Source organism: Kumtagia ephedrae, assembly GCF_003012745.1.
Lineage (GTDB): Bacteria > Pseudomonadota > Alphaproteobacteria > Rhizobiales > Rhizobiaceae > Kumtagia > Kumtagia ephedrae.
In genome coordinates, this window is the sequence record NZ_PXYK01000031.1 from 1 (window position 1) to 56,853 (window position 56,853).

A 56,853-nucleotide genomic window follows, 5' to 3' on the forward strand; every position below is an offset into this window, starting at 1 on the left:
CCAGAAACGATCGATCGAGGACACATGGCGACATATCGGCCACCTCGTCGCCACCATCGACCCCGGCGAATGCGACAACTACTTCGCAAACGCAGGCTACGCTTCCGTCAAATCATGAAAGAGTCTAAGCGGCAGCGGGCATAGAAGTTACTTAAAGGCTCCGGAGAGTGACGGACCGCTCAGAGATTGAGCATGCCCACCAAAAGCACTGGTCACGCGACGGAGAAATCCGCATTGGTGAGGCTGAGGCCGACATCGAGCTTTGCGAAGAGCACGCCGGCGCCGGCACCGTTTCCGTCGGCGTCGTAGTAGAGTTCGCCCGAGTCGGTCTCGTAGATGATGCGGTCGCTGGCGTCGCCGGCCAGACCGGTGGTGTTCGCCCGGAAGGCGGAAGCTGCAAGCGTGCCGGGGTTCAGGGCGGTGAAGATCGCGTCCGACAGCAGGAAGCGGTCATCCGCTACGCTGAAGTCGAGGATCGTGTCGATGTTGCCGCCGCCGAGTTTTGTCGCGAAGACGAATGTGTCGGCGCCGCCGAGGCCGCGCAGCTGGTCGGCCCCGCCCTTGCCCTCCAGCCGGTTGTCGCCGGAATTGCCGGTAATCTCCTGTGCGAACTCGTTGCCGGTGAGGTCGATTGCGGAGGTGCCGGCCGAGCCGTTGGTTGTCATGATCTCGACGTGGACGCCTGCGCCGAGCTTGTAGTCCACCGCCACCGACACCCGGTCGGCCGTCCCCGCCGCCGCGCCGGCGGCCTCGACGACGACATCCTCCGAATTGAACACGCGGTAGGTGTCGTTGCCGTCGAGACCTGTCATCGTATCTGCTGCCCCGACGCCGCCGTCATGCAGAATGTTGACGCCGGCATTGCCGATGATGGTCTGTTGCAGCGCATTGCCGGTAAGGTCGATCGCCAACGTGCCGCCATTCGCCGTCGTCCTCAGGGTCTCGACGTGTACCCCGGCGCCGAGAACGTAGTCGGCGCTGGTCGCCACGAGGTCGGCCTCGCCGTCGAAGGCGTCGGCGCCTTCGACGACCACATCATCGGCGCTGTCCACGAAATAGGTGTCGTTGCCGGCGAGGCCCTGCAGCGTATCCTTGCCGCCGCCGCCGCGCAGCACGTTCCTTCCGTTGTTGCCGACGATAGTCTGGTCGAAGGCGTTGCCTGTGAGGTTGATCGCACCCGTGTCGCCGTTCGACGTGGTGCGCAGCGTCTCGACCGCCGCGCCGGCGGTGAGCACATAGGTGACGCTGCTGGTGACGGTGTCGGTGCCTTCGCCAGCGACCTCAAAAATGCGATCAGCGATATCATCGACGTGATAAAGGTCGTCTCCTGCGCCTCCAATCATTGTGTCAGCGTCAAAACCGCCGTTTATCTGATCGCTGCCGTCGCCGCCCTCAAGCAAATCCGCGCCAAAGCCGCCGTCGAGCAGGTCCGCGCCTAAGCCGCCCTCCAGCTTGTCATTGCCAAGACCGCCGCGGATGTCGTTGTCAAAGCCGTCGCCGACCAGCTCATCGTCGAAGGCGGAACCGATGACGTTTTCGATGCCGGTATAGAGGTCCGAGCGACCGCCGCCGAAGCCGAAGGCCTGCTCCAGCAAGACAAAGACGGCCGACGACGCGGTGGAATAATCAACGGTGTCCAGGCCGATGCCGCCCTCGAGCGTGTTGCTGCCGACGCCGCCGTCGAGCCTGTCGTTGCCGGCGCCACCGAGCAGTTGGTCGTCACCGCCATTGCCGGCAAGAAAGTTGTCAAGGCCATCGGCTATCAGCCTGTCGTTGAAATTGGAGCCGAGCAGGTTTTCGATGTCGAAGTATCGGTCGCCATCGGCCTCGCCGGTGTTCTCCGACCGATCGAGAAGACTGGCAACGATGCCCGTTAGCGCAAACATATAGCTGGCGCTGTCGACGCCGGTTCCGCCAAAGAGCCTGTCGCCGTCACTGCCACCGTCAAGTATGTCGTCGCCGCCGCCGCCGGAAAGGCCGTTGCCACGCGAATTGCCGTGCAAGATGTCATCGAAGTTAGAGCCGTGCAGCTCCTGGATATTTATGTATGTGTCGCCGGCGGCGTCGCCGGTGTTCTCCGACGGATTGCGAAGGGTGGCGTGGACTCCGGTTGTGGCGGAACGATATGTAGCGACGTCGTCGACGTTGAAAAGGCCGCCGTCGCCGCCGCCGTCAAGCAGGTCCGCGCCCGGGCCACCGTCGAGAACGTCGCCACCATCTCCGCCGAAAAGCTCGTCATTTCCAGCAAAGCCACGGATAGAGTCGCCGCCGCCGGTGCCGTTCAGAATGTCGTCGCCATTGGTGCCTTGAATAACCGCCATTGGATTTCTCCTATTGTTTCAACCGTTCGCGCAGCCGCATCGCCGCTTGATTGCCAGTCTTTTCCGCCGTTCACCGAGGCGACCGTCTCGGCCGCGAATTGCCGTCGGCGTCACGATGCGCCTTGACGGCCCATGCCCGCGCGGCCAGACGGATGGGACCGTTCGATTTGAGCGCGCTGGCCAGATGCGACTTCAGAACCGCGCGGTGGCCCTCAGGAATACTGGCGCAATAGCCGGGCGCCGGCCCCGCGCCGAGCGTGAACGGCCGCCAGAATGCTTCGAAATCGAGGAAGACGGTTTCGATTTCGATCGGCTCGATGGCGAGCGAACGCAAACCGGCCGCATGACAAATCTTCGCCAGCCCGTCCCGGGTGCAGAACGGAAAACGCCTGCGTTCGTCCAGGACGGCAGCTTCCGGATCGACTTCGGCGGCGGCCTTCCAGAAAGCGTCGATGAAGCCCACGCCGCCGCCGGGATAGTCCCAGACGTAGAAGGACAGCCATCCGTCCGGCTTCAGAACACGCTGCATTTCGGCGAGAGCCGACGGCCGGTCCGGGACGAAGTTCAGCACGAGCGCGGCGGCGACGACGTCCATGCTTGCATCATCGGCCGGAAGGCCTTGCCCGCTCGCCGCCTCGAAGCGGACTCTCCGGTCATCGATCGTCGAACGAGCATGCGCAAGGAAGGCATCCGACGGATCGGTCGACAGAAGCGAGCGCGGTCCGCAATGGGAAAGGATGGCCTCGGTCAGCGCGCCGGTGCCGCAGCCAACCTCGAGCCAGGCGGCATCGCGCGGCGGTGCCAGCCATTCGACGTATTTCGCCGCGATCTGCCGGCTCCAGCGGCCCATATAGTGCTCGTAGTTCTGTCCCGCGTTCCATGCATCGAATCCGGCGATATCGTTCATCTTCTTCCTCGGGTGCGGCTGACAGAGCGGACATTCTCGCGGCACATCGCATGACTTGAAGGCAGCGGACCAAGCAGGGTTTCAAAATCCTCCCGCCTATTCGGCGGGATTGCGGCCGGGCCATGGGATCAGCATTCCCACCTGCTTGCGATAGCGGCGGTATTGATCGCCGAACAGGGCGACGAGATCCCGCTCCTCAAGGAAAATGCCGAGCAGGATGTAACCCGTGCTGCCGGTCGAAAAGAGCAGATGCCCCCACGTCATCGACGGCGTCGCCCAAAAGGCCAGCAGGAAGCCGACATAGATCGGGTGGCGGACCCACTTGTAGAAGAACGGCGTCTTGAAAACCGGAGCGGGCGCTTGCTTCTTGCGCGACGCCGCGAAGACCTGCGCCAGGCCGAACATCTCGAAATGATCGATCAGGTGCGTGCTGATCGCCAAAATCGCCCAGCCGAGCCAGAACACGCCGTTGATGACAGCGATCCAGACGGCGTCTTCGACCGACCAGACTAGCCCGGGAATCGGTCGCCATTGCCAGTAAAGCAGCATGAGGACAAGGCTCGCCAACAGCACGTAGGTGCTGCGCTCGACCGATTTCGGTACGATCCGGGTCCACAGCCGCTTGAAGGCCGGGCGCGCCATGACGCTGTGCTGCGCGGCGAACAGACCGAGCAGCAAGACGTTGACGATCACCGCCTCGACCGGGCTCCCGGCGGCGCCGGAGTCGATGGATTTCGGGACGACGACATTGCCGACGAAGCCGATCGCGTAGAGGAACGAGCCGAGAAATATGGCGTATGCGGCGACGCCGTAAAGAACTGCGGTCACGCCTGCCATGGCTCAGCCTCCTAGCCCTGTGTTGCGGGTGCTGACACAGCCGAGGAATTCGTCGACGGCCGGCCCGATCGGCTCGACATCGAGAAAGGCCGTCACATGATTCTTGCCGACAAGCGGCAGAAACTCGCCTCCGGCCAGTTCTGCGAACTTTCGGATGGCGTCGCATCGGGGATCGAGCGTGCCGGCGATCGCCAGCACCGGTATGCCAAGTCCCGCAAGGGCTGCCGAGAAATCAGGTCTGTCCCTGGCAAGGCTTGCCTGAACGGCGGCGAGATCGTTACCTCGGATGCGTCGGCAGCTATCCGGCGAAAGGTCAGGTGCCAATTGCTTCAGGAAAGCAAGCCACGCCTCGAAGTTGTCCTCGAGTGTGGCTCGCAAGAGGGTCAGGTCCTCGGCGAAGGGATGCGCGCCGTTGACAATCAGTGCACTGACGCGGTCCGGGTGGTACACGGCGGTGGCGAGTGCGATGACGCCGCCCATCGAATGCCCCACGAGCGCGGCGCGGCGAATGCCGGCATGGTCGAGGACGGCAACGATATCCGCCGCCCGCCTGCGGCCCGAATAGGCGGCCGGATCGTGCGGCTTGCCGCTGCCGCCATGGCCGCGGCAATCGACGAGGATCAGCCGCCGTTCGCGCTGCAGGAAATGCTCGACATAACCGGCCTCATGCCAGCACTCACGGCTTTCGGTTACGCCGTGTAGCAGCACAAGCGGCTCGCCGCGGCCGAGGTCTTCATAAACGATCGAAACGCCGTCCTCGGCAACCGCCTCGCAAATGCAGCGAGATGTGGAAGTATTGACCAGTGACATTTCTCGCTCCAGAAAACTCTGCAGGCGTGATCGGCCCGGAGTTGAACCAATAAGCGGCCGGCGTCCCCTCAGCATCCCCTGGCTGTGGACTTTTCGCGTGCGGACCGATGGAGCGATTGGAGTTTCGGGTTCTGGGCTTTCCGGAGTTCCGCATGAACGGGCGGCGGGTGGAGCTTGCCCTGCGCAAGGCGGCCGCGCTCCTCATCTTTCTTGCCGAGGCCGCTGGACCCGTCGCGCGCGACATCGCGGTCACGCTGCTGTGGCCCGAAGCCGACGAAGAGACTGCTCGGGCGCGTCTCAGGCGTACCCTTTACAAGATCCGGGTCGCCTTTGGCAGCGAGATCGTCAGCGCGAGCGGAACGTCCCTCAGCCTGCACCCGGCGCTTTCCGTCGAGATCGACTCCAAGGCATTCGAGTACGCCTGCGACCGCGGCCCTCTTGGAACGGCGACCAACACCTACACGAGCGATTTTCTTGCGGGTTTCTCCCTGCCGGATTGTCAGGAATTCGAGGAATGGGCGTTCTTCAGGCGAGAGGCCTTGCGCAGCCGCCTGACACAGGCGCTGGAGCGTCTGATCGAAACGCAACTCGCCGACGGCGAGGCTCGTACTGCGGTTGTGCATGCGACGCGTCTGGTGGGACTGGATCCGTTAAGCGAAAGCGCACACCGCCATCTGATCCGCGCAAACCTGGCGGCCGGTGACAGGGCGGCAGCCGAGCGCCAGCTCGAAGCATGCGCCCGGCGCCTGCGAGATGAGCTCGGCGTGCCCCTTGATCCTGCTACCGTTGCCTTGTTGCAAGAGCCAAGCAAGGCCATTGAAACGCCGCGAACGCGTTATGTCGAAGTGGAAGGTATCCATCTCGCGTACCAGACCGTCGGCAATGGTCCGCCGGATATCGTGCTCGTTCCCGGCTTCGTTTCGCATGTGGAGCGGATCTGGGAAGACAGCCGCTGCCGTTCGTGGATCGAGGCGGTTTCGGGTATCGGTCGCCTGATCCTGTTCGACCGGCGCGGCGTCGGCCTTTCCGACCGCGTCGGGGCGCGTCCAACCGTCGACGCGACCGCAAAGGACATAGCGGCGGTGATGGACGCGGCCGGGAGCCGCCGCGCTCTGATCATCGGCTCTTCAGAGGGCGGACCCGGCTGCATCCGCTTTGCGGTCGACCATCCCGATCGCCTGGTCGGGCTCGTTCTCTGGGGATCCATGGCCAAAGGCAGCTATGCGCCCGACTACCCCTTCGCCTTGACCGCCGAGCAATACGAGCTCTGGAAGCGACGCCTGATCGCCAACTGGGGTGGACCGGCCGAGATCGAGACCTTTGCCCCGAGCCTCGTCGGAGACCGCCAGGCGGAAGCCTGGTGGGCCGGGTTGCTGAGGGCGGCCTCCAGCCCAGGCGCTGTGACGGGCGTGCTCGAAGCGCTGCGCGACACCGACGTCCGCCATCTGCTTGCAAGTGTCTCGGTCCCAACACTGGTGCTGCATCGCTCGGGCGACCGCGCGGTCCGCTCGGAGGCGGGTCGTTTCCTTGCTGCGAAGATATCCGGAGCGCGGTTCCTGGAGGTCGCCGGTGACGACCACTGGTTCTGGGTCGGCGACCAGGAGCCGCTTCTCCGCAGCATCAAGGAGCTAGCGAGACGCCATCGCTGATGGCTCAGGCAGCGCGCGCCCGCGCAGTGTCAACGTATGAGAGCGGGGTCCGGCGTCACCGCCCTCGCCGACGCCGGCGAGGTAGCCGCGGTGGGGCAACCAGGCTGCGGACGATCCTGTTCGAGGAGGCGGCGCGCCGCTCGGAACCTCCTCCCCGCCGAGCAAGGGGCACAAAGGCGAGGAGGCTCCCTGCTCGCGCGCGCCTTCGGCGTATCTGAGCCTCCGAGTTCATCATTTTATCAGCGCGACCCCGCTAGTCGCCTCGTAAAAAGCGACAGCGCCAGCGGCAGTCGAAAGCAGGATGCCGATGACGAGGGCAGCAATTAGGATGGGTGATTCGTCTTTCATGTGCCGTGTCTCAAAAAAGGCCGGCCGACAATCAGTTCCCATTGTCTGGGGGCACAAGGGACCGTGCCGTCCGTCGCATCGATTTGCAACAATTGGATAACGAATCTAGGCGGCAGAGGCCGCTGCGCTCACCCCGCGAATGCGCCCAGCAAAAGCAGGATGCCGAGTCGTTGGCAAGGACAATATGGCGAGCAGCGCCTGGTCTCGCAAGGACCCCGTCGACGGCGGCCTCGTCGCGCTGTCTTCAGGCGTTTCTGAAGGCGATCAGGTGATCGCCGGCAATCTTCAGAAGATATTCCGGGCGCGCCCAACCGATGCCGGAGGAAAAGCCGCAGCTCTAGGATGAACTGGCCCGCCGCGGCGTCAGTTCCCCGGCAGTTGGAGCCATCTTATTGCCACCAGACCAGTCGTCGGTCGATCTGCACAAGCAGGCCGTAGAGCGCCAGGCTGACTGCCGAGGATAGGAGGATGGCTGCCCAGACGGTAAGCGAGTCCATTTCGGCCGTTCCGCGGTAGACGATCTGGCCGATGCCTTTGTAAGCCCCCAGCATTTCGGCCACGATCACGGCGATCGTGCTTCTGGCGAGGCCTATGCGCAGGCCGGTCACGATGGACGGCATTGCGGCCGGCAGGCGCAGGCGCCACAGGATCGCCAGCCGGCCCGCGCCGAAACTGCGCAGCAGGTTTACCTGTCCGTCCTCGGTGCGCGTGAACCCTTCGAGGGCGGCGAGCAGCACCGCGAAGCTGACGGCGAGCGCCGCTATCGCGATCTTCGAGGCCGGCCCCATGCCGAACCACAGCAGCGCCAGCGGCACGAAGGCGATCGACGGCACCGTGTTGAGCGCGACGACCAGCGGCAGCAGAAGTGCCTCGAGGGGCGGCATCAGCAGGAACAGGCAGGCGAGCGCCAGCCCAATCGCCGCGCCGACCGCAAAGCCTGACAGGGCCTCGAAGGTGGTCAGCCACAGCCCATCGGCGAGCTGCGGAAAACGCTGGACTGCGGCGGCTATGATGCCGGTCGGGCTTGGCAGCACATATTGCGGCACCTCGCCGAAGGCGACGGCCGCCTCCCAGGCGAAGCCGAAGACGAGAGCCGCGAAGAGAACGGGCAGGCACGCGTTGAGTAGCGCATTCAAGCGGGACGCCACCATACGTATTTCCTTTCGATGACGGCGAGCAGGCCGTAGAGCAAGGTGCCGAGCAGGCCGCACACGACGATCAGCACCCAGATGCGCTCGACCTGCTCGAAATAGAGCGCCTGCAGCAGCATCACGCCGAGGCCGACGGTGTCACCGAACCATTCGCCGACGATCGCGCCGATCAGGCTCAGCGAGACGGCGAGCTTCAGGCCCGTGAAGATGGACGGAAGGGCGGTCGGCAGCGCGAGCCGCCAGAAGATTTGCGTCCGCGTCGCACCGAAGCTGCGGAAGAGGGCGACGCGATTGCCGTCGACCGCTTGCAAGCCGCGCAGGGTCGACACCGCGACGGGGAAGAAGGAGAGATAGAGCGCAATCACCACTTTGGAGAGCAGGCTGTTGCCGAACCAGATGACGACGACCGCGCCGAAGGCGATAACCGGCACGCTCTGCAGCGCGACGAAAAACGGCAGCACCGAGCGTTCAAGCACCCGGCTGCCGGCGAAGGCCATGCCGCAGGCGATGCCGAGCGCGGCACCGGCGAGAAAGCCCAGGACGGCCTCGGCGAGCGTGCGCAGAAAGCTTGCGAGGAGTTCCGGCCAGACCGCGGCGGCGTCCGCGGCGACGCGCCCGAGCGGCGGCAGATAGCGCGGCGGAACGCCGAGCAGCGGCACGAGGACGAGCCATGCAAGCCCGACGATGAGCAGGGCGGTGGCGGGATGCGCGAGCGTGAGGTGTCGCTTCATGGAAACTCCGTGGCGGAAACGCCCGGCGGGTTCATAGAGCGGAATGCGATCAAAACGATCGGCATTCCGCTCCCTCTCTTTGTTCTGCGCATGATCTTCGCCCGAAAAGCCTGCAACTTCGGGATCATGCCCCAATCGCCGGAAGTTTCCGCGTACCTCACATCGACTTTGCGTCGGCCGGCGTCTTGGCCCAGAAGCTGCCGTCGAAGGCGGCCTCCAGATCGACGGGCGCGGCGAGGGCCTTGTACTCGATCAGGCTGTCGTGCACGGCCTTGATCGAGGCCATGTCGATGGCGCCCAGACCCTCGCTGCCACCGAGCCTGGCGCGCATCAGCTTCTCGATCTCATCGAGCATGAGCTCCTGGTGCTTGCGTTCCAGGCCTGAGCCGGCGGCCATGACGATGTCGACGGCTTCCGCCTTGTGCTCGAAAGCGTATTTCCAGCCCTTGAGGGTGGCGTCGAGGAATGCCTGCACGACCTCCGGCTTTTCCTTGATCATCTTCTCGGAGGTGACGATCGAATCCTGTTGGGTGGTGACGCCTGAATCGTCGGGCAGGAAGGTCTTGATGTTGTCGATGCCCTGTTCCTTCAGCGTGTTGAGCTCGTTGTAGAGCGTCACTGTCGCGACGTCGTACTGCTTGTCGATGAAGGGCTGCATGGAGAAGGGTTGCGAGACGATGGTGACGTCGCTCTGCGACAGGCCCTCGTGCGCGAGCACGGAATAGAGCGTGAATTGCGGGCCGGTCATCTAGGTGGCGACCGTCCTGCCCTTGAAATCCTTGACCGAGTTGATCCCGGAACCGTCGTAGGCGACGTAGGCGAAGGGTGTCATCTGCTGCGACATGCCGATGCAGATCAGCGGCAGGCCTTTCTCGCGGGCGTAGAGCACGCCTTCCGTGCCGCTGGCGATGCCGAACGTGTCTGCGCCGGACGCGACGAGCGTCTCGACATTGATGTTGGGTCCGCCGGGGTTGATGGTGGCGTCGAGGCCGGCCTCTTCGTAGAAACCCTTGGCCTTGGCGACGTAGATCCCCGCGAACTGGGCCTGCGCGACCCATTTCAGCCGGACGGAGACGGCCTCCGCCGCCGTGGCGGGCAGCGTGATGCCGAAGGAGGCGACGGCGAGGACGGCGGCAACGATGCCGCGCTTGAGCCGGAGAGTCATTCTGTTCCCCTAATTGGTGTATGCGCAACTGGCTCTTGCAACATATGTGCCAACCATAAAATGCATCCATGAGCGGTGAATTTGGCAAAGCTGAAGCTAAATATCGGCTTTCCGAGTGTTTGGATGCGAAAAATGCTCATTGTGTATGCAGTTTTGACAAGTGTGATTTTTTAAGCTGGATTGCCTTCAATCAACCGCCCCAATGCCCGTAAAGCCAATGCCCGTAAAGAGAGGACAGAGAATGATCGACCAGCCCTTGTGGTCCGTCGAATTCACCCGGCTTTCCGACGCGATCCGCTCGGGCTCCGTCCCCTCTTGCGACCTGACGGAGCTGATGCTCGAGCGCATCGCCGCCCATGACGGCCGGCTCCATTGCTATGCGGCGGTGGCGCCGGAGATCGCGCGCGCGGCGGCCCGTGCAGCCGATGCGGAGATCGCCGCAGGGAACTGGCGCGGTCCGCTGCACGGTATTCCGCTCGCCGTGAAGGATGCGTTCGCCACCGTCGACATTCCCACCGGCTTCGGCAGCCCCGTCTTCGCCGGCCAGGCGATCGCCGCGGAATCGACCGCGACGGCGCGGTTGCGGGCGGCCGGCGCCGTCATGCTCGGCAAGCTCACGCTGACCGAGGGTGTCTATGCCGACCACCACCCCACTGTCACGCCGCCGGTAAACCCGTTCGGCGCCGCGCACTGGACAGGCACCTCGTCCTCCGGTTCCGGCGTTGCCGTGACCGCCGGACTTGCCTATGCGACGCTCGGCACGGATACCGGCGGGTCGATCCGCCTGCCGTCCTCCTGCTGCGGCGTCGTCGGCATCAAGCCGACATGGGGCCGTGTCAGCCGGCACGGCGTCTTCCCGCTCGCCGAATCTCTCGACCATGTCGGGCCGATGGCGCGCAGCGTCGCCGATGCGGCGGCCCTCCTTGCCGTGATCGCCGGCCCCGACCCGTCCGATTCCACGGCGGCGCCGGCGCCGGTCGACGACTATTTCGAAGCGGCGCTGGCCGCCGACGTCGCCGGGTGCACGATCGGCATCGACCGTGCCTTCATCGCCTCGCGCGCCACCGGCGAGGTGCAGGTTACGATCGAAGCCGCCGTGGAGGTGATGAGCGGCCTCGGCGCGCGGTTCGTCGACGTGGCGTTTCCCGATCCCGATGCGATCCTGCGCGGCTGGGCGCTGCAGTGCGCAGTCGAATGCGCGCTTGCCCACGAGGGCACCTATCCGGCGCGCAAGGCCGAATACGGCGCGCGGCTTTCGGCCCTCATCGAGCGCGGGCGTGCGCATACGGCGCGCGACATGGCGCTCGCCCTGCAGGATCGCCGCGACTTCAACGGCCGCATGGCGCGGCTGTTTTCCGGCATCGACCTGCTGCTGGTGCCGGGCCTGCCGGCCGCCGGCCCGTCGATGGACTTCATGGCCTCGCTCGGCGAGGACCCGGCGGCGATCCTCGCCATCGGCCCCTTCACGGCGCCCTTCGACGTCTGCGGCTATCCGACAATCACGCTTCCCTGCGGCCAGAGCAGCGAGGGCATCCCAATCGGACTCCAGTTCGTCGGCCGCCCCTTCTCCGAGACGCTGCTGTGCCGCGCCGGCGGCGCCTACCAGAGCATCACCGCCTTCCACCGCCGCCGCCCGGATCTGTAGCTCCGCGCCTTCAGTAGCCGCGCGAGGGATCCACCGCTCCCTCGAGCGGGGCGCCGGCGAGATGGGCGTCCAGATTGGCGAGGAAGCGGGCGTGGAAATCCGCATCGCTGCTGCCACCGCACCAGGAAATGTGCGGACTGACGAAGACGTTCGGCAGGCGATAGAGCGGATGCCCGTCGGGAAGCGGTTCCGGCGTGGTGACGTCGAGTGTCGCATGGCCGATCCGGCCGCTTTCGAGAGCCTCGACCAGTGCCTCCTGATCGATGAGACCGGCGCGGGAAATGTTGACGAGGTGCAGGCCGGGCTTGGCCGCCTTCAGCAGTGCGGCGCCGACCAAACCCTGCGTCCGCGGCGTCAGCGGTGCGGCGATGACGAGGTGGTCGGCGCCGGCAAAGACATCGGCCGGGTCGGCGCAGGCGATGATGCCGTCGTCGCCTTGCCACGGCGTTCGCCGGTGGGCGAGCACGCGCATGTCGAAGGCGAGCGCCCGCCGGGCGATCGCCTTGCCGATCGAGCCGTAGCCGATGAGGCCGAGCGTCCTGCCATGCAGGCGGCCGACCGCATGCGGGCCACGCCAGTCCGCCTCGGCACGTGCCCGCGTCTGCTCGAGCCCGCGCTCGATGCGCAGCATGGCCGCGAAGACGAACTCGGCGATCGGCACGGCATTGAGGCCGCGCCCGCAGGTGACGAGCCGCCCCTGCATCAATCGCGGCGGGTAGGTCTCGACGCCGGTCGACAGCACCTGCACCCACTTCAGCGCGTCGGGGAAGGCGTGGCCGGCGGGCGTCCGGCTCCAGCCGGGCAGCATCCGCGTGACGAGGATGTCGGCCTCCGGATCGATCCGCCAGGGCTCAGCCGGCGACAGGTCGTCGACGACCACCGGCTGCGAGGGATGCGCGGCGACGAGGCGGCCGAACCCGGCGTCCAGATGATTGACGATCACGGGTCTCCTGCGCGTGGACATGCCTCTCCTTCCGCGCCGGCGGCGCGGTCACTGGCGAACGGTGTGGTGGTGCGCGATCTACTGCGCGCGGCTAAGACTGGCCGGCAATGAGGATATGAAGTCGGTCAGCTGATCGCCGAGGAGCTGGACGTGCTCGCTCGCCGCCTTGCGGGCGGCTTCGGGGTCGCCGGCGTCGATCGCGTCCATGATGCGCACATGCTCGCTGAGCGAGCTCAGCATCCGCCCCGGCTGGTAGGTGGCGCGCATGCGGTAGGCGCCGATGCGGCGGCGAAGCTGGATCGCCTGGTCGGCGATGAAGTGGGTGTGCGCGGCTTCGTAGAGCAGGTCGTGGAACTTCTGGTTGACCTTGTAGAAGGCGATTGGGTCGCCGGTCTCGTAGGCCTGGATCAGCTCCTCGTGGACCTGACGCATCGCCGCGCGCTCGGCGGGCGTGGCGCGCCGGGCGGCGAGGCGGGCGCAAAGGCCCTCGAGCGCCGACATGACGTCGAACATCTCGAGCAGCGCCGGGATGGAAAGCAGCGCCACATGGGTGCCCTGGCGGCCACGCGTCTCGATGAGACCAACCGCCAGAAGCGCCTTGATCGCCTCGCGCACCGGCGTGCGCGACAAGCCGAAGCGGCGGGCGAGCTCCATCTCGTCCAGCCGCTCGCCAGGCGCCAGGCGGCCGTCGAGGATCATCTGCTCGAGCTGCTCGCGCAATTCGCCCGACCGCGTCGGCGCGCGCGTCGGGGGTACAGACGCGGTCCTGGCGCTTGGCGAGCCGATTTCATCGGGGTCCACGGCGAGCACTCCTCTCGCGTTGCTTGCGACGGTCAGATGGGACTTCAAGGGTGCCATTTATACTTTTCTTCCTGGCCTGCATGCAATCTCGGGATCACCGGCATACCAGCCTGTCGAGGCAGGTTATCAGCTTTTCCACAATCATCGCGGGTGCCTCGATCATCGGGAAATGGCCAGACTCGTAACCGACGATTTCGGTCGCGGCGAAACAGTCCATTGGCTGGGGATCGGCGAGACGCGCCACCCATGTGGAGTTCAGCATCAGGGCGGGGCAGGAGACCAGCGGCCAGCGCTCCTCCGCGTCCCAGGCGAAGAGCCTGTCCTTGACGTCGAGCGCGAAATCCTCGGGCGCCGCCGCCACCATGTCGCCGGTGATCGCCCGCCGCGCCGCCTCCGGCGTTTGCGGATGCACGATGGTGTCGATCATGGCGCGCATCCGCCCCGCATAATCGGCGGCAAATTCCGCGTGCCGCCGGGCGATCTCCGCATCGGGGACGCGGCCGTAATAGCCACGGTCCGTCAGCGTATCCAGCCCGATGAGCGCGCGGACCCGCTCCGGCGCGCGGATCGCCGCCTCCGTCATCACCGGCCCGCCCATCGAATGGCCGACGAGCACGGCGTCGTTCACGCCGAGATAGGCGAGCAGGCGGGCGACGGCGGCACCCATGGCGCCGATCGTCCGTCCTTCGTCGGGCGGCGCCATCATGCCGCCGAAGCCGGGAAGGGTGACCGCGAGGACGCGGCGGTCGTGCGCCAGCGCAGGTGCGATCGGGGCCCAGATGTCGGCACTGCCGCACCAGCCGTGGACGAGCACCAGCCAGTCGCCGGCACCGAGCGTGCGATAGCCGATCCTGCCGCCCATCGGGGCGTCGAGCGTTTCGAGCGGTGGGAAGGCGTCGTCGGTCATGCCTCACCCCTTGATGCCGCTGGTGGTCATGCCCTGGGTGAAATATTTCTGCAGGAGCAGGAAGAGCAGGATCAGCGGCAGCGTCGCGACCGTGGCGCCGGCGAAGGTCTCGCCCCAGTTCGGCAGCTGCGTCGGCGAGCCCTGCTGGGCGATCGCCACCTGGATGAGCTGCTTGGCGGGGTCCTGGACGATCACCAGCGGCCACAGGAAGCTGTTCCAGGAAAACAGGAAGGTGATCAGCCCCAGCGTCAGCATCGGCACCTTCACGTTGGGCAGGATGATGGAGAAGAAGATGCGCACATGGCCGGCGCCGTCGATGCGCGCGGCGTCCTCCAGCTCCGACGGCAGGTCCTCGAAGGCCTGCTTCAGCAGGAACAGGCCGAACGGGCTGGCGATCCACGGGATCATGACGCCGAGCAGCGTGTTGGAAAGCCCGAGCCCGGAGACGACCTGGTAGAGCGGCACCATCAGCGCCTCGATCGGCAGCAGGAAGGTGAGCAGGATCAGCACGAAGACGATCTTAGCGCCGGGAAAGCGGACGCGCGTCAGCGAGTAGGCGGCCATCGCGCAGAGCAGCAGCGTCAGCGCCACCTGCCCGCCGGCGACGATCGCCGTGTTGAGCAGCGCCGTCAGCACGTTGGTCCGCTCGAACAGCGTGCGGTAGTTCTCGACCGTTCCGCCCACGGGAAGGAAGGCCTTCCAGGAAAGCGGCGTGACGTCGTTGAAGAGCGTGAGCTGGTTCTTGAAGGACGACGCCACGATCCAGGCATAGGGCGCAAGGAAGCAGCAGAGGATGAGGAGGATGACGAGGGCGACGAAGAGGGTGCGCCGCAGGGGATGCGTCTTCATGTCAGTGGTTCCAGCGCGCGCGCAGCAGCGCCATCTGGATCATCGAGATGGCGAGCACCACGAGCAGCAGCACCACCGACAGCGCCGAAGCGTAGCCCGCCTGCTGCATGATGAAGGCGGTGTTGTAGATGTGGTAGACGACGAGGTTCGTGGCCTCCTGCGGGCCGCCCTGCGTCATCAGGAAGGCCGGCGCGAAGGCCTGCAGCGAGAACACCGTCATGATGACGACGACGAACAGCGTGGTGCGCGACAGGAGCGGGATCGTCACGTTCCACAGCACCTGGCGCCGCGTAGCGCCGTCGATGCGCGCGGCTTCCGTCAGTTCCGGCGGCAGGCCCTGAAGCCCGGCGAGGAACAGGATCGCGCCGAAGCCGACCTGCTGCCACAGCGTCATGACGACCAGCGCCGGCAGCGCCTGGCCCGTCGAGGTCAGGAAGGGCTGGTTGGCGATGCCGAAGAGGTTGAGCACGCCGTTGACGAGGCCGTTCGACGGATCGAGCAGGAACGACCACATGGTCGCCACCACCACGGCGGAGGTGACGACCGGCAGCATGATCATCGTGCGCACGAGGCCGCGCGCCGGCAGCTTCGAATTCAGGAACAGCGCCAGCAGGAAGGCGATCGGGATCACGGTGAGCACGACGCCGAGCGCGAACAGGAAGGTGACGCCGAAGCTGACGGCGGCATCCTCGTATTCGATCATGTCGGCGAAGTTGCGCAGCCCGACGAACTTCGCCGCCGCCGGGTTGAGCAGGCTGTAGTCGTAGACGCTGTTCTTCGCCATCAGCATCAGCGGAACGTATTGGAAGATCAGCAGAAGGATCATGAACGGCGCGAGGAAGCCGGCCGCGAAGAGCCAGTCCCGCTTCTGCCGGCGCGTCGCCGGCTTGCGCGCCCTGGCTGTCGTGCGGGCCGGGGCCGCGGTGAGGGTGTTCGAGGTCGACATTCCTGCGTCCGTTCGTCGGAGCGAAATGACAGGATCGATCGCCATTCCGCTCCATCTCGTTGTTTCGCCGCGGTGCGAAAGCTGCGGCTGTCGGGTATGCCCTAGCGGTCGAGCATCCGCTGGACCTTCTTCTCGGCGTCGGCCATCAGCTCGGCCGGGTCGCCGCCGAAGGCCACGGCGCGCAGCGCGTCGGTGACGAGCTTGTCGTACTGCGCGAACTTCGGTCCGGGCGGCCGCGGCTGGCCCCATTCCTGAAGCTGGTCGACGAACACCTTCATCGGGTAGCCACTGTAGATCTCGAAGCGCGGAAACAGGCTCTTCAGCGTCGGCAGGTTGCCGCGCTGGCTGACGTTCATATAGGCATATTCGCCCCACGACATGTCGACGACGAACTTCGCGGCGACCTCCGCGTGCCGCGAGCGCGCGGCGACGCCGATCGTGGTCGAGCCAGTGTGGACGACAGGCGTCTTGAAATGCGGGATCGGCGTGATGCCCCACTCGATCTTCGGGTCCTTGAGAAGCGCGTTCCCGGCGGCCGGCGTGTCGATGTAGAAGCATGCCTTGCCGTCGAAGAAGGCGTTGGGGATGCCGACCTTCGGTGCGACGCCCTCGGAATTGAACAGCGAGCGGTAGAAGGTGAGCGCCTCCACGGCCTCCGGCGTGTTGAGGTAGCCCTCGACCGTCTTGCCGTCGGACGAGAGCGCCCAGAAGGTCTTGTAGGCGCTGCTCGACGGGTTCGCCTTCGGATCGCCGGCCGAGCGCTGGAAGATCAGGTCCTGATAGACGAGGCCGGGCTGGCCGTTGCCGAAGCGCGTCGGCCCCAGGCCCCAGACGGTCGGAGAGCCGGCCTGGCCCTGCTGGCAGGCCTTGAAGGCTTCCAGCGCCTGCGGCCAGGTCCAGGAATCCGCGAGCGTCTGCGGCGGCTTGATGCCGGCGGCTTCGACGAGCGTCTTGTTGTAGTACATGGCGACGGTGGTCTGCTCGATGCCCGGCGAATAGACCTCGCCCTCGTAGCTGTGCTCGGCCCTGGTGGCCGGCAGGATGTCCTCGTCCCAGCCTTGCGGCAGGTATTTGGTCAGCGGCAGCAGAATGCCGGACGCGGCATAAGACTGCGTGTTCGGTCCGTCATAGACCAGGATGTCCGGCGGATTGGAGCTCGCCGCCTGCACCGAGATGGTGTCGGCGAGCTGGGCGAAGGGAACCTCATTGATCTCGAACTGGACGCACGGGTTATCCTTCTGCCAGGCCTCCATCGGCGCGGGATAGGGATAATTGCCGGGCGTGCGCAGGATCCTGAGCGTCACCGTTTCGCCGGTGCAGGCCGCCGCCTCCTGCGCGTGCGCCACGCCGGCAGCGCCGAGCGCGGACGCCGCCAGAAGGCCGGCGCGGAGTAGATTGCGGGCATCCATAAGCTGTTCTCCTTGTTCCTGGTGACGTTCGTCGCCTGTGTTCAGTTCACCTTGCGGCCGCCCTAGAGGGCTCGTCCGGTTGCCGGGTCGAAGATCGCTATCCAGGCGGACACGATGCTTACGCCCTGCCGTTCGCCTTCGCCCGCCGCGCGCTCGGGCGGCAGCATGGCCGAGCAGGCGACGCCGGCGAGCGTGAAATGGACCAGCGTCGTCGGCCCCAGCAGTTCCGCCATGTCGACGACGACCGAAAACGAGGGATCGCCGTCGGCCAGGAAGTGCTCCGGCCGTACGCCGATCTCCACCGTTTGTCCGACGCGTTCCGCAAGCGCCTCGGCCTTCGCTACCGGCGCGGGAACGGTCGCCTCGCCCAGCTTCAGAGCGGGGCCGGCATCCGTCATGACGATTTCGGCCGGCAGGAAGTTCATGGTCGGGCTGCCGATGAAGCCGGCAACGAAGCGCGTCGCCGGGCGCTCGTACAGCTCCTGCGGCGTGCCCTGCTGCTCGATCCGGCCGCCATGCAGGATGACGACGCGGTCGGCGAGCGTCATCGCCTCCATCTGGTCGTGCGTGACGTAGACGGTCGTCGCCTTCAGCCGCTTGTGCAGCCTGCGGATCTCCGCCCGCATCTGTCCGCGCAGCTTGGCGTCCAGGTTGGACAGCGGCTCGTCGAACAGGAAGACGGCCGGGTCGCGGACCATGGCGCGGCCCATGGCCACACGCTGGCGCTGGCCGCCCGAAAGCTGCTTCGGCCGGCGATCGAGCAGGCCGGCGATGTCGAGCACCTCGGCTGCCTCCTCGACACGGCGGCGGATTTCCGGCCTGGCCATGCCCGCCAGCCTGAGGCCGAAGCTCATGTTCTGCGCGACGGTCATGTGCGGGTAGAGCGCGTAGTTCTGGAAGACCATGGCGATGTTGCGCTCGCGCGGTTCCAGCTCGTCGACCCGGCGCTCGCCGATCCAGATCTGCCCGTCGGAAAGCTCCTCCAGGCCGGCGATCATCCGCAGCATCGTCGATTTGCCGCAACCCGACGGTCCGACGAGCACGACGAACTCGCCGCTGCGGATATCGAGACTGAGATCCTCGATCGTGGTCGCACGGGCGTTTTCATAGGTCTTCCCCACATGCCTGAGGGATACGTCTGCCATGGGGGTCTTTCCGAACGTCCTTCATTGGCCGTGCGCGCGGCTCGTGGACCGACTTTGCGGGCAATTTGGTATTCATGCAATAGTGATCCGTATGCAAAAAAGGGAAACATGCAATACACGGCGGAAATGCCGAAAATGGAGGCGGATTGCTCATGTTTTGCGCTCAGCCGCCGGTCTGAATACGAGCAAGCCGATCAATTTAGGAACCTTGCGCAAAAATCCCTGTGGTTGCGGCAAAAGGCCATGGACAAGGCGCAAAATTTACGTATGCAAGAAAAGGAAATATGTATTCAAAGGAGAACCCGGGTGCAACTCAATCTGGCTGGAAGGACGGCGCTGATCACCGGGGCCTCCCAGGGTATCGGTCACGCGATCGCCAGGGTGCTGGCGGCGGAAGGGTGCCATCTTCACCTTGCCGCGCGCAATCGCATGGCGATGGAGACGCTGAAAGCGGAACTCGCCGCCTATCCGGTCGAGGTCACCGTCCATGAGGCCGATCTCGGAACGACCGAGGCCATGGTCGCCCTCGACAAGGCCTGCGGTGACTACGATATCCTCATGAACAATGCCGGCGACATCCCGGCAGGCAGCATCGAGGACGTGACCGACGAGTCGATCCGCCGCGGCTTCGACCTCAAGGTCTTCGGCTACATCACGCTGTCGCGTGAATTCTGGAGGCGGCGCAAGGGCAAGGGCGGCGTCATCATCAACGTCATCGGCAATTCGGGCGAGAACTGGGACGCCGCCTATTTCGCCGGCTCGACCGGCAACGCCGCGCTGATGAGCTTCACCAAGGCGCTGGGCGGGCGCAGCATGGATGAGGGCATTCGCGTCGTCGGCGTCAATCCCGGCCCGGTCGATACGCCGCGCATGTTCAAGATCATGAAGCGCAAGGCGATCGACATGCTCGGCGACGAGTCGCGCTGGGAGGAGCTCTACGCCAAATATCCGGGCAAGCGTCCGGCGACGGCCGAAGAGGTGGCCGACCTCTGCGCCTTCCTCGCCTCGCCCAGGGCCGGCTACATCAGCGGCACGGTCGTGACCATCGATGGCGGCATCGCCGCGCGCGGCTCGGTAATCTGACCGCCATGGCCGACGCACGCACCCGCAACCGCTATTTCGACGACCTGTTCTCGACGCCCGACCTGGCGTGGATGGGCCAGAACACCAATCACGTGCCCGCGCATCCGGCGGTCGTGGAGGCGATGGTCCGCTCGATCGAGGCCGGCGAGTTCAACGCCTATGCGCCGCCGATGGGGTTCGAGGCGCTGCGCGACGCCATCGTCGCCGATCTCGGCGTCCCCTCCTGCGAGGCGCTCGTCACCGAGGGCGGCGTCAATGCGCTCGCCATGATCTGCAAGGCGCGCGCGAAGCCGGGTACGACGCTGGTGACGACCGACCCTACCTGGAAATGGCCGTGCCTGTTCGCCGAGCAGGCTGGCGCCGAGGTGATCCAGATTCCGATCTACGATCCCGCGACGAACTTCAAGCTGACGCCGCAGGCGCTGCGCGCTGCCGTCGACGAGCGTTGCGCCATCATCTACATCGTCGATCCCAACAATCCGCTCGGCATCCGCTACGAACGGGCGGAGATCGAGGCCTTCGCCGACATCGCCCGTTCGGTCGGCGCGCTGATGATCCACGACTGTACTTACCGCGACTTCGCCGACGGCCACACCCCGGTGCTCCAGGTGGCACCGGAAGGCACCGTCGTATCGCTCAGCTTCTCCAAGTGGCTCGGCCTCGCCGGCATGCGCATCGGCGCGCTGGTCGCCGAACCGACGCTGGTCGACGAATTCTCCGCGGCTTCCACCTCGGTGCTCGGGGCATCCGTGGTCGCCCAGCGCGCCGCCATGGCCGGCCTTTCGGTCAAGGCGGAATGGATGCAGGAGGTGCGCCGCCTCGACCGCGCCAACAAGGAGATCGTCATCGAGGCGGCTAGAGCGGCCGGGCTGTCGGTGCCGATCCCGGTGTCGCACGGCAATTTCCTGGTGATCGAGACGGCCGCGACCGGGGTCTTCCCGGAAGCGATCGTCGAGGCAGCGCGCCGCGATGGCGTGATGATCCGGCAGGGCCGCTACCATACAGCCGCTTTCGGCGACCGCTTCATCAAGGTCTCGACCTCGGTGCCGGCGGCCTGGGCCGAGCGCTTCCGCGAAGGCCTGCCGCGCTATATCGAGACCGCGCGCACGCTCAACGATGTGCCGGCCCTATTTTAGGATCGGTACGGGACGGCAAAGGGACTGCTGAAAGAGGCTCCGCATGTATGCAACCGCGAGCGACGGCACGAAGCTCTACTACGAGACGGCGGGGGAGCACGGCACCCCCATCCTGTTCGTCCACGAGTTCGGCGGTAACTACGACGCTTGGGAGCCGCAGATGAGCTTCTTCGCGCGCCGCCACCGCTGCATCACCTATGCGGCCCGCGGCTACGCGCCGTCGGATATACCAGCCGACGTGGAGAAATATTCGCAGGCGATCGCAGCGGCCGACGCGCTCGCCGTGCTGGATGCGCTCGGCATCGATAAGGCGCATGTCGTCGGCCTGTCGATGGGCGGCTTCGCGACGCTGCATTTCGGCCTGCGCTTTCCCGGGCGGGCGCTGTCGCTCACGGTCGCCGGCGCCGGCTACGGCACCGAACGCGAAACGGCTGACTATTTCCGCAACACCTCGCTCAAGGTGGCGGAGAATTTCGAGAAGGACCCGGTCGGCTTTTCAAAGATCTACGCGCTCGGGGCGAGCCGCGTGCAGTTCCAGAACAAGGACCCGCGCGGCTGGGCCGCCTTCGCCGCGCGGCTGTCGCGCCATTCGCCGGTGGGCGCGGCCAATACGATGCGTGGCGTCCAGTGCCGCCGCCCGTCCTTCTGGGACCTGGAGGACGAGCTGAAGCGCATGACGGTGGCGACGCTGGTGATGACCGGCGACGAGGACGACCACTGCCTACAGCCGTCGATCTACCTCAAGAAGACGCTGCCAGCCGCCGGCCTCGCCATCCTGCCGAAGACCGGGCACACGCTGAACCTCGAGGAGCCGGCGATGTTCAACGCGCTCGTCGCTGACTTCATCGCTCAAGTCGAGCAGGGTGCCTGGAAACCGCGCGACCCGCGCGCCGATCCTGGCCAGGTCATGCGGACGGAGTGACTGCATGGCGCTGCCGAGGATTTCCGCCGACCGGCTCTGGCAGCGCTTGATGGCGCTCGGCGAGGACGGCGCGCTGCCTGGCGGCGGCGTCAACCGCCAGGCGCTATCTGCGGAGGAAATCCTGGCCTGGCGCCGGCTGATCGACTGGGGCGCGGGAGCCGGTCTCAAACCCTCGACCGATTTCGCCGGAAACCTCTTCCTGACCCTGGAAGGCTCCGCTCCCCAGCTGGCGCCCGTCGTCGCCGGCAGTCACATCGACAGCCAGCCGACGGGCGGTCTCTTTGATGGGGCCTTCGGCACGCTCGCCGCCCTTGAGGCCGCGACCGCCATTGCCGAGGCCGGCCTCACGCCCGAACGGTCGATCGTCGTCGTCGCCTGGATGAACGAGGAGGGGAGCCGCTTCGCCCCGGGCATGATGGGTTCCGAACTGTTTGCTGGCCTGCGCCCGGCAGAAGAGGTGATGGCCGTGCGCGACGCCGACGGCGTGAGCGTCGGCGAGGCGCTGAAGGCGGTTCACGACGCCTTTCCGCGGATCGCGCGCCGGCCGACCGGCTTCCCGGTCCACGCCTATGTCGAGCCGCATATCGAGCAGGCGGACAGGCTGGAAAGCGAGGGCGCCGTGATCGGCGTGGTTTCAGGCATCCAGGGCAAGAAGACCTATGAGATCAGGCTGACCGGCCGCGAGGCGCATGCCGGCACCGAGCCGATGGCGCGCCGGCAGGATGCCGTCAAGGCGTTCGCCGGCATCGCCGCACGCATGCATGAAGCGATGGCGGGGGATCCACTGGTGAAGTTCACCATCGGTCGCGTCGTGGTCGAGCCGAATGCACCTTCCGTCGTGCCGGCCAGGGTGACGTTCCGCATCGATCTGCGCCATCCCGACAATGCGGCGCTCGAGGTTTTCGGCGCCCGCATCGAGGAGATCGCGAAAGCCGGCGCGGGGGCCTGCGGCGTCGATATCCGCCGGCTCGTCGACGCGCCGTCGAACGGCTTCGATACGGGTCTGCGCATGGCGATCGGGGCGTCGGCCGACCGGCACGGCCTCGCCAGGCTCGACCTGCTGTCCGCCGCCGGCCACGATGCGCGGCAGATGGCGTCGCTGACGCGCGCAGCGATGATCTTCATTCCCTGCCGTGGCGGCATCAGCCATCATCCGGGCGAATGGGCCGAGCCCGCCCATGTCGCAGCCGGCGCCACGGTTCTTCTCGACCTCCTGATGGCTGAGGCGGGCGTTTCGTCGAAACAAGGAGATGAAAGATGAGCACAGCCGAAGACATGGCGGAAATGCCGGTCCAACTGCCGCGCGAGCCCGCCAATGCGGCGCAGGCGCGCAGCCGCTACTTCAACTCCGGCAACGCCTTCAACATCAAGCTTCCCCCGGTGCCCGGCCATATCTTCGTGGACGAGCCGGCAGCGGCGCTGAAGATGGAGAAGACCGGCTTCATCGACTGCGACCAGTCGGCGAGCATGCAGTGCGCCTTCCCGGCCACGACGCCGCTGATGCTGGCGCGCTACGCCGTCGTAAAGGCAGGCGAGACGCTCGATACGACGCTCTCGAACACGGCGTCGATCTGGTACGTCATCGAGGGCAGTGCCGATCTTTCGATCGGCGAGGAGAAGGCCGCGCTCGGCAAGGGCGACGTCTTCCTGCTGCCAGGCGGCACAGCCTCGTCGATCGCCGCGCGGCAGGACGGCGTTTTGTGGGCCGTCGGCAACGATCCGCAGCTGAAATTCGACGCCTCGGTCCCGGTGACGGGCGCCGAGGCCGCGGTGCAGTTCGTGCACTATCCGGCCGGCGAGATCGCGCACCAGCTCGACGTCGTCTACAACCGCAACGCCAATGCCGACACCTCGGGCCATGCGCTGATCTTCTCCGCCGAGAAGACCGTGGCCGCACGCAACATCACGCCGACGATGACGCTGTCGCTCAACACGCTGAAGCCCAGAAGCGAGCAGCCGCCGCACAAGCACAATTCGGCGGCCATCACGCTGGTCGTCGCCGGCGAACCGGCCTATTCCATGGTGGCCGAGCAGAAATGCGACTGGTCGCCCTGGGCGACGCTGGTCACGCCGCCGGCGGCCAAGCACAGCCATCACAACCACGGCAGCACGCGCGCCGAATTCCTGATCGTGCAGGACGGCGGCTTCTATTATCACGCCCGCACCATGGGCTTCGAGTTCTACTGATGCGCCTGATCATCGACACGGATACGGCCGGCGACGACACCTATTCGCTGCTCTTGGCGATGCGCACGCCCGGCTCGACGCTGGAGGCGGTGACGATCTGCGCCGGCAACGTGCCGTTCGACCAGCAGGTGGAAAACGCTCTGGCAACGATCGAGGCGGCGGGCTTTTCCGGAAAGGTGCCCGTCTATTGCGGGGCGCGGCGGCCCATGGTCAAGCCGTGGGAAGCCTCGACCATGCACGGCAACGACGGCATGAGCGGCGCGAACCTGCCGATCGCCCGCCAGCGCCCGGAAAGCCAGCACGCGGTCGATGCGATCATCGATCGCGTCATGGCGGAGCCCGGCAAGATCGACATCCTGGCGCAGGCGCCGCTCACCAACATAGCGCTCGCCGTGATGAAGGAACCGCGCATCGCCAAGGCCGTGCGCCATCTCTGGATCATGGGCGGCACCGACAATTCCGTCGGCAACATCACGCCCTGCGCGGAGTACAATTTCTTCATCGATCCGGAAGCGGCGAGGATCGTCTTCGAGGCAGGCTTCGACATCACGCTGTCGACCTGGACGCTGACGCTGAAATCCAGCGTGTTCGAGACGGACCAGCTCGACGAGATATTCGCGATGAAAACGCCGCTGTCGGAATTCTACCGCAAGGTGTCCGCCGTGCCGCGGCAGATGGCGCAGGCGCGCTACGGCCGGCCGATGAGCACGCATCCGGACTCGCTCACCTGTGCCTGCGCGCTCGACCCCACCCTCATCGAGGCGTCGCGGCAGGCGGTGGTGCGCATCGAAACGGCCGGGGAGATCACGCGCGGTTTTTCGGCGATCCACCCGCCGGTGCTCGGCAACCGCTGGCCGGACTACAAGGTCAACGCGCGGGTCATCGAGCGGGCCTCCAACGGCGGCTTCTTCCGCATGATGAAGCAGGCACTCGCATAGGAGCGTCTCCCGCAGAGACCGGCGCTGCATCCGCGCGGCCCTTTCGTTAGAGAAAGGGTGGATGGTTTTGCCCGCTCGGCGGTTTCGAATGCCGAGGGCGTGCCTCAAAATCGGTCATACGATGCACAAGAAATGACGCTTTCTGCACGCAGAAAATCGTATAACGTATGCAGAAAATTCACATCAGCATTCAAATGGTGTGGGCGTCGACTTTCAGCGGTTTGAGGAGGCCGATGTGACGCTAGCGATGAGCAGGAGGGGTCATTTCCCGCCAGTCATGGCGACAGAGCGCTGCTTGGCACGCGGCTTGCCTGTATCCTCAGTGACGAAAACTGCATACGTGAGGATAGTCAGCATGGCGGAGGCAACGTGACGCTGGTTGAAGGATATTTCCATGGCGCCCACGCCGGCGCCGGCGGACTGGCCAACGGCCGCGCGCCCACGAGGGGCAAGGTCGTGCCGGGCACCGTCCCGGAGCAGGATGCGGCCGACGAGCGGCCTCTCATCGAGCTGCGGCAAATCTCCAAGACCTTCGGCGCGGTCAAGGCGCTGCAGGATCTGGAGGTTTCGATCCGGCCGGGCGAGCTGGTCACGGTCGTTGGGCCGTCCGGCTGCGGCAAGAGCACGCTCTTCAACATTCTCGCCGGCCTGGAGGAGCCCGATCCGGGCAACATCCTGCGGCTGAAGGGTGTCAGCTCGACGGCCTCCGACCTGCTCGGCAAGGTCTCCTTCATGCCGCAGCGCGATCTGCTGCTGCCGTGGCGCAACGTCATCGACAATGCGATCCTGGCGCTTGAGGTCGAGGGCATGCCGCGCGCCGAGGCGCGCAGGCTGGCGATGGACATGCTGCCGGAATTCGGCCTTGCCGGCTTCGAGGCGCAATATCCCAACCAGCTTTCGGGCGGCATGCGCCAGCGCGTTGCCCTGATGCGCACCTTCCTGTTCAAGCGCGACCTGATGCTGCTCGACGAACCGTTCGGCGCGCTCGACGCGCTGACGCGCACGATGATGCAGCGCTGGCTGCTCGACGTCTGGCAGAAGCACAAGCGCACGGTGCTGTTCATCACCCACGACGTCGACGAGGCGATCTTCCTCGGTGACCGGGTGCTGGTGATGACCGCACGCCCCGGCCGCATCAAGCTGGAGCAGGCCGTCGACCTGCCGCGCCCGCGCAAGGCCGACATCGTGACCTCCCCCGAATTTATCGCCCTGAAGAAGACCCTGCTCGAGGCGATCGAGGAGGAAAGCATGAAATCCTTCCAGGTCGCCGGCCGCTGACAGAGACGAGGAACCGACGATGAACGACCATTATTTCGGCCGCCCCGCCCACATCCCCGAAGGCGAATGGAAGGCGCGCGTCGATCTCGCCGCCTGCTATCGCATGGTGGCGCGGCTCGGCATGGACGATCTGATCTACAACCACATCTCCATGCGGCTGCCAGGCCACGAGGACCAGTTCCTGCTGAACCCCTACGGCTTCCTGTTCGAGGAGATCACCGCCTCCAGCCTGGTCCGCATCGACATCGCCGGCAACAAGCTCGACGACACGCCCCATACCGTCAACAAGGCGGCCTTCGTCATCCACGGGGCGATCCACAAGTCGAGCCACGACGCGGTCTGCGTGCTTCACACCCATTCCGACGCGAGCGTCGCCGTCTCCTGCCAGGAGGAGGGGCTTCTGCCGCTCAGCCAGTTCGCCATGCGCTTCTACAAGCGCCAGGCCTTCCACGGCTACGAGGGCGTGGCGATCGATCTCGACGAGCAGGAGCGGATCATTCGCCACCTCGGCGACAACCGGGTGATGCTCATGCGCAACCACGGCATCCTGACGGTCGGCCGCACGCCCGGCGAAGCCTTCATGCTGCTCTATTATTTCGAGCGCGCCGCTCGCATCCAGCTCGACCTCCAGGCCGCCGCCGCAACCGGCGCCAGGCTTATCGTGCCGCCGCACGATGTCTGCGAAAAGGCGGCGCGCCAGTTCTGGGAGAACAAGGGCGACATCCTCATCGCCGGCGAGCGCGAGTGGCCGGCCTTCCTGCGGCAGCTCGACAGGGAAGGCGCGGACTACCGGCAATAGTTCCGGGCGGAGGACGACGACAACGACGAAAAACCAACAGAGAGGGTTCCATGTTCAAACGACGCACGTTCCTCGTGGCCTTCGCGGCCGCCTCTATCGGTCTTCAAGCGCCGGTCCCCGCCGTCGCGCAGGATATGGTCGATGCCAGCCTGCGCCTGAAATGGCTTACACAGGCGCAGTTCGCCGGCTTCTACGTCGCGCTGGAAAAGGGCTACTACAAGGACGAGGGCATCAACCTCACCATCAATCCCGGCGGGCCGAACCTGCTGACCGAGAACCTGGTGGCGACCGGCGCCGACACGTTCGGCCTCTCGGGCGGCACCGACAGCGTGTTCGCGGCGCGCGACAAGGGCCTGCCGGTCGTCTGCATCGGCGTCGCGCACCAGGTCACGCCGTTCGTCTTCGTCTCCCACAAGGACGGCCCGGTCCAGTCGGTCGCCGACTTCAAGGGCAGGACGGCCACCACCTGGTTCACCGGCGCCAACCACGTGCTGTCGGCGATGCTCTCCAAGGTGGGCGTTAGCCCCTCCGACGTGGACATCCAGCCGCAGCAGGTCTCGGTCACGCCGTTCGTCGACAAGCAGGTCGACGTCGTCACGGCGACGCGCCACAACGAACTCTATGTCATCAACGAGCGTGTCGGAAAGGACAACCTGAACCTCTTCGTGCCGGAAGACAGCGGCGTCTCCTTCCCGCGCGACACGCTGATCGTCTCGGAGACGACGGCGGCCGAGAAGCCCGAACTCGTCGAGAAGTTCCTGCGCGCCAGCGTCAAGGGCTGGAGGGAGGCCTTCGCCAATGAAAGCGAGGCGATCGACATCATCATGAAGATCTCGCCGACGCTCGACCGCGCCCAGCAGGAATTCATGCTGAGGGAAGTGAGGACGCTGATGACCGCCGGCAAGGGCTCGACCGACGGGCTCTTCGCCATCGACAAGGCAGCGGTCGGTTCCGCCAACGACCTGCTCGCTGAATACGGCGTGATCTCGAAGCCGGTCGAACTCGACGCCGCGTTCAACGCCAGCTTCATCGAGAGCATTCCCCTCGAGGAAAGGCGCCTATGAGCGGGGCTGCCTCCGTTGCAGGAAACCTGCCCGTCGCATCGACGGGCAGGTTCGGCGCGGTCGTCAAGCCGATCGTCTGGCTGGTGGCCGCAGTCGTCCTTGTCGAGGCGATCGTCGTAGTCTTCGGCATCCGCTCCTACTACCTGCCGCGGCCGAGCGTGATCGCCTCGACGATCATGGCGACGCCCGGCGCCTATCTCGCCGGCCTCTGGCGCACCTTCCTGGAAACGGTGCTCGGCTTTGTCGCCGGCAGCCTGTTCGGCGTCGTCATGGCCGTCGTCTTCCATCGCTGGGTGCTGCTGCGGGAGATGTTCTTTCCGCTCTTCGTCGTCTCGCAGACCATTCCCGTCATCGCCTTCGGCGCCGTCGTCGTCCTGTGGTTCGGCAACACGCTGCTCGCCAAGGCCGTGATCTCCTTCTACATCAGCTTCCTGCCGGTGACCGTGAACACGCTGCTCGGCTTTTCCGCCGTCGATCCCCGCCAGGTGCAACTCATGCGCAGCTTCGGCGCCGACGATGCGCAGATCCTGCGCAGGCTCTATCTGCCCGCCGCGCTGCCGCAGCTCTTCGTGGCGCTGAAGCTCGCCTCTTCGCTCGCCCTCGTCGGCGCGATCGTCGGCGAGTGGTTCGGCGACACCACCGGCCTCGGCGTCCTTCTCCTCCAGGCCATGTACAACGAGAACGTCGCCGGCATCTGGGCCACCATCGTCGTCTCCGCCTGCCTCGGCATGGGGCTTTACGGCGTCGTCGCCTTTGCAGAGCGCAGGATCGTCTTCTGGGGAGGCGAGCAATGACCGCTTCCATTTCCTCCGACAGCGCCAGGCAGATTTCCCGAGGCATCGGCGGCGCGCTGCTGGTCGCCGTCGTCTGGGAGCTTTGCGCGCGCGGCCTCGACCTGCCTGCCTATGTGCTGCCGGCGATCAGCAGCATCCTCGCGGGACTTGCCAACGATGCCGGGTCGCTGCTTGCGGCTGCCCGCTTCACCGCGACCGAGTCCCTGGCGGGCTATGCCATCGGCTGCCTTGCCGGCATGGCGGCGGCGGTGCTGGTCACGATGGTTCCGAGCGCCCGAAGCGTGGTCGTGCCGCTCGCCACCGCCATCAATTCGGTCCCCGTCGTCGCCTATTCGCCGCTGGTGCTGCTGTGGTTCGGCATCGGCATGGCCTCGAAGGTCGTGATGGTGGCGATCGCCGTCAGCTTTACGATCTTCCTCAGCACGATCGCCGGCCTCGACCGCGTCGATCGCAAGTCGGTCGACCTCCTGCGTTCCTTCGGCGCAGGCCGGCTCGCGGTGCTGTGGCGGCTGCGCCTGCCGACGGCGCTGCCGCTCATCATCGCCGGCATGCGCGTCTCCACCGTTCGCAGCGTCATCGTAGCCATCGTTACGGAGATGCTCGGCGCCTATGGCGGGCTCGGCTGGGTGATCTACCAGGCGGTGCTGCAGGTCGATTTCGTGAAGGTCTGGGCCGCCATCATCGTGGCGTCGGCCATCAGCCTCGCCTTCTTCGGCGCCATCAGCTTCGTCGAGCGCCGCTACGTCTTCTGGAGATAGCATAGCATGACACGCAAGATGCATTTCGGCCTCTTCCTGCTCGGCACCGGCAGCCATGTCGCCGGTTGGCGCGTGCCCGGCGCGATGGACAGCTTCCAGGACATCGGGATGATCCGGCAGATCTCGGTCGAGGCTGAGCGTGGCCTGTTCGATCTCATCTTCGTGGGCGACAACCTCAATGCCGACCCGGCCGCCCATCCTTCCTACACCGCCCGGCTGGAGCCGCTGACGCTGCTTTCGGCCATTGCCGGCGCGACGCAGCATATCGGGCTCGGCGCGACCGTCTCGACAACCTATTGCGACCCATTCACCGTCGCCAGGGTCTTCGCCTCGCTCGATCACCTGAGCGGCGGGCGTGCCGCGTGGAACGCGGTGACGACGGCCAATCCGGCGGCGGCGGCGAATTTCGGCACGGTCCATCCCGACCATTCGAAACGCTACGAGATCGCCGAGGAATTCCTGACCGTGGTGCGCGGCCTGTGGGACTGCTGGGCCGACGACGCGATCGTCGCCGACCGCGAGACGGGCATCTACATCGATCCCGCCAAGGTGCGCGCGCTCGACCATGAAGGCACGCACTTCAAGGTCAAGGGACCGCTCAACATCGGCCGCTCGCCGCAGGGCCAGCCGGTCATCCTGCAGGCGGGCGGCTCGGGGCCCGGCCAGGAGCTCGCGGCAAAATCGGCCGACGTCGTGTTCTCCGTCACGCAGGATCTCGACGAAGCCCGCGCCTTCTACCGTTCGGTGAAGGACAGGCTTGCGAAATACGGCCGCAGTGAGGAGTCCATGGTCGTGCTGCCCGGCGTAATGCCGATCGTCGGGCGCACCGAGCGCGAGGCGCATGACAAACTCGCCGAGCTCCAGGGCTTCATCAGCGAGACCAACGCGTTGGCGCTCATGAGCGACCGCTTCGGCGTCGACATGAGCGTCTACGATCTCGACGGACCGATCCCGGACGACCTCGTGCCCTCCGACAACTACCACGCATTCGCTAGGGTCATGCTCGACAAGGCCAAGCGCGAGAACATGCGGCTGCGCGACGTCTACAACCTCATGGCGGCGGCGCGCGGCCACTGGGTCCTGTGCGGCACGCCGGACTATGTGGCCGACACGCTAGAGACCTGGTTCACGACGCGGGCTGCCGACGGCTTCAACGTCATGCCGTCGCACTTCCCGGCGGGCCTCACCGATTTCGTCGACCTCGTCGTGCCGATCCTGCAGGAGCGCGATCTGTACCGCACGCAATACGAGGGTACGACGCTGCGCGACCGCATGGGCCTGGAACGTCCGGCCCGCATCTGAGGAGGGGCCAACGTGGGCATCATGACACATCGCTTCCAGACGGTGGAGAGCGCGGACTACCGAAACGGCATGGCCCGGTTGGCAGCAGCGGTAAACATCGTCACGACACGCACGGCAGACGGTCGCTTCGGGTTCACGGCTTCGGCCGTATGCAGCGTGAGCGATGCGCCGGCCACCTTGCTGGCCTGCATCAATCGCACCAGCTCCTGCTTCCCGGCCTTCGATCGCGCACGCTTCTTCAGCGTCAACACGCTTGCCCCCTCGCATGAGGCCCTGTCCGATCTGTTCGGCGGCAAGACCTCCATGACCGAGCGCTTCTCGTCAGGGCGTTGGGTGGAGGGCAGGACCGGCGTTCCCGTGCTCGAGGACGCCTTGGTGAGCTTCGAATGCGAGCTTGCCAACGCGTTCGACGAGGGCACGCATCGCGTCCTGTTCGGCCGGGTGATCGATCTTCGCAGCAGCGACCAGGAAGCCGCCTTGCTCTATTACTCTCGCCGGTATGTGGCCTGGAACAACAGCTAATTCATCCGCCGCGGAAGATACCGGCTGTTTTGAAGCAAAAAGCGCTCAAAATTCAGCCGAAGTTCGGCTGCTTGTTGACCTTATCGCATGGTTCTTGTCTGAAGCCTGCAGATTTTCGGGCTGCATCGCGGCGCTGATGGCCGCCGCAAACCGTCGCCCGAGCTGCGGACATCGTCGCTGTCGATTTCGATCTGGTCCGGGGATGCAGCTCCGGGCTTGACGGTCCGGGCTAGCTGTGAGCTTTCAGCCACAGCAAGCGCCATTTGTCTGGCCGGAATTGAAAGCGTCTTCTCGCCAAGGTGGGCCAGCACAACAAACTGTGCAGGTTCCGACACCTCCATCGGAAGGCAGATCATTTCGGTCCCATCGGAGCTGAAGTCGGGCCTCGGTCGCACGCACGAAAGCCCTACGCCCCAGCCGTTGGCGACCAGCCCCCTTTGCATCTCGAAACTCGGTGCCATCTGTATGTTCCGCGGCGTCGCTCCGTGCTTTCGGAACAGGTTCTCGAAATACTCTCGGGTGATTGGAAAATCCTCGATCACCACCCTGTCGGAGGAGAGATCACGCAGGTTGATCTGGGTCGACATGGCAAGCGGATGATCGCGTGGGAGCAACACGTATGGTGGCAGGCGGTCGATAACGGTTCTGGCAATACCGTGCGACTTTAGTTCGATGTCGTATGTGATGGCGAGGTCACATCTCCCGTCGAGAATCTGGGCGCGGACCTCTGCCAGATCGCCTTCGCTGAGCCGGTACGAAATATTTGGTGCGCTCTTTGCAAAATTGGTGAGCATCTTTGGAAGATAAATCGATCCGAGATCCCTGAAGCAAGCGATTGCGATCTCCCCAGCTAAGACGCTGTCGTGCTCGCCCCTCGCAATACGATATCCATCAGCCAGGATGGTCTTTGCCTGTGTCAGCAGGCGCCGCCCGGCCGGTGTAATGGCAAGCCCCTGTCCGGCTTGTCGCTTGAAGAGGGTACGCCCCAAAGCGATCTCAAGCTCAGAAATCGCGACGGACACCGAGGGCTGGGAGACATTGCAGGCAGTCGCTGCAGCGGTGACGCTGCCGTGGCCGGCGACAAAGTACTCGAGCTGACGGAATGTGTACGGTATAGGCATTGGCTATGATTGATTGTCCAGATTTAATTACAGCCTAATGTTCCAATTGCCTATCCCTCAGGTTGGCCAATAGACAGTGAGGAGATCAGCATGCAGGAACAAAGCGGCCGTGCCATTGCCGAAGCGACGAAACGGGCGAAACCCCGACTTTCGCAAGCCGCCATCGATGCCTACCGACGGGATGGAGCAATTTGCGTCAGAGGGTTGCTCAGTCCAGACGAAGTTGAATTATGCCGGCAGGGGATAGCAGAAAACATGGCCAATCCCAGTCCGAGGGCGAGTGTCGCCAGCCGTCCGGACGACCCGGGCTATTTCATCGAGGATTTCTGCAACTGGCAGGATATTCCCGCATACCGGGACTTCATCTTCAATTCGGCCGCGGGCGCCGTGGCCGGGCTGCTGATGGGCGCTGAAACGGTGCGGCTCTATCACGATCATCTGTTGGTGAAGGAGCCCAACACACGCGCCAAGACGCCCTGGCACCAGGACCAGCCCTATTACAACATCGACGGGCTGCAGAACTGCAGCATGTGGGCGCCCATGGACCCGGTGTCGCGCGCCGCAACCCTGGAATTCGTCGCCGGCACGCACAAGGGGCCTTGGCTAATGCCGCGCTCGTTCATGTCAAGCGAGGCGAAATGGTTCCCGGAAGGGACGTTGTCGGACCTCCCCGACATCGAGGCCGACCGATCTGCATTTAATATCCTCGGCTGGGAACTGGAACCAGGTGACGTGGTGTTCTTCCACATGCTGACGCTGCACGCGGCCGCCGGCGTCGGCAGCGGCCGTCGGCGGGTACTCTCGGTTCGCTTCCTTGGCGACGACATCACTCATGCCCCGCGCAAATGGCGGACGTCACCACCATTTCCCGGCCTTGACGACGAGCTAAAGCCCGGCGCGCCGATGGATCACCCGCTATTTCCAGTTCTCTGGGAGCGCACTGCGGCCAGCGTGGCGGCTTGGACGTCCGTACTATAAGGTTTGTGCATAATGCCATAACCGCGGATGCATTGTGTTTGCAGGCCCAGGTGCAGCGTATTGATGGGGTCGGTACCAGCGACCTCATCAAGGCTTGATGGATGCGAAGCGCTGGGCGCGGCGCATCCATTCCAGAGAGGCTGAACCCATGAATCTCGTGAGAACATTTATAGCCGGAGCTCTAACTTCGTTGATTTCAGCTGGTCTGCAATCCACGGCGAGCGCCGAGACGCTCGTGGTCTGTACGCCGCGCAGCGTGCAGAACCTGAACGCTGCCCAGCAATGGGTTACCCCCAGCGTCGACGTAATGAACGCCATGCACAATCGCCTGGTGGAAATCGAGCGCGGTGGAACAAAGCTGGTGCCGGGGCTGGCGACGTCGTGGGAGATTTCGGAAGATGGCCTGATCTACACCTTCCACTTGCGAAAAGGGGTGAAGTGGCACAGCAATCCGCTGTTCACCCCGACGCGTGACTTCAATGCCGACGACGTGATCTTCACGATCGATCGCTACCGGGACCCCAACCATTTCTTCCATGGCGTTGGCGTGGGAAGCCAGTATTTTGACTATACAAAGATAGACAAGAACATCGTCGAGATGAAGAAAGTCGACGACTACACCCTGCAGATCACGCTTGCCAAACCGACCGCGGTCTTTCTCGAACAGATGGCGTCGGAGTCGGTGTCGATCCAAAGCGCCCAGTATGGCGAAGCGATGAAGGATGCGGGCACACCGGACCAAGTGGATCTGCAGCCCATTGGTACGGGGCCGTTCCGGTTTGTCGCCTTCCAGAAGGAGGTCATGACCCGTTTCGCCAAGTTCGACGATTACTGGGCGATCAAGGAGGGCGACGCTTCTCGCGGGGCTCTTGTCGACGACCTCGTGGTTGTCGTCACGCCCGATCCGACCGTGCGACTTGCTCAGGTCAAAGCAGGCGAATGCAACATCCTGATCGACCCATCCGCCGCGGATGTCCTGGACCTTGTGAGCACCCCTGTGGAAGGGCTGGCGCTCGCCACCGTGCCGGGTACGTCCACCGGACTCCTCTACTGCCCGCTGCTTCCATTCAGCGATGCCGATCAGCGCGTCCCGATGGGCGACATGAAGGTGCGTCAGGCGTTTGCCCATGCAATCGACAAACAGGCGATTATCGAGGCCGTGTTTGGCGGTGCGACGGGAACAGTGGCGACTTCATTTGTACCTCCGCCAATCCCGGGCTTCGTCGAACTGGAGCCTTATTCGCGCGACGTCGAGAAGGCCAAGCAGTTGCTCGCTGAAGCGGGTTATCCGGACGGCTTCACTATAGAGCTTTGGCTCGCTCCGCTGAACCGCAGCTACATGCCGAATTCCCAGCGCGCCGCCGAACTCGTCCAGGCAGACCTCGCCGAGGTCGGCGTGAAGGTGAATATCATCGCGATGGACATGGCGGAGCTTCGACAGAAGCGGCGTGACGCCAAATATGCGTACATGGCATTCAGCGGCCTGAACATGGACTACCCCCACGCCAATGCTGCCGTCGACGGCATGTTCAGTTGCGGGGGCTGGTCGACCGTATGCGACGAAGAGATCGAGCGCCTTTATCAGGCGGGCAAAGTCGAGCTTGATAAAGAAAAATCGGCCGACATCTACGCGCACCTGCAGAAACGCTTTCGCGAGGTTCTTCCGGTTCTCCCGCTGGCAAATCCAATCGAGTTCCAGGTGGTGAGTTCGAACGTCCAAAACTATAAGATTCACACGCTGGGCGGCCAGGCCTTCTGGGGCGTTTCAATCAAACCATGACGTGATCGCATCTCCCCCGCCACACGTCGGCAACGTCGAGGCGGCCAAGGCCGCCTCGACGTGTCAAGGCAGTTGTCAGCAACGATCTGACAATTCCGTAGCGGCGAGGGAACCGGCGCTACCGCTTAAGCCACCGCCTGGAGGTTCTAGATTGTGTTGAGGTACTTAGCGGGCAGAGCCGCCGTGGCGTTTTTCACACTGCTCGGCGTGTCGCTGGCAACCTTCTTTCTCATTCGCCTCATACCCGGCGATCCCATCCTCCTGCTGATGCCCGCAGAGCGAGAGATCTCGGAGGAGCGGTATCAACAGCTCATCATACAGTTTGGCTTCGATCGCCCGCTCTGGGAGCAGTATTTTCGCTACATCGCAGGCCTTTTCAGCGGCGACCTCGGGATTTCCGCGTTTACCCGTCAGCCCGTGCTGAGCGAGTTTATGAGCTACTTCCCGGCAACCATCGAGCTGGCTCTGACAGCGACATGCTTTGGGCTCCTTCTCGGCGTGCCTGCCGGAATGATCGCTGCGCTTGCCAGGGGGACTGCGATCGACCTCGGCCTGATGAGTGCGGCGCTCGTCGGGTTCTCGATGCCGGTGTTCTGGTGGGGCATGATCCTCATCACTTTTTTTTCAGGCTATCTCGGCTGGACCCCGGTTTCGGGCCGCATATCCGTCTTGTACTTTCCGACACCCACCACCGGCTTCATGCTTGCCGATACCCTCCTCGGGGGCGACTTGAGGGCGTTCTGGTCGGCGCTGAACCATCTCATCCTCCCCACTGTGACCTTGGGGATCATTCCGCTAGCCATCTTTGCGCGGCAGACGCGGTCCGCCATGGCGGAGGTTCTGAACGAAGACTACGTGCGGACGGCGCGGGCGAAAGGCCTGAGCGAGTTTCGGGTGGTTGTCGTTCATGCTTTGCGCAACGCGCTCATCCCCGTTACGACGGTCGTCGGTCTGACGATGGGTGGGCTGCTGGCCGGCGCGATCCTGACGGAGACGGTGTTTGCCTGGCCGGGCATCGGTACGTGGATCGTTAAGGCGATCCTCAGCCGCGACTATCAGGTCATCCAGGGCGGAATACTGCTGATCGCGCTCGTCCTGATCCTGGTCAACTTCGCGGTCGACGTCCTCTATGGCGTTCTCGACCCTCGGATTCGCGCGGGAGGTGCCTCATGACGGCAAAGGACACTCGTGAACCCATAGTAAGCAGCTCAGGCGAGCCGGTTGCACTGATGCAGGCTGGACCTTTGCGGGAGTTCTGGCTCCTTTTTCGAAAGAACCTAAGCGCGATGGTGGGCTTGACCATCCTGTTGGTCTTCCTGTTCGTAGCGGTCTTTGCCGATCTCATCGCTCCCCACTCGCCGATTATGCAGTTCCGCCAGCACAGCCTTCAGCCTCCGGTTTGGCAGGACGGAGGCTCGGCGCGATTTCTCCTCGGCACCGACGCCGTCGGTCGCGATCTTCTTTCCCGCTTGATGCACGGCTCCCGCTTCTCCTTCTACGTCGGCTTTTGTGTCCTAACCCTCTCGCTCACCCTTGGGGTCGCTCTGGGCCTCGTCGCTGGATATTTCCGGGGGTGGCTCGAGGAGATCATCATGCGGCTCTCCGACATCCTCTGGTCTTTTCCCTCGCTTCTGCTCGCCTTCGTCGTCGTCGCCGTTCTAGGCCCGAGCCTCACCAATGCGATGATTGCGATAGCGCTGGCTTATTTGCCGGAATTTATCCGCATCACGCGCGGCCAGGTTCTGGTGGTGGCAAACCGAAACTATGTCATCGCCAGTCGTATGGCAGGAGCCGGTCCCTTGCGGCTCATGTTCACCGCTATTCTCCCGAACTGTCTTGCGCCCGTCATCGTCCACGCCAGCCTCGTCTTCTCTTCGGCGATCCTGGCGGCTGCAGGATTGAGCTTCCTCGGTCTTGGCGCTCAGCCGCCCGCGCCGGAATGGGGCGCGATGCTCGCGGAATCGCGGGAGTTCATCCTGCGCGCATGGTGGGTTGTAGCGTTTCCGGGGCTCGCTATTCTTATCATGGTTCTGGCCGTGAACTTTATCGGCGACGGTCTGAGGGACGCGCTGGATCCGCGGCTGAGCAGAGCATGACAGGCGAGCATGAATCATCGGCAAGTCGAGATCTTCGCGACGGTAATGCGGGCAGGCACGGCCTCCCATGCGGCCGACCTCTTGGGCATCACCCAGCCAGCTGTTAGCCGCGCCATCGCCGACCTCGAGAAGTCGGTGCGGTTCTCTCTGTTTGCGCGAATTCACAACCGGCTTGTTCCGACGCCCGAAGCGCGGCTGTTCTTCCGGGATGTCGAGGCCTCGTTTCGCGGCCTGGACACCTTGCGATCGAGCGCGGCCTGGATACGTGACCAGGGAGCCGGGGAGATCAAGATCGCCAGCCTGTCGGCCCTCAGCTCGTCTGCCGTGCCGCAGGCAATCTCGACCTTCCAGAAGAAGCACGCCGACATCCGCGTAACGCTGCATGTGTTGTGGTCGCGTGATGTTCGCGACCGGATCGCATCCGGGCAGTTCGACGTCGGGCTTGCGGCGGACGAGATCGACACCTCGGGGATTCACGCGCAGCCGTTTGCGACCCACAGGGTTGCGTGTCTGATGCCGAAGGGACATCCGCTGTCTCTCAAAGAGGTTATCGAGCCGGCGGACCTGGCGGAAGTTCCGCTGGTCACCTACGTTCCGGAGGATCGTTGGCGGCAGCAGCTGGATGCAGCCTTCGCCGCCGCGAACGTGAAGCCGAAGATCGCCGTCGAGACCACTTACTCCTCGACGATCTGCTCGCTCGTATCGCAAGGCATCGGCGTCGGTTTTGTCAGCCCAGGTGCGACCGGTGGTGCGGATATCTCGCACCTTGTCGTGCGCCGCTTCGAACCGAAGATCATCGTGCGTGTCCTTCTGATCTTGCCGCTCGATCGACAGAAATCGCTGCTCGTGCGGGAATTCATCGATTGCCTGCTCGAGACCCGTTCAGCGCAGCCCCAGGCATCATAACTTTTCATTATACCAAGCATACCTTGCCTACATTGTCCGGCGTGAAGCCTGGCGAATAGCATGCGCCATGCTGACGCGCGTCCGTCGTCCGGAGAGAAGCTTTGCCTGATTTCATGCAGTTGAACCCCCCGGTGCATCGCGCATCGACCGTTCTGTTCAAGGACACCGACGCATTCCTGGCCCGAGGGTCCCAGCTCTATGACGGGTTTATGTATGGGCTCTACGGAACGCCGACGACCCGCGAGTTGGAGACACGCATCGCCGCGATTGAGGGCGGGCATCGGGCGATCGTCGTTCCATCAGGGCTCGCGGCAATCACGCATGTCATACTGGCGCTGTGCAAACCCGGCGACCATATCATCATCACCGATTCCGCCTATGGCGGCTCGCGAGCCTTCGCGACGAGCGCGCTTGTGCGCCTCGGCATCGACGTCGAATACATTCCGTCGGACGCAGGTTCCGTGCAGGCGTACCTCAAGCCGCAAACGCGGCTGGTGCTCCTGGAATCGCCCGGTTACTACACGATGGAGATCCAGGATATCGCGGCCATCGCCGCTGAAGCCCATGCCGCCGGTGCGCTCGTCCTTCTCGACAACAGCTGGGGTTTTGGCGCCTCATCCATGTTCGAGCATGGCGTCGATATCTGCTGCACCGCACTGTCGAAATATGCTGCCGGCGCCGGCGACCTCTGCATGGGTTCCATCACCGTTGCCACGGAGGACATGTACCGCACGCTCAAGGCCTTTGTTGCCGGCCTGGGCGCTGGCGTGTCCTCCGATGACGCCTATCTGGTGATGCGGGGGCTGCTCACACTCGACACTCGCTTGCGCGATCATGCGGCCCGGGCGCTCGGACTGTCGCAATGGCTAAGCAGTCATCCGGCGGTCAAGGAGGTGATCAATCCCGCTCGCCCCGGTGATCGGTGGCACGCAAGGTTTCAGAAATACTTTCGCGGCGGCAACGGCCTTTTCTCCGTCGTGCTTCATGACGGTTCGCTCGACGCCATTCGGCGCATGCTTGACGGCCTCGAGGTGTTCAAGATCGGCGCTAGCTGGGGAAGTCCGCACAGCCTTCTTGCTGCCGCATATCCGCACGGCGAGCGGTCAGTCGATCGATGGCCGAAAGACCAGTACATCCTGCGCCTTCACATCGGTCTCGAAAAGGTCGCCGCGCTGAAGTGCGATCTCGACCGGGCCTTGTCACGCGCGGCCGGGATTGCGGCCTTGCGGGTCCGCTAGCCGATGGGTGCGATCGATACAGTACTAGGGTTGATCGACGAGCATTTCGACCGGTCGATCGAGAAGCTTTTTGAGCTGGCGCGTATCCCCTCCGTGTCCTCTGATCCAGCCCTCGCAGGCGAGTGCCGCAGGGCCGCCCTCTGGCTGTCGGATTATGTGTCTTCTCTGGGCTTCCAATCCCGGCTCATGGAAACGGGCGGTCATCCGGTGGTCTACGCAATCCTGGGAGACTTGAACGATACGACCAAGCCGCACGTGCTCTTCTACGGACACTATGACGTCCAGCCGGTCGACCCGATCGAGAAGTGGACCAATCCGCCCTTCGAACCAAAGATCGACGTCGCCAAGGACGGGACCGAACGCCTGCTCGGCCGGGGCATGTCAGACGACAAGGGTCAGATATTCACGTTCCTTGAGGCATGCCGCGGGTGGATTGAACACACAGGCACACTGCCCGTTAACGTCACCATCTTTCTCGAAGGCGAGGAAGAGGCTGGCTCGCCGAGCCTCGAGCGGACCCTCATAGAGCAAGCCGGCGACCTTGCCGCGGATGTCGTCCTCGCCTGCGATTCCGCCATGTGGGACCGCGACACACCTGCGATCGCTACGCGTCTCAAGGGGCTGTTCCATGACAAGGTGATCGTTCACGGGCCCAACCGCGATCTTCATTCCGGAACATATGGCGGAGTCGCCGCCAATCCGCTGCGCGTGCTGTCGAATATACTGGCTGGCCTCTATGATGCCGACAATCGAGTGGCCATCCCGGGCTTCTACGATGAGGTCGAGCAAGTTCCGGCCTCCCTACGGCAGCAATGGCGCGAACTTGGCTCGGCCGCGGATGCTGCGCTCGGCGATGTCGGGTTGTCGATGCCTGTGCTCGAGACCGGCTACACGGCTATGGAGCAGACATGGGCCCGGCCGGTGGTCGATATCAATGGCGTCGGTGGCGGCAATCAGGGTCCACCCCGTTCGGTCCTGCCGTCGCAAGCCTGGGCGCGGTTGTCGTTCAGGCTGGTGGCATCCCAGAAGCCCGACGTGATCCGCCGGCTGTTTCGCGAACACGTGGCGTCGCAAGTACCTTCTGACTGCCGCGTGTCGTTCGAAGGCGACGACGGCTGCGGCGCCTACGCGCTCAAAGAGGACAATCCGTTCCTGATCGCCGCGGCAAGGGGGCTGGAGGCCGAATGGGGGCGGCAGCCGAAATTTCCCGGATCTGGCGGCTCCATACCCGCGATCGGATGGTTCAAGGACCATCTCGGGCTAGACAGCATCATGGTGGGTTTCGCCCTCGATGACGACGCGATCCATGCGCCGAATGAAAAATACGATGTGCGTTCCATGCGCAAGGGGACGCGATCCTGGGCCAGGATCCTAGAAGAGGTATCTCGGGTCGATCTCAAGTGGCGCAGGACCGAAAGGTAGCGGATGGATCCTCTGTGGCCCCTCTATCTGAACGAGGAGAACGCCGTGGCCGAGGTCAGCGGGGCATCAGATGCGGGCAACGCACACCTGTTGGAGGTCGATAATCTCGTTGTCGAGTTCGAGACCAGGCAAGGCGTCTTCCGCGCCGTCGATGGGATTTCATTGCATTTGGCGCGAGGCGAGATCCTGGCAGTGGTGGGAGAATCCGGTTCGGGCAAGTCGGTGCTGATGCACGCCATGTTGGGGCTCCTCACTCCGGGCGCGAGGGTTACCGCCGACCGCATCGTCTTTAGGGGCAGGGATGTCCTGGCGTTGAAGGTTTTTGAACGGCGAGCACTCCTTGGCAAGGAAATCGGTGTCATATTCCAGGATCCGATCGGCAGTCTCAATCCTTGCTACACGATCGGCTTTCAGATCGATGAGATTCTGAGACGCCATACGCCACTTGATCAACGCGCTCGACGTGACCGGACGATTGCCATGCTCGACCAGGTCGGCATTCCGATGCCTGCCGAGCGACTGTCTTCCTTTCCCCATCAGATGTCCGGCGGCCAGTGTCAACGGGTCATGATCGCCATGGCGCTGGCATGCGAGCCGTCGCTTCTGATCGCGGATGAGCCCACGACTGCCCTGGACGTGACCATTCAGAAGCAGATCCTCGATCTGCTGATGACGCTACAGCGGTCTCGCGGGATGGGGATGGTCATCGTCACCCACAATATGGGCGTGGTGTCCGAGGTCGCCGATCGGGTCTTCGTGCAGTACCGCGGCAAGATGATGGAGTGCGCGGACGTCATCGAAATCTTCGAAAACCCGCAGAGCCGGTACACCCAGGCCCTTCTGTCGGCTCTCCCGGAAAACGCGGTCGGCACCAGGCTGCCCGTCCTTTCCGGCTCGTTCTGAGAATTCGAACATGACGGCACCAATCCTCGAATGCCAGTCGATTGTACGGAAGTACCACATTTCGCCAGGCCTGCTCGGCGACCAGCGAACGATCACTGCAGTCAATAATGTCAGCTTCGCACTGAAGCGTGGAGAAACGCTTGCCGTCGTCGGCGAAAGCGGAAGCGGCAAGACAACGCTCGCGCGCATCCTTGCAATGATTGACCCACCGACGGCAGGGGACCTCCTGGTCGAAGGGAAGAAAGTCTCGCCTGGACGGGCAGTCGAAACTGACGTCCGTCGAAACATCCAGATGGTCTTTCAGGACCCGTACAGCTCGCTCAATCCGCGGCAAAGGATCAGCACGATTCTGGAAGAGCCGTTGCGCATCAATATGCGAATCGATGGACGTGAGCGGGGAAGGCTCGTCGCCGAGATGTTGGAGAGAGTGGGTTTGGGCGGCGGCTATTCCACCCGCTATCCTCACATGCTATCGGGCGGGCAGCGGCAACGCGTAGCCATCGCCCGAGCACTGATGCTGCGTCCAAAAATCCTGATCCTGGACGAACCCGTTTCCGCTCTCGATCTGTCCGTGCAGGCACAGATACTCAACCTGCTGGCGGAACTCCGAGAAGCTTACAGCCTAAGCTACGTTTTCATCAGCCACGACCTCGCCGTGGTCCGCTTCTTCGCGGATACAGCGATGGTGATGCACAGAGGGGATGCCGTGGAAATGAAGAGCTGCGCGGAACTCTTCTCTTCCCCGCAGCACGCTTACACGAAAACCCTGCTCCAGGCTTCCCCCCGTATAGATCTCGCGAAAATACGCCAACGGCTGAAGACCGGAAACTAGTATCGCTTGCCGTCATGTCGCGCCAAACTCCATAGGCGCGGATCATCCGAATGCAGTTCGATTAACCGTGCTCGAAGACAGCTGCGGCGCGCTCTGCGGGTGGCGGCAAATATCGGGCCTTTCGGTCCTGCCTCGGTCTCCTAAGTGCACTTGACGCCGACCCTGCAGGCGGTTGCGGGGAAGGACTTATGATATGTCGGCGCCGCGGCTTCAAAGCCGTGCCCAACGAGATGATAATAAGTTTCGCCGAAACTATCCATTTCTATCCGATCGCGCGCTATGCTGCTGAAATCACAAACCAAATTTGAATTAGATCAATGCCAAGGCACGATAGACCGACCGAAACCCTGCCCTGCCGTGCTTGCGCTTTGCTTACGCGTGGAATCTCTCAAGGGGACGACCATGCATGGCGAAGCTGACAAAACGAACGGTCGATACCACCAAAAATCAAATCCTCGGACTATGTCGTTTGGGACGACGATCGTGGTGTTCTTCTTCTCGACGACGACCTTCTTGGCGCGGCCGAGCATTTGGAGCGTGACGTTTCCAGCTTGATCTTCTGAGATGGCGGTGCCGCCGGTGGGGATGGCGATGTCCTCCAGCATGGCCTTGCGGCCGTCGCCGAAGCCGGGGGCCTTGACGACAGCAACCTTCAGGCCGCCGCGCAGCTTGTTGACGACCAGCGTGGCCAGCGCCTCGCGCTCGACATCCTCGGCGATGATGAACAGCGGCTTGCCAGACTGCACCACGGCTTCGAGAATCGACAGCATCGCCTGCAGATTGCCGAGCTTCTTCTCGTTGATCAGAACATAGGGCTCTTCGATCTCGACCCGATCTTATCCTGATTTGTGATGAAATACGGCGAGAGATAACCGCGGTCGAACTGCATGCCCTCGCCCTGTGAAACGGTTCAGTGCGAAGGGCGTGATGTCATAGGACGCGTCTGAGCGGGTTGCCGCCTCGGCCAGCAGCTTGCCGGAGAAGGCGCCGGCGAGATTGCCGAAGAAGTGCCCGGTATTGAGCATCAAGCCTTCGATGCCGCAGGCGGCATCGATCACCGGCAGTCCGTCCGGGGTCTGTGCCACGAGTCCGGCCCATTGTCTGGTGATCGGCAGTTCCGACAGGGCAGGGAAGTTCCTGCTCATGATGGAGCAGGCCATCGCCTGGCCCGCAACCGTCGGCTGGTCGTGGCTGCTGCCGATCTCATAGGCGCAGCCGAACTGGATCGACCCGTCGGGCATGCTGGCAATCTGCTCGGTGAAGCCGAGGGCGGGCCGGATCTGCTCGGAGGGATCGCGCGGAAAGGCGGCCGCGTCCATGCCGGGCGGGGTGAAGAAACGGAACAGCGACTGGCCCGCCACGACCCGTCCGATGCGGAACGGCGCCGCGCCTGTCGAAGCGGCCTCGAACCTGGTCCACTGAAAGGGGACGCCGAGGCCATGCGGCGCCAGAAGCTCGTTGGACCACGGGCCGCAGGCCACCACGACGGTTGCGCAGGCGAGAACATCGCCGTCGGCAAGGCGCACCCCGCGACAACGGCCCGTCTCCACCTCGATCGCCGTCACACTGGCGGGCGCGATCAGCCGTCCGCCGGCGTCGCTGAAGGCGGCCACCAGGCGGCGGACGAGCAGGGGCGTGTCCTGATGCGCATCGAGCGGGTTCCAGACCGCGCCGGACACTTGCGGTCCGATCTGCGGACAGAGCGAGTGCAACTCTTCACGGTCAAGCAGCTTTAGCGACAGCCGGCTTGCGCCCTGTCCGCGACAAACGCGCGGGCGGCCTCGGCAAAGGCCTCGTCGCGGTAGATGATCAGGCCGCCGCAGGCGCGGAAGCCGAAATCGGGGAGCTCGCCGGCAAGGGCTTCGACAAATCGCCGGCCGGCAAGGGAAAACTCCATCGCCGTGCCGGCCGCCTTCGTCTGCAGCCAAAGGAACCCGGGATTGCGCCCGGAAGCGCCCCAGGCGGGCGCATGCTGTTCGATCAGGGCGACCGAGAGGCCCTGCCGGCGCAGATAGTAGGCGCTTGCAGTGCCCGCTATCCCCCCGCCCACGACCACGGCGTCGAATAGTTGCGTCACCACGGCAGTTCCGCGCGCTCCAGATGGAGGAGAAGCCGCTGCAAGACGTTGCGGCAGCGATCGACTTCGGTGAGTTCCAGATATTCGTCCGGCTTGTGCGCCTGCTCGATGGAACCCGGCCCGCAGACGATGGAGACGATGCCCGCTTTGCTGAAGAGACCTGCCTCGGTGCCGTAGGCCACCTTGCCATGGTCGTTTCGGCCCACAAGCTGCTTCACGAAGGTGACCGCCGGGTGAACGGCGTCGGTGTCGAACCCGGCAAGCTCGGCGACAGGTTCGATCGTGACGCTGCTCTGCGGCGAGACCGCCCGCATGCGCGGAAGGATCTCGCGCTCGATGCGCTCTTCGAGGCGGCCGATCAGCTCTCGCGTATCCACCGCGGGCAAGGCGCGAATGTCGAACTGGAACGCACATTCGGCAGGAATGATGTTGGCCGCGTTGCCGCCCGCGACCGTGGTGACCGACAGTGTCGAATAGGGCACGTCGTAGCCATCGTCGCGCAGTCCGCTCACGCGCTGCTCGCGTGCCATCTCGCCGATTATGCAGATGATCTCCGCAGCATATTCGACGGCGTTGACGGCGGCCGGCGCAAGGCTCGAATGCGCGGAACGGCCGGAGAGCGCCACGCGGTAGAACCCGGCACCCTTGTGCCCCACGACCACCTGCATCGAGGTGGGTTCGCCGACAATGCAGAGCTTGGGCTTGACGGGCAAGGCGGCAAGGCGGTCGATCAGGCTCTGCACACCAATACAGCCGAGCTCCTCGTCATAGGAGATGGCGAAGTGAACGGGTGCCTTGAGGTCGCGGCGGACGAGGAAGGGCACGAAGGCGAGCATGATGCCGACGAAGCCCTTCATGTCGCAGGTGCCGCGCCCGTAAAGTCGGCCGTCCGCCTCGCGCAAGGTGAAGGAGTCGGAGCTCCAGTCCTGGCCGTCGACCGGCACGACGTCGCTATGGCCGGAAAGGACAACGCCCGGCCGGTTGGCCGGTCCGATGGTCGCCCAGAGATTTGCCTTCGTGCGCTCCGCATTCCAGACAAGCTCGCTCTCCACACCGTGGCGATCCAGGAAAGCCTTTACATAGGCGATGAGGTCCCGGTTGGGATCGCGCGAAACGGTGGGGAAGGCGACCAAGTCGCGAATGACCGCCACGCACTCCGCCCGGCTTGGGCCTGCCTGCGCCGGCATCGCTTCAGCTGCCCGCTGGCCTGAAGATCGGCAGCGGCGGCAGGCCGCCGCGCTCGCGCCAGGCGAGCGTTACCCGGTCACCGATGCGGGCCGGCCCGTCATCGATGTTCGTGAGCAGTCGCGGCCCTTCGTCGAGTTCCACGAGCGCCAGCACGTAGGGCGGCTCGAGCGCCTCGATGACCGGAATGCGCACTGTGGTCAGCGAATAGACCGTACCTTTGCCTTTCGCCTCGACCCATTCCAGGGCGTCGCTCTCGCAAGAGAGGCAGAAGGGGCGGGGGTAGAACTGGTGCGACGCGCAGCTCCGGCATTTCTGGATGATGAGCCGGCGCTCCAGGCAGGCCTTCCAGAATAGCTCCGTGGTCGGGTCGGCAATGCCGAGGTCGGAAAGGGAGGGGGCATCAGTCACGGGCAAGCACCACGGTCGAGGCTGTCGAGAATGCAAGGCCGCCCGTGCCGTGGGCGACGGCGATGTGGGCATCCGGCACCTGGCGCTCGCCCGCCTCGCCGCGCAGCTGGCGGACGGCCTCCACCAGAAGCAGGATGCCGAGCGCGCCGGGATGGCAGTAGGAGAGCCCGCCGCCGGAAGTCATGCTGGGCAATCCGCCGCCCGGCCTCAAGCGGCCGCCGGCTATGAAGTCCCCCGCCTCGCCCTTTTTGCAGAAGCCGAGATCCTCCAGATAGAGCAGCACGCCATGCGTGAAATTGTCGTAAGGCTCGAACACGTCGACGTCACCAGGCGAGATGCCGGCCATGCCGAAGGCCTCGTGTCCGGAGACAATTCCAGGAGTCACCGTCAGGTCAGGACATTGCGCGACATGCCACTGGACGTGGCTCTCGCCGGCGCCCAGGATACGTACCGGCCGCTTGGCCGCGTCGCGCGCCCGGTCCTTGCGGGCGATCACGATCGCCCCGCCGCCATCGGTGACGAGGCAGCAGTCGAGCTTGCGCAGGGGATCGCTGATCAGGGGCGAGGCCATGACGTCGTCGATCGAAAGCGGATCGCGGCTCCAGGCTTTGGGGTTGAGCCTCGCCCATTCGCGCGCGGCGACCGCCACCTCCGCCAGGTGTTCCGGCGTGATGCCGTACTGGTGCATGTAGCGTGCCGCGCTCAACGCATAGTGGCCGATCGGGAAGTGGATGCCGAAGGGGGCCTCGAACTGCGCGGCCAGCGAGCCGTCCATGGCGTCCGCGGCGCGCTTGCGGTTGCGGCGGCTGCGCTGGCGCGAGGCGTAGCCGACGAGGGCCACATCACAGCGGCCGGCGGCCACCGCCAGCATGGCGTGGTGGACGAAGAACTCGAACGAGGCGCCGCCCATGTCGGAGGATTCGGCATAGCGCGGGCGGATGCCCAGATACTCGCCGAGCTGCACGGAGCCCTCTTCGCCCATATAGTTGGTGAAGAGGGCGTCCACGTCGCGGAACCCCAGCCCCGCCTCCGAAAGGGCCTCGCGCGCAGCGAGCGCCACCATCGAGAACTCGCTCTGGTCGGGAACCTTGCCGAGCGGCGTTTCGGCTGCACCGACGATGTAGATCGGAGTGTCGGCCAGTCCCGTCACGGAAGGCGTTCCCCTGCCGTCCCGCCGCGCGTCCGGGTTGCGATCCTGGCTGAAAGGAGCAGATGCAAGCGAGTTCTCCACCGGTGCGGCCGCTCACCCGCGACCTCCTCCCGCAGCACCTTTGTGCCGCGACTGGAAACGCGTCGAGAATTGTATTAGATGAATATGAAGTCAATATCAATTATTCGTCCGACCCGGCTTGGTGGTACGTTGATATTCACGACAGCAGGTGCGATACCCAAGCAAGGAGGTCTTCGATGGCGGTTGCGGCTGAACGGAACGCGAAGGGGACAGCTTTTGTCGAGGGGCGCGAGATCAGGTATGCTGATTACCTCTCCCAGGGGCTGAATTCGATTTCCTTCGCGTCCAAGGGCGATCGGACGAGGTATCGTCTCAAGATCGCTGCCGCCAGGGCGCTGGAGGAGATCGGCTACCAGAACCTACGGGTCTCGGATATCTGCACCTATGCCAGCGTGGCGCTCGGCACTTTCTACGTCTATTACCGCGACAAGAACGAGATCGCGATGGAGGTCGTGCTCGAGTTCATCGACCACCTCTACGAGCGGGCGCGGCAGGTGGGCCGGGGCACCGGCGACTTCGAGGCGATCCACAACACCAACCGCTTCTTCATCGCCGCCTACCAAGCCAATCCGGGACTGATGCAGTGTCATGTGCAGTTGCAGACGCAACTGCCGGAGTTCCAGGAGCAGTGGCGGCCCCGCCATGCGAAGTGGATCGAGAAGCTCGCCCGCTCCATCGCCCTCCGCGGCAACTACGGAGAGGACATGCCCGGCTCGGCCATGAAGGTGGCGCGCGTCTTGGAGGGAATGGTGTTCCACTATCTCTACGCCGAGATCGTGAGCAGGGAGAACACCCAGGCGGAGAACGGCTTCGACCCCGAGGCCGTCGCCATGATGCTGTCGGTGCTCTGGTACAGGGCCGTCTACTGTAAGGACCCTCCAGTTCTGCGCTGACCCGACGGGTTTGCGGCCGCTGTGGCAGCGCGCAGCACCCGTTGAGCGGGAACGGACCTCCGCCACGAGCGACCAGGATTTTTCCGACTGGATGCGACAAAATTGATATTGAAATCATATTCATTTTGGTCTGTATTGCAGGAGGAGAACGCGGAGGAGCGCAGGACGCCAAAGGGCGCGCGCATCTCCACGATCCCGACGGTCGCGAAGGGACGGGCGCGGGTATGGCAGTTAGAGCAAGACGGTTCGGCGGAGCGGAAAGCCGGCGCCAATGTCGCGGAAAGTGCCGGCCATGAGCGCGCTCGCGCTGGACGGACGCGTAGCGATCGTCACCGGAGCTGGCAGGGGGCTCGGCCGCGCCTACGCGCTTGCCCTCGCCGCCCACGGCGCGGCGGTCGTCGTCAATGATCTCGGCGGCGACCTCCAGGGGAACGGGATCGATCCGAGCCCGGCACAGGAAGTGGTGGCGGAGATCGAGGCAACCGGCGGCCGGGCGGTGGTCAGCGGACACGACGTTTCGGATTGGAAGCAGGCCGCCGACCTGGTCGCCCAGGCGATCGACACCTTCGGCGCCCTTCAGGTGCTCGTCAACAACGCGGGCATCCTGCGCGACCGGCTCTTCGCCAACATGGCGGAGGAGGAGTGGGACGCCGTCATCCGCGTGCATCTCAAGGGCCACGCCGCCCCCGCGCGCCACGCCATGAATTACTGGCGCAACGAGGCCAAGGCCGGCAGGGGCAAGGCGGGCTCGATTGTGCACACCACGTCTCTCGCGGGTCTCGTCGGCAATTTCGGCCAGGCCAACTACGCGGCCGCCAAGCTGGCGGTGGTGGGGCTTTCCCGCACGCTGGCCCTGGAGGGCGTGAAATACGGCGTCCGCTCCAATGCGGTTTCGCCTTCGGCGCGCACGCGCATCGAGACATCGCTGAAGCCGCCGCCGGCGGGGCAGTTTGATGTGTTCGCGCCCGAGAACGTGGCGCCGCTCATCTGCTGGCTGGCCATGGAGGACTGCCCGGCAACGGGCCAGGTGTTCCAGGCCTATGGCAACCGCGTCGAGGTGATCGCGCCGAGTGCGATTGCGGTCGACATACGCACGGAAGGCTGCTGGCGCGTGGCGGATCTCTCTCGCGTCCTTGCCGGCAGATTGCCCAGGCAGCCAGGGTTGACCGATTTCGTCGAGGAGCTTGCGTGATGGATGTGCTTTCGACCAAACCGTTCGACATCGCTTCCGTGCCGCTCGGCATGTCGCGGGATTCCGAGGAGTTTCGCACGAGCAGCCACCGGCTCGCCTCCTTCGCGCGTGCGGTCGACGACACCAATCCCCGGCATCTGGCCGGCGAATACGCCTTGCCCGTCTTCGCTCACATTCCCGTCATGCAGAGCATGGTGGAAGTGCTTCAGAAAACCGCGTCCGGGCTCATACTGCATGGCGAGCATGACTTCGTCTTCCACCGGCCGATTGTGCCCGGCCAGCGGCTTTTCACCGTATCGACGCTGATCGGCGCGCGCGGAACGTCGGCCGGAACTGCGGTCGTCATCGGCTCGTATACGCGAGACCACGCCGGCGAGCCTGTCTGCACCCAGTACAGCACGTGCCTCTTGCGCGAGGCAGGGGGCCGCGATGCGCGCGGCGAAAAGGCCCCGGAGCGGCCGCATGTGCCGCGGGGCGAGGGCGTTACCGACACCTACCCCCTCTCACTCGACCAGACGCGGCGCTATGCGGATGCCGCGCGCGACTATTCGGCCTATACCATCGATCCCGAAGCGGCGCAGGCGGCAGGCTTTCCCGCGCCCATCGTCCACGGGATGTGCACGCTGGCCTTCGCGGCGCGCGCTGTCGTCGACAGCCATTGCGGCGGCGAGAGCAAACGCCTCAGGCGCCTCGGCTGCCGCTTCGTCCATCCGCTCTATCTCCTCGCCGGGCAGACGCTCCGGGTCGAGCACTGGGCGGGCGAGGGCGGTCTCGCCGGTTTCGAGGCGAGCGACGCCGAGGGCAATCTCGTCATCAAGAACGGTTATGCGCAGGTGTCCAGATGAGCGAGACCTTGGATCATACCCTCGCCCCTATCGATACCACGGGCTTCGATCGCCCCGCTCACTGGGTGAAGCACCAGAACGTGGCTGCGGAGTGGAGTGCCGTGCCGCAGCAGACGGTGATCGAGATCGTCACCAACGGTTGCCTTGAGGACCCCGAACGGCCAATCCTCATCGTCGAGGACGGGCCGGCGATGACGCGGCGGGAATTCCTGTGCCGCTGCCAAGGCTTTGCGGGATATCTCAAGACATTCCTGAAGCCGGGCGATCGCGTGGTCGTGATGCTCGACAACCGGCTCGAATTCATGATCGCGCTGTTCGGCATCATCGCCAACCGCGCCACGCTGGTGTCGATCCCGCCCACGGCGCAGGAGTTCGACGCCGGCCACATCGTCAAGGATGCAGCACCCGTGGCAGCCATATTCGGCAAGCCGCAGCAGGCCGTCATCAATGCGGTGCGCGGACAGTCTCCGGCGCTGGGGCACATGATCATCGTGGATGGCGACGAGCCCGACGGGCTCGCCTCTTACGAGAACGCGGCCACGCCTCTCGATTTCAAGAAGGCCGAGTGCCGGCGCGAGGACGTCATCACCGTCTATTACACCTCGGGCACCACGGGCGCGCCCAAAGGCTGCATGCTGCACCACGGTTGGTGGCTGCGCGTGATCGACATCGACTTGCGCCTGTTCCGCCGCGGCTGGCAGGACAGGCAGCTCTGCTGCTTGCCCTTCTACTATGCGGACCCGGCGATCCAGCTCCTGACCTCGCTCGCCTCGCGCGGCACGCTGATCGCCATGCGGCGCTTCTCCGTCTCACGCTTCTGGGACGTCGTGACCACGTACGACGCCACCGAGATCCTTTCCATCGCCTCCATCCCTGCGCTGCTGCTCAAGGGCGAGCCTGGGCCGGCCGAGCGGGACCACCGCATCCGGCTCGCCATCCATGCCGGGCTGCCGAAGGAACTGCATCAGGAGATGATCGACCGCTACGGCTTCCACTGGCACAACCAGTATGGCAGCACGGAGGGCGGCATCATGAGCCGCGTGCCGCACCACCTCGCCGACGAACTGGTCGGCACCGGCACCATGGGCATGGAGCCGCCGGGTGTTTTCATCCGGCTGGTCGACGACAATGACGTGGATGTCGCGCCGGGAGAAGCGGGCGAGGCGCTGATCGCCGGCCCCGACCTTTATGTCGGCTATCTCAACCGCCCGGAGACCACGGCCGAAGCCAACCGCGGCGGCTGGTACCATTCGGGCGACGTTGCCCGCCGGGACGAACGGGGTCTGCTCTATTTCGTCGGCCGCAAGAAAGAGATCATCCGCCGTTCCGGCGAGAACATCTCCGCCGCCGAGGTCGAGGCCGTATTGCGTTCGCATCCGCTGGTGCTGGAGGTCGCGGTGGTGCCCGTGCCCGACCAGCTCCGCGGCGAGGAGGTGAAAGTCTACGTGCAGATCAAGGTGGGCAAGACCATGGCGGACCTCCCGCCCGAGGAGATTATCGATTTCTGCAAGGCACGGCTCGCCGCGTTCAAGATCCCGCGCTTTATCGAATACCGCGAGGAGGATTTCGAGCGCACGCCCTCCATGCGCGTGCTGAAGCAGAGCTTGACCAAGGCGAAGGCGGACCTGCGGTCGGGCGCCTGGGACCGCGAAACCGGAACGTTCGGAGATTGACCATGGCCACGGTCGGGGGAGCCGGCGGACAGATGAAGCCCTGCGACATCCTCGTCGTCCATGGCTGCGTGCTGACCATGGACGGGCGGCGCACCATCCTCGCTGACGGTGCGATCGCGATCGAGGGGAGCCGCATCGCCGCCGTGGGCCCGACGCGGGAGATCGAGCCGGGCTGGAAGCCCCGCCAGCGGATCGACGCTCAAGGCGGGATCGTCCATCCGGGCTTCATCGACGGCCACTACCACGCCGGGCTGCATTTGAGCCGCGGCTCCATCACCGACAATCCCAACCCGTCGCCCGAGGCCGGCTCCGGTCCAGGCGTCTTCGTCCGCTGGATCAACGCACTCACGGAAGAGGACGAATATGCGAGCGCTCTGATGGCGGCCTGCGAGCTCGTGCGCAACGGCTTTACCGGCTTCGTCGACGCGGCGACGAGTTTTTGGCCCGACCTCGTGGCCGAAGCGGCGAGTTCGGTCGGCATACGCTCATCCGTCACCGACTGCATGCTGTGGGACATCGTCGGCGGCGAGCCGATGGCGGCGGAGATTCCGCGGGCCCCGTGCGACGGCGCCCGTGCCCGGCGGGGGCTGGGCGGTCAGCTCAAGCGCAATCGCGATCCCGACGCGCTGGCGCGCGGCCACGTGGCGCTCTACGGCGTCGGCAGCGCGACGGACGAGCTTTTGCGCGAAGCCAAGCGCCTGGCGGACAGCGAAGGCGCCGTCTATCACCAGCACCAGAACCTGATGGTCGCCGACGCCGACTACGATCGCAAGCGCTTCGGCAAGCCGGCAATGGTCCACTTCGCCGAGGCGGGGCTGATCGGGACGAACAGCGTCTTCACCCATATGAACATCCTGGAGGAGGCGGAGATCGAGGCGGTGGCGCAAAGCGGCATGGCACTCGTCTGGCACCCCGGCAACTTCATGTACTATGCCATTTCGCAGACCGGCCGCAGCGCGTTTCCCGCGCTCCACCGCCGCGGCACGGCCATCGCTTTCGGTACCGATGTGGCCAAAGCCTGGGCCTTTGGCGACCTGGGCTTCATCGCCTACCTCGTCAGCCGCGAATGGGGCGAGTATCTGCCTTCCGAAGCGATTCTCGAAATGTTTACGCTCGGCGGCGCACGCGCCATCGGGCTCGAGGAGGAAGTGGGCAGCATCGAGCCCGGCAAGAACGCCGATATCGTCGTGCGCAGCAATGCGCTTCCCGACGCGCAGCCCAATGTCGATCTCGTGCGCCAGCTGGCGCTCGTTTCGCGCACCAAGGGCGTGGACACGGTGCTGTGCAACGGGGAGATCGTCGTGCGGGGTGGGCGGCTCGTCCGGCTCGACGAGGGCGAGATCTATGCGCGGGCCCGGCGCTCGGCCGCGAGCACCGCCGCCCGCGCCGGAACGAAACCGAGGAGTGTTTGGCCGGTAGTCACGTGAACTTGTCCTGGGCGCCTGGCTGCCGGAAGAGATGGTCTGATGACGAATGTGCGGTTCACCCACGTCACCAAAGCCTACGGCCCCCTCCGGGCCATAGATGACGTTTCGATTTCGGTGAAATCCGGCGAATTCACGACAGTGCTGGGGCCGAGCGGCTCGGGGAAGACCACCATGCTGTCGCTGATCGCCGGCATCACGCGACCAACCTCCGGGCGGATCGATCTGGGCGACAGGGAGATCACCTTTGTGCCGGCCGCCGAGCGCAACATCGGCCTCGTCTTCCAGAGCTATGCTCTCTTCCCGCACATGTCGATCTTCGACAACGTCGCTTTTCCGCTCCGCGTCCGCGGGATGGGGGCGGCGGAGCTTTCCCGGCGGGTCGGCGAAGCGCTCAGGCTCGTGAGGCTGGAGGGGCTGAGGCAACGCAAGCCCCACCAGCTTTCCGGCGGCCAGCAGCAGCGCGTGGCACTGGCGCGTGCCATCGTCTTCGAGCCTGCCATCCTTCTTCTTGACGAGCCGCTCGCCGCGCTGGACCGCAAGCTGCGGGAAGAGGTGCGGCTGGAGATCCGCGAGCTCCAGCGCAAGCTCGGCATCACCACCATCATGGTCACCCACGACCAGGAGGAGGCGCTGTCGCTGTCGGACCAGGTGGTGCTGCTCTCCAAGGGCCGCGTCGAGCAGGTGGGCGCGCCTGACGAGATCTATCACCGTCCCAGCACGCGCTTTGCCGCCGATTTTTTGGGCATGGCGAACTTCATCGAGGGCAGCTATCACGAGGGGCACATCGTCTCGCCCGACGGCGAACGCTTCCCCTGCGCGCCGACCAACATTGCACATGGCGCGCGCGTATGCGGCCTCCTTCGCCCGGAGGATATCCGTGCCGGGGGCGAAGGCGGGCACCTCGCCGGCATCGTGCGGGACGTGGTCTTCCTGGGCGAGACCGTACGCTACCTGATCGAACTCAAGAGCGGGCGGCGGCTCACCGCCAATGTCGCGGGCGCTCGCGGGCGGCATGTGGCCGGCGCCGGCGTCTCCCTCTCCTGGGATCCCAAGCGGGTGTGGATCCTGCCCGATAACTCAGACCGCATACCCGCGGATGGAAATGCCGCCGTGACAGAGCGGCGGACGGAAAAAGTCTCTGTCGTTGGACGATGAAGGGTGCTGAAAATGAAAAAATATCTGGGGAACTTCGCGCTTCTTTGCACCGTCTCGCTGCTGGCCATGCCGGTTCAAGCGCAGGAGGTGAAAGAACTTCATGTCATGCATTCAGGCGGCGAGTATGGCGACGCTCTGCACAAATGCGTGGAAGAGCAACTGCTCAAGGAGGCGGGTATCAAGGTCGTCGCTGAAACGCCGGGCGGCTTTGCCAAGATGCAGGCGCAGGCCACGTCCGGCGTGATAACCAATGCCACGACCGACGGGTCGACGGGCGATCTCTATCGCCTGATCGCCGCTGATCTTCTCGAGCCGATCGACTGGGCGAAGCTCAACCCGCAGCCCATGTTCGATGAAGCCAAGCACGAATACGGCTTCGGCGCTCAATACTATTCGACCATCATGGCCTGGCGCTCCGACGTGCCGGCGCCGCGGAACTTTGTGGATTTCTTCGACACCGAAAAGTTTGCCGGTCGCCGGGTGCTCCCCGACTATCCCGAGTTCGTGCTTGCTTTCGCTGCGATGGGTGATGGCATGACGCCGGAGGAAGTGAGCAAGGGGCTGGATCTCGACCGCGCGTTCAAGACGCTGGAGCGGGTAAAGGACGACACCATCTGGTGGCAGTCCGGCGCGCAGCCGGCACAACTGCTCAAGGACCAGGAAGCGCAATACGCCATCGCCTGGTCGGGGCGCGTGGCCGACCAGGAGGGCGTGTCCTACAGCTTCAACCAGGGTATGCTCGACATCTCCTGGTGGATGGTGGCCAAGGGCATCAGCGACGAGCAGCGCGACATGCTCTACCGCTGGATACAGGCGCAATCGGTGCCTGAGAATCAGAAATGCCTCGTCGAGGTGATCCCCTATCCCGGAGCGAGCCCGGATCTCGAAAAGATGGTGCCGGAAGATCTGGCGAAGACGTTCCCGACCTACAGCGAGAACAAGAAAGTCCAGTGGCTGATCAACGGCAAATGGTGGCACGACAACGCCGCCGAGGTCGAGCGCCGCTGGAACGAGTTCAAGCTGTTGCAGTGACGCTTCCCGGCTCATACGAGAGCGGACCGGTGGCTTCGCAAACAGTGGCGGCGGCGCATGATGTGGCGGCGGAAGCGACCGCCGTCCCCGCGCGCCGCCGTGCCAGCCTGCGGCAGTGGGAGCTCTTCTTCCTCCTGCTGCCGATGCTTCTGCTCATCGTCCTGATCTTCGACCTGCCGATCTTGAACGCCGCCTACTGGAGCATCAGCGATCCGAAGACCGGCGCGCTCACGCTCGGCCACTTCAGGGATTTCCTCGACTCCACCGCCTATCTGCGCATCATCTGGCGGACCTTTTTCCTGTCGCTGGAGGTGACGGCGGCCACGATCCTGCTCGGCTATCCGCTCGCCTACTGGGCGACGAAGCTTCCCCCGCGTTGGCGGATCGTCGTGCTTGGCCTGGTGGTGACGACCTTCTGGGTTTCGATCCTCGTCAGAACCTATGCATGGATCGTCATCCTCGGCAGCGCCGGTCTCATAAACCGCTTGCTCATGTGGGCGGGTGTCGTCTCGCGGCCGATCGAGTTCCTCTACAACGAGTTCGGCATCCTTGTCGGCATGACGAATGTGCTCCTCCCCTTCCTGGTGCTGCCGCTGTTTGCGGCCATGATGCGCGTGGACATGCGTCTCCTCCAGGTGGCCGAAACGCTGGGGGCGAGCCGGTTCAGGATTTTCTGGCAGGTCTTCTTTCCCTTGACGCTGCCGACGCTCGCCGCTTCGGCGATCCTCGTCTTCATCCTGAGCCTCGGCTTCTACATCACCCCTGCGGTGCTCGGGGGCGGGCGCGTGCCACTGGTGGCCAACATGATGGATCTTCTGATCAACCGCTTCGCCCGCTGGGAAACCGCGGCCGTCGTCTCGGTGGTCCTCATGGTTGTCACGCTCTCGCTCTATGCCGTCTATCAGTGGCTCCGCGAGAAGAACGCATGACCGCGCGGCGCTTCCTCTCCGACCTGTCGCTCACGGTCTGCGGGCTCGCGGTGCTGGTCTTCCTGCTCCTGCCGGTGCTGGTCGTGGCGCCGATGTCCTTTTCCGATGCCAAGTCGCTCGAATTCCCGCCGCCCGGCTTCTCGCTGCGCTGGTACCAGAGCCTGTTCGGCAGCGACATCT

53 protein-coding genes and 3 pseudogenes (1 of these 56 only partly in view) are annotated in these 56,853 nt (G+C 64.6%); 35 read left to right on the forward strand and 21 right to left on the reverse strand.

Annotated elements, in window-relative coordinates; genetic code table 11:
* Positions 1-118, forward strand: a pseudogene (locus tag C7I84_RS30410) (IS630 family transposase); the annotation flags it as partial.
* Positions 119-212: 94 nt separating this feature from the next.
* Here the strand turns inward: C7I84_RS30410 and C7I84_RS24510 are convergent.
* From C7I84_RS24510 to C7I84_RS24525, 4 genes are all read right to left on the reverse strand, one after another.
* The gene (locus C7I84_RS24510; protein WP_106774853.1) at positions 213-2,321 is read right to left on the reverse strand and encodes a calcium-binding protein; all 2,109 of its coding nucleotides are present in this window, start codon (positions 2,319-2,321) and stop codon (positions 213-215) included.
* A gap of 70 nt (positions 2,322-2,391) precedes the next feature.
* The gene (locus C7I84_RS24515) at positions 2,392-3,228 is read right to left on the reverse strand and encodes a class I SAM-dependent methyltransferase (RefSeq protein ID WP_106774854.1); all 837 of its coding nucleotides are present in this window, start codon (positions 3,226-3,228) and stop codon (positions 2,392-2,394) included.
* Between the two features lie 96 nt (positions 3,229-3,324).
* Positions 3,325-4,065 (reverse strand): methanethiol S-methyltransferase, encoded by a 741-nt coding sequence (gene mddA, locus C7I84_RS24520; RefSeq protein WP_106774855.1) that lies wholly within the window; start codon positions 4,063-4,065, stop codon positions 3,325-3,327.
* Between the two features lie 3 nt (positions 4,066-4,068).
* Positions 4,069-4,875, reverse strand: a complete 807-nt coding sequence (locus C7I84_RS24525; protein WP_165816199.1) for an alpha/beta fold hydrolase — start codon at positions 4,873-4,875, stop codon at positions 4,069-4,071.
* Positions 4,876-4,982: 107 nt separating this feature from the next.
* Here C7I84_RS24525 and C7I84_RS24530 point away from each other — a divergent pair, with 107 nt between their 5' ends.
* Positions 4,983-6,524 (forward strand): bifunctional AfsR/SARP family transcriptional regulator/alpha/beta hydrolase, encoded by a 1,542-nt coding sequence (locus tag C7I84_RS24530; protein ID WP_106774857.1) that lies wholly within the window; start codon positions 4,983-4,985, stop codon positions 6,522-6,524.
* Between the two features lie 532 nt (positions 6,525-7,056).
* Entirely contained in the window at positions 7,057-7,218 is a 162-nt protein-coding gene (locus C7I84_RS30195; protein ID WP_165816198.1) for a hypothetical protein, read from the forward strand.
* Between the two features lie 43 nt (positions 7,219-7,261).
* Here the strand turns inward: C7I84_RS30195 and C7I84_RS24535 are convergent, their stop codons facing one another.
* The 3 genes and pseudogenes from C7I84_RS24535 to C7I84_RS30715 form a co-directional block, all read right to left on the reverse strand.
* Entirely contained in the window at positions 7,262-8,023 is a 762-nt protein-coding gene (locus C7I84_RS24535) for an ABC transporter permease (protein WP_106774858.1), read from the reverse strand.
* Entirely contained in the window at positions 8,005-8,754 is a 750-nt protein-coding gene (locus tag C7I84_RS24540) for an ABC transporter permease (protein ID WP_106774859.1), read from the reverse strand. Before C7I84_RS24540 ends, C7I84_RS24535 begins: the two co-directional genes overlap by 19 nt.
* Positions 8,755-8,911: 157 nt before the next feature.
* Positions 8,912-9,919 (reverse strand): annotated as a pseudogene (locus C7I84_RS30715) (ABC transporter substrate-binding protein).
* A gap of 241 nt (positions 9,920-10,160) precedes the next feature.
* Between C7I84_RS30715 and C7I84_RS24550 the strand changes: the two are divergent.
* Positions 10,161-11,564, forward strand: coding sequence for an amidase (locus C7I84_RS24550; protein ID WP_106774860.1), 1,404 nt, complete (start codon positions 10,161-10,163; stop codon positions 11,562-11,564).
* A gap of 10 nt (positions 11,565-11,574) precedes the next feature.
* On the opposite strand, the gene C7I84_RS24555 is transcribed toward C7I84_RS24550, so the two are convergent.
* From C7I84_RS24555 to C7I84_RS24585, 7 genes are all read right to left on the reverse strand, one after another.
* Positions 11,575-12,528: an NAD(P)-dependent oxidoreductase gene (locus tag C7I84_RS24555; protein WP_133170152.1), complete on the reverse strand. Its 954-nt coding sequence runs from the start codon at positions 12,526-12,528 to the stop codon at positions 11,575-11,577.
* 57 nt (positions 12,529-12,585) lie between these two features.
* On the reverse strand, positions 12,586-13,308 hold the full coding sequence (locus tag C7I84_RS24560) for a GntR family transcriptional regulator (protein ID WP_245428594.1): 723 nt from the start codon (positions 13,306-13,308) through the stop codon (positions 12,586-12,588).
* A gap of 94 nt (positions 13,309-13,402) precedes the next feature.
* Positions 13,403-14,215 (reverse strand): alpha/beta fold hydrolase, encoded by an 813-nt coding sequence (locus tag C7I84_RS24565; RefSeq protein WP_106774863.1) that lies wholly within the window; start codon positions 14,213-14,215, stop codon positions 13,403-13,405.
* Positions 14,216-14,218: 3 nt separating this feature from the next.
* The gene (locus C7I84_RS24570) at positions 14,219-15,064 is read right to left on the reverse strand and encodes a carbohydrate ABC transporter permease (RefSeq protein ID WP_106774864.1); all 846 of its coding nucleotides are present in this window, start codon (positions 15,062-15,064) and stop codon (positions 14,219-14,221) included.
* 1 nt (position 15,065) lies between these two features.
* Positions 15,066-16,010: a carbohydrate ABC transporter permease gene (locus C7I84_RS24575; protein ID WP_165816200.1), complete on the reverse strand. Its 945-nt coding sequence runs from the start codon at positions 16,008-16,010 to the stop codon at positions 15,066-15,068.
* Between the two features lie 101 nt (positions 16,011-16,111).
* Positions 16,112-17,419 (reverse strand): extracellular solute-binding protein, encoded by a 1,308-nt coding sequence (locus C7I84_RS24580; RefSeq protein WP_106774866.1) that lies wholly within the window; start codon positions 17,417-17,419, stop codon positions 16,112-16,114.
* A 62-nt stretch (positions 17,420-17,481) separates the two neighbouring features.
* Positions 17,482-18,564 carry an ABC transporter ATP-binding protein gene (locus tag C7I84_RS24585; RefSeq protein WP_106774867.1) on the reverse strand — a complete coding sequence of 361 codons (1,083 nt, stop codon included), beginning with the start codon at positions 18,562-18,564 and terminating at the stop codon, positions 17,482-17,484.
* 306 nt (positions 18,565-18,870) lie between these two features.
* On the opposite strand from C7I84_RS24585, the gene C7I84_RS24590 reads away from it, so the two are divergent.
* The 13 genes from C7I84_RS24590 (at position 18,871) to C7I84_RS24650 (ending at position 31,347) form a co-directional block, all read left to right on the forward strand.
* Entirely contained in the window at positions 18,871-19,647 is a 777-nt protein-coding gene (locus C7I84_RS24590) for an SDR family oxidoreductase (protein ID WP_106774868.1), read from the forward strand.
* A gap of 5 nt (positions 19,648-19,652) precedes the next feature.
* Positions 19,653-20,783: a pyridoxal phosphate-dependent aminotransferase gene (locus C7I84_RS24595; RefSeq protein ID WP_106774869.1), complete on the forward strand. Its 1,131-nt coding sequence runs from the start codon at positions 19,653-19,655 to the stop codon at positions 20,781-20,783.
* Between the two features lie 43 nt (positions 20,784-20,826).
* The gene (locus C7I84_RS24600) at positions 20,827-21,705 is read left to right on the forward strand and encodes an alpha/beta fold hydrolase (RefSeq protein ID WP_106774870.1); all 879 of its coding nucleotides are present in this window, start codon (positions 20,827-20,829) and stop codon (positions 21,703-21,705) included.
* 4 nt (positions 21,706-21,709) lie between these two features.
* The gene (locus C7I84_RS24605) at positions 21,710-22,966 is read left to right on the forward strand and encodes a hydantoinase/carbamoylase family amidase (protein WP_106774871.1); all 1,257 of its coding nucleotides are present in this window, start codon (positions 21,710-21,712) and stop codon (positions 22,964-22,966) included.
* Positions 22,963-23,892 (forward strand): cupin domain-containing protein, encoded by a 930-nt coding sequence (locus C7I84_RS24610; RefSeq protein WP_106774872.1) that lies wholly within the window; start codon positions 22,963-22,965, stop codon positions 23,890-23,892. The genes C7I84_RS24605 and C7I84_RS24610 overlap by 4 nt, the downstream gene beginning before the upstream one ends.
* Positions 23,892-24,830, forward strand: coding sequence for a nucleoside hydrolase (locus C7I84_RS24615; protein ID WP_106774873.1), 939 nt, complete (start codon positions 23,892-23,894; stop codon positions 24,828-24,830). The genes C7I84_RS24610 and C7I84_RS24615 overlap by 1 nt, the downstream gene beginning before the upstream one ends.
* Before the next feature lie 510 nt (positions 24,831-25,340).
* Positions 25,341-26,108: an ABC transporter ATP-binding protein gene (locus tag C7I84_RS24620; RefSeq protein WP_425351394.1), complete on the forward strand. Its 768-nt coding sequence runs from the start codon at positions 25,341-25,343 to the stop codon at positions 26,106-26,108.
* Positions 26,109-26,127: 19 nt separating this feature from the next.
* A complete protein-coding gene (locus C7I84_RS24625; RefSeq protein WP_106774874.1) occupies positions 26,128-26,907 on the forward strand; it encodes a class II aldolase/adducin family protein in 780 nt (259 codons plus the stop codon).
* Between the two features lie 50 nt (positions 26,908-26,957).
* Positions 26,958-27,971 (forward strand): ABC transporter substrate-binding protein, encoded by a 1,014-nt coding sequence (locus C7I84_RS24630; RefSeq protein ID WP_106774875.1) that lies wholly within the window; start codon positions 26,958-26,960, stop codon positions 27,969-27,971.
* Positions 27,968-28,765 carry an ABC transporter permease gene (locus C7I84_RS24635; RefSeq protein ID WP_106774876.1) on the forward strand — a complete coding sequence of 266 codons (798 nt, stop codon included), beginning with the start codon at positions 27,968-27,970 and terminating at the stop codon, positions 28,763-28,765. The genes C7I84_RS24630 and C7I84_RS24635 overlap by 4 nt, the downstream gene beginning before the upstream one ends.
* Positions 28,762-29,523, forward strand: a complete 762-nt coding sequence (locus tag C7I84_RS24640) for an ABC transporter permease (RefSeq protein WP_106774877.1) — start codon at positions 28,762-28,764, stop codon at positions 29,521-29,523. The genes C7I84_RS24635 and C7I84_RS24640 overlap by 4 nt, the downstream gene beginning before the upstream one ends.
* Positions 29,524-29,529: 6 nt before the next feature.
* Positions 29,530-30,825 carry an LLM class flavin-dependent oxidoreductase gene (locus tag C7I84_RS24645; RefSeq protein ID WP_106774878.1) on the forward strand — a complete coding sequence of 432 codons (1,296 nt, stop codon included), beginning with the start codon at positions 29,530-29,532 and terminating at the stop codon, positions 30,823-30,825.
* Positions 30,826-30,846: 21 nt separating this feature from the next.
* Positions 30,847-31,347, forward strand: a complete 501-nt coding sequence (locus tag C7I84_RS24650; RefSeq protein ID WP_106774921.1) for a flavin reductase family protein — start codon at positions 30,847-30,849, stop codon at positions 31,345-31,347.
* Positions 31,348-31,427: 80 nt separating this feature from the next.
* Here the strand turns inward: C7I84_RS24650 and C7I84_RS24655 are convergent, their stop codons facing one another.
* The gene (locus C7I84_RS24655; protein WP_106774879.1) at positions 31,428-32,468 is read right to left on the reverse strand and encodes a LysR family transcriptional regulator; all 1,041 of its coding nucleotides are present in this window, start codon (positions 32,466-32,468) and stop codon (positions 31,428-31,430) included.
* 90 nt (positions 32,469-32,558) lie between these two features.
* Between C7I84_RS24655 and C7I84_RS24660 the strand changes: the two genes are divergently transcribed.
* The 9 genes from C7I84_RS24660 to C7I84_RS24700 all read left to right on the forward strand — a co-directional run bounded on the left by C7I84_RS24660 (position 32,559) and on the right by C7I84_RS24700 (position 42,623).
* Positions 32,559-33,446: a phytanoyl-CoA dioxygenase family protein gene (locus C7I84_RS24660; RefSeq protein ID WP_106774880.1), complete on the forward strand. Its 888-nt coding sequence runs from the start codon at positions 32,559-32,561 to the stop codon at positions 33,444-33,446.
* 97 nt (positions 33,447-33,543) lie between these two features.
* Positions 33,544-35,226, forward strand: coding sequence for an ABC transporter substrate-binding protein (locus C7I84_RS24665; protein WP_106774881.1), 1,683 nt, complete (start codon positions 33,544-33,546; stop codon positions 35,224-35,226).
* A 153-nt stretch (positions 35,227-35,379) separates the two neighbouring features.
* A complete protein-coding gene (locus C7I84_RS24670; RefSeq protein ID WP_106774882.1) occupies positions 35,380-36,399 on the forward strand; it encodes an ABC transporter permease in 1,020 nt (339 codons plus the stop codon).
* A gap of 23 nt (positions 36,400-36,422) precedes the next feature.
* The gene (locus C7I84_RS24675) at positions 36,423-37,322 is read left to right on the forward strand and encodes an ABC transporter permease subunit (protein WP_425351395.1); all 900 of its coding nucleotides are present in this window, start codon (positions 36,423-36,425) and stop codon (positions 37,320-37,322) included.
* Positions 37,323-37,331: 9 nt separating this feature from the next.
* Entirely contained in the window at positions 37,332-38,228 is an 897-nt protein-coding gene (locus C7I84_RS24680) for a LysR substrate-binding domain-containing protein (protein WP_106774884.1), read from the forward strand.
* 101 nt (positions 38,229-38,329) lie between these two features.
* Positions 38,330-39,466: a trans-sulfuration enzyme family protein gene (locus C7I84_RS24685; RefSeq protein ID WP_245428595.1), complete on the forward strand. Its 1,137-nt coding sequence runs from the start codon at positions 38,330-38,332 to the stop codon at positions 39,464-39,466.
* A gap of 3 nt (positions 39,467-39,469) precedes the next feature.
* Complete coding sequence (locus C7I84_RS24690; RefSeq protein ID WP_106774886.1) at positions 39,470-40,888, forward strand: M20/M25/M40 family metallo-hydrolase; 1,419 nt, start codon at positions 39,470-39,472, stop codon at positions 40,886-40,888.
* A 45-nt stretch (positions 40,889-40,933) separates the two neighbouring features.
* Positions 40,934-41,791: an ABC transporter ATP-binding protein gene (locus C7I84_RS24695; protein ID WP_245428596.1), complete on the forward strand. Its 858-nt coding sequence runs from the start codon at positions 40,934-40,936 to the stop codon at positions 41,789-41,791.
* Between the two features lie 10 nt (positions 41,792-41,801).
* Positions 41,802-42,623, forward strand: coding sequence for an ATP-binding cassette domain-containing protein (locus C7I84_RS24700; protein WP_106774888.1), 822 nt, complete (start codon positions 41,802-41,804; stop codon positions 42,621-42,623).
* Positions 42,624-43,099: 476 nt separating this feature from the next.
* On the opposite strand, the pseudogene groEL reads toward C7I84_RS24700, so the two are convergent.
* The 6 genes and pseudogenes from groEL to C7I84_RS24730 form a co-directional block, all read right to left on the reverse strand.
* Positions 43,100-43,518, reverse strand: a pseudogene (gene groEL / locus C7I84_RS24705) (chaperonin GroEL); the annotation flags it as partial.
* Entirely contained in the window at positions 43,460-44,335 is an 876-nt protein-coding gene (locus C7I84_RS24710; RefSeq protein ID WP_165816201.1) for an FAD-dependent oxidoreductase, read from the reverse strand. The pseudogene groEL and the gene C7I84_RS24710, both read right to left, overlap by 59 nt.
* 20 nt (positions 44,336-44,355) lie before the next feature.
* A complete protein-coding gene (locus tag C7I84_RS30980; protein ID WP_165816202.1) occupies positions 44,356-44,703 on the reverse strand; it encodes an FAD-dependent oxidoreductase in 348 nt (115 codons plus the stop codon).
* Positions 44,697-45,887 (reverse strand): acetylornithine deacetylase, encoded by a 1,191-nt coding sequence (gene argE / locus C7I84_RS24720; RefSeq protein WP_106774890.1) that lies wholly within the window; start codon positions 45,885-45,887, stop codon positions 44,697-44,699. Before argE ends, C7I84_RS30980 begins: the two co-directional genes overlap by 7 nt.
* A gap of 4 nt (positions 45,888-45,891) precedes the next feature.
* Positions 45,892-46,296, reverse strand: a complete 405-nt coding sequence (locus tag C7I84_RS24725) for a Zn-ribbon domain-containing OB-fold protein (RefSeq protein ID WP_207771067.1) — start codon at positions 46,294-46,296, stop codon at positions 45,892-45,894.
* Positions 46,289-47,446 carry an acetyl-CoA acetyltransferase gene (locus tag C7I84_RS24730; protein ID WP_106774892.1) on the reverse strand — a complete coding sequence of 386 codons (1,158 nt, stop codon included), beginning with the start codon at positions 47,444-47,446 and terminating at the stop codon, positions 46,289-46,291. Before C7I84_RS24730 ends, C7I84_RS24725 begins: the two co-directional genes overlap by 8 nt.
* Before the next feature lie 257 nt (positions 47,447-47,703).
* On the opposite strand from C7I84_RS24730, the gene C7I84_RS24735 reads away from it, so the two are divergent.
* The 9 genes from C7I84_RS24735 to C7I84_RS24775 form a co-directional block, all read left to right on the forward strand.
* Positions 47,704-48,420: a TetR/AcrR family transcriptional regulator gene (locus C7I84_RS24735; protein ID WP_165816203.1), complete on the forward strand. Its 717-nt coding sequence runs from the start codon at positions 47,704-47,706 to the stop codon at positions 48,418-48,420.
* 292 nt (positions 48,421-48,712) lie between these two features.
* On the forward strand, positions 48,713-49,612 hold the full coding sequence (locus C7I84_RS24740) for an SDR family NAD(P)-dependent oxidoreductase (protein ID WP_106774923.1): 900 nt from the start codon (positions 48,713-48,715) through the stop codon (positions 49,610-49,612).
* A complete protein-coding gene (locus C7I84_RS24745; protein WP_106774894.1) occupies positions 49,612-50,457 on the forward strand; it encodes a MaoC/PaaZ C-terminal domain-containing protein in 846 nt (281 codons plus the stop codon). Before C7I84_RS24740 ends, C7I84_RS24745 begins: the two co-directional genes overlap by 1 nt.
* Positions 50,454-52,130, forward strand: a complete 1,677-nt coding sequence (locus tag C7I84_RS24750) for a class I adenylate-forming enzyme family protein (protein WP_106774895.1) — start codon at positions 50,454-50,456, stop codon at positions 52,128-52,130. Before C7I84_RS24745 ends, C7I84_RS24750 begins: the two co-directional genes overlap by 4 nt.
* A gap of 2 nt (positions 52,131-52,132) precedes the next feature.
* Positions 52,133-53,557: an amidohydrolase family protein gene (locus C7I84_RS24755; protein ID WP_106774896.1), complete on the forward strand. Its 1,425-nt coding sequence runs from the start codon at positions 52,133-52,135 to the stop codon at positions 53,555-53,557.
* Between the two features lie 39 nt (positions 53,558-53,596).
* The gene (locus C7I84_RS24760; protein ID WP_106774897.1) at positions 53,597-54,712 is read left to right on the forward strand and encodes an ABC transporter ATP-binding protein; all 1,116 of its coding nucleotides are present in this window, start codon (positions 53,597-53,599) and stop codon (positions 54,710-54,712) included.
* A 12-nt stretch (positions 54,713-54,724) separates the two neighbouring features.
* The gene (locus tag C7I84_RS24765; RefSeq protein WP_106774898.1) at positions 54,725-55,744 is read left to right on the forward strand and encodes an extracellular solute-binding protein; all 1,020 of its coding nucleotides are present in this window, start codon (positions 54,725-54,727) and stop codon (positions 55,742-55,744) included.
* A gap of 29 nt (positions 55,745-55,773) precedes the next feature.
* On the forward strand, positions 55,774-56,673 hold the full coding sequence (locus tag C7I84_RS24770) for an ABC transporter permease (protein ID WP_165816205.1): 900 nt from the start codon (positions 55,774-55,776) through the stop codon (positions 56,671-56,673).
* Positions 56,670-56,853, forward strand: the 5' end (the start) of a protein-coding gene (locus C7I84_RS24775) for an ABC transporter permease (RefSeq protein WP_106774900.1). It continues 620 nt past the right edge of the window; only the first 184 of its 804 coding nucleotides appear in the window; the start codon lies at positions 56,670-56,672; its stop codon lies beyond the right edge, outside the window. Before C7I84_RS24770 ends, C7I84_RS24775 begins: the two co-directional genes overlap by 4 nt.

What these genes read in the sequence shown, in the direction of transcription:
- C7I84_RS24510 (WP_106774853.1), bottom strand. Translation starts at nt 2,321, where the DNA reads ATGGCGGTTATTCAAGGCACCAATGGCGACGACATTCTGAACGGCACC.
- C7I84_RS24515 (WP_106774854.1), bottom strand. Translation starts at nt 3,228, where the DNA reads ATGAACGATATCGCCGGATTCGATGCATGGAACGCGGGACAGAACTAC.
- mddA (WP_106774855.1), bottom strand. Translation starts at nt 4,065, where the DNA reads ATGGCAGGCGTGACCGCAGTTCTTTACGGCGTCGCCGCATACGCCATA.
- C7I84_RS24525 (WP_165816199.1), bottom strand. Translation starts at nt 4,875, where the DNA reads ATGTCACTGGTCAATACTTCCACATCTCGCTGCATTTGCGAGGCGGTT.
- C7I84_RS24530 (WP_106774857.1), top strand. Translation starts at nt 4,983, where the DNA reads ATGGAGCGATTGGAGTTTCGGGTTCTGGGCTTTCCGGAGTTCCGCATG.
- C7I84_RS30195 (WP_165816198.1), top strand. Translation starts at nt 7,057, where the DNA reads ATGGCGAGCAGCGCCTGGTCTCGCAAGGACCCCGTCGACGGCGGCCTC.
- C7I84_RS24535 (WP_106774858.1), bottom strand. Translation starts at nt 8,023, where the DNA reads ATGGTGGCGTCCCGCTTGAATGCGCTACTCAACGCGTGCCTGCCCGTT.
- C7I84_RS24540 (WP_106774859.1), bottom strand. Translation starts at nt 8,754, where the DNA reads ATGAAGCGACACCTCACGCTCGCGCATCCCGCCACCGCCCTGCTCATC.
- C7I84_RS24550 (WP_106774860.1), top strand. Translation starts at nt 10,161, where the DNA reads ATGATCGACCAGCCCTTGTGGTCCGTCGAATTCACCCGGCTTTCCGAC.
- C7I84_RS24555 (WP_133170152.1), bottom strand. Translation starts at nt 12,528, where the DNA reads ATGTCCACGCGCAGGAGACCCGTGATCGTCAATCATCTGGACGCCGGG.
- C7I84_RS24565 (WP_106774863.1), bottom strand. Translation starts at nt 14,215, where the DNA reads ATGACCGACGACGCCTTCCCACCGCTCGAAACGCTCGACGCCCCGATG.
- C7I84_RS24570 (WP_106774864.1), bottom strand. Translation starts at nt 15,064, where the DNA reads ATGAAGACGCATCCCCTGCGGCGCACCCTCTTCGTCGCCCTCGTCATC.
- C7I84_RS24575 (WP_165816200.1), bottom strand. Translation starts at nt 16,010, where the DNA reads ATGTCGACCTCGAACACCCTCACCGCGGCCCCGGCCCGCACGACAGCC.
- C7I84_RS24580 (WP_106774866.1), bottom strand. Translation starts at nt 17,419, where the DNA reads ATGGATGCCCGCAATCTACTCCGCGCCGGCCTTCTGGCGGCGTCCGCG.
- C7I84_RS24585 (WP_106774867.1), bottom strand. Translation starts at nt 18,564, where the DNA reads ATGGCAGACGTATCCCTCAGGCATGTGGGGAAGACCTATGAAAACGCC.
- C7I84_RS24595 (WP_106774869.1), top strand. Translation starts at nt 19,653, where the DNA reads ATGGCCGACGCACGCACCCGCAACCGCTATTTCGACGACCTGTTCTCG.
- C7I84_RS24600 (WP_106774870.1), top strand. Translation starts at nt 20,827, where the DNA reads ATGTATGCAACCGCGAGCGACGGCACGAAGCTCTACTACGAGACGGCG.
- C7I84_RS24605 (WP_106774871.1), top strand. Translation starts at nt 21,710, where the DNA reads ATGGCGCTGCCGAGGATTTCCGCCGACCGGCTCTGGCAGCGCTTGATG.
- C7I84_RS24610 (WP_106774872.1), top strand. Translation starts at nt 22,963, where the DNA reads ATGAGCACAGCCGAAGACATGGCGGAAATGCCGGTCCAACTGCCGCGC.
- C7I84_RS24615 (WP_106774873.1), top strand. Translation starts at nt 23,892, where the DNA reads ATGCGCCTGATCATCGACACGGATACGGCCGGCGACGACACCTATTCG.
- C7I84_RS24625 (WP_106774874.1), top strand. Translation starts at nt 26,128, where the DNA reads ATGAACGACCATTATTTCGGCCGCCCCGCCCACATCCCCGAAGGCGAA.
- C7I84_RS24630 (WP_106774875.1), top strand. Translation starts at nt 26,958, where the DNA reads ATGTTCAAACGACGCACGTTCCTCGTGGCCTTCGCGGCCGCCTCTATC.
- C7I84_RS24635 (WP_106774876.1), top strand. Translation starts at nt 27,968, where the DNA reads ATGAGCGGGGCTGCCTCCGTTGCAGGAAACCTGCCCGTCGCATCGACG.
- C7I84_RS24640 (WP_106774877.1), top strand. Translation starts at nt 28,762, where the DNA reads ATGACCGCTTCCATTTCCTCCGACAGCGCCAGGCAGATTTCCCGAGGC.
- C7I84_RS24645 (WP_106774878.1), top strand. Translation starts at nt 29,530, where the DNA reads ATGACACGCAAGATGCATTTCGGCCTCTTCCTGCTCGGCACCGGCAGC.
- C7I84_RS24650 (WP_106774921.1), top strand. Translation starts at nt 30,847, where the DNA reads ATGACACATCGCTTCCAGACGGTGGAGAGCGCGGACTACCGAAACGGC.
- C7I84_RS24655 (WP_106774879.1), bottom strand. Translation starts at nt 32,468, where the DNA reads ATGCCTATACCGTACACATTCCGTCAGCTCGAGTACTTTGTCGCCGGC.
- C7I84_RS24660 (WP_106774880.1), top strand. Translation starts at nt 32,559, where the DNA reads ATGCAGGAACAAAGCGGCCGTGCCATTGCCGAAGCGACGAAACGGGCG.
- C7I84_RS24665 (WP_106774881.1), top strand. Translation starts at nt 33,544, where the DNA reads ATGGATGCGAAGCGCTGGGCGCGGCGCATCCATTCCAGAGAGGCTGAA.
- C7I84_RS24680 (WP_106774884.1), top strand. Translation starts at nt 37,332, where the DNA reads ATGAATCATCGGCAAGTCGAGATCTTCGCGACGGTAATGCGGGCAGGC.
- C7I84_RS24690 (WP_106774886.1), top strand. Translation starts at nt 39,470, where the DNA reads ATGGGTGCGATCGATACAGTACTAGGGTTGATCGACGAGCATTTCGAC.
- C7I84_RS24700 (WP_106774888.1), top strand. Translation starts at nt 41,802, where the DNA reads ATGACGGCACCAATCCTCGAATGCCAGTCGATTGTACGGAAGTACCAC.
- argE (WP_106774890.1), bottom strand. Translation starts at nt 45,887, where the DNA reads ATGCCGGCGCAGGCAGGCCCAAGCCGGGCGGAGTGCGTGGCGGTCATT.
- C7I84_RS24735 (WP_165816203.1), top strand. Translation starts at nt 47,704, where the DNA reads ATGGCGGTTGCGGCTGAACGGAACGCGAAGGGGACAGCTTTTGTCGAG.
- C7I84_RS24740 (WP_106774923.1), top strand. Translation starts at nt 48,713, where the DNA reads ATGAGCGCGCTCGCGCTGGACGGACGCGTAGCGATCGTCACCGGAGCT.
- C7I84_RS24745 (WP_106774894.1), top strand. Translation starts at nt 49,612, where the DNA reads ATGGATGTGCTTTCGACCAAACCGTTCGACATCGCTTCCGTGCCGCTC.
- C7I84_RS24750 (WP_106774895.1), top strand. Translation starts at nt 50,454, where the DNA reads ATGAGCGAGACCTTGGATCATACCCTCGCCCCTATCGATACCACGGGC.
- C7I84_RS24755 (WP_106774896.1), top strand. Translation starts at nt 52,133, where the DNA reads ATGGCCACGGTCGGGGGAGCCGGCGGACAGATGAAGCCCTGCGACATC.
- C7I84_RS24760 (WP_106774897.1), top strand. Translation starts at nt 53,597, where the DNA reads ATGACGAATGTGCGGTTCACCCACGTCACCAAAGCCTACGGCCCCCTC.
- C7I84_RS24765 (WP_106774898.1), top strand. Translation starts at nt 54,725, where the DNA reads ATGAAAAAATATCTGGGGAACTTCGCGCTTCTTTGCACCGTCTCGCTG.